General features: G+C 52.2%; 48 protein-coding genes. 39 read left to right on the top strand and 9 right to left on the bottom strand.

All coding sequences use genetic code 11. The features are described from left to right. Positions 1-50 precede the first annotated feature (50 nt). The 12 genes from BUA44_RS12460 (at position 51) to BUA44_RS12410 (ending at position 12,099) form a co-directional block, all read left to right on the top strand. Complete coding sequence (locus BUA44_RS12460) at positions 51-464, top strand: acyltransferase (protein ID WP_218587610.1); 414 nt, start codon at positions 51-53, stop codon at positions 462-464. 28 nt (positions 465-492) lie between these two features. Further along, positions 493-996: an acyltransferase gene (locus tag BUA44_RS12455; protein ID WP_178348801.1), complete on the top strand. Its 504-nt coding sequence runs from the start codon at positions 493-495 to the stop codon at positions 994-996. A 3-nt stretch (positions 997-999) separates the two neighbouring features. Beyond that, positions 1,000-1,764, top strand: a complete 765-nt coding sequence (locus BUA44_RS12450; RefSeq protein ID WP_072812564.1) for a glycosyltransferase — start codon at positions 1,000-1,002, stop codon at positions 1,762-1,764. Further along, positions 1,761-2,711 (top strand): glycosyltransferase, encoded by a 951-nt coding sequence (locus BUA44_RS12445; RefSeq protein ID WP_072812561.1) that lies wholly within the window; start codon positions 1,761-1,763, stop codon positions 2,709-2,711. The genes BUA44_RS12450 and BUA44_RS12445 overlap by 4 nt, the downstream gene beginning before the upstream one ends. Positions 2,712-2,724: 13 nt before the next feature. Then, complete coding sequence (locus BUA44_RS12440; protein ID WP_072812558.1) at positions 2,725-3,966, top strand: O-antigen ligase family protein; 1,242 nt, start codon at positions 2,725-2,727, stop codon at positions 3,964-3,966. 22 nt (positions 3,967-3,988) lie between these two features. Next, the gene (locus tag BUA44_RS12435) at positions 3,989-4,954 is read left to right on the top strand and encodes a glycosyltransferase family 2 protein (RefSeq protein ID WP_072812555.1); all 966 of its coding nucleotides are present in this window, start codon (positions 3,989-3,991) and stop codon (positions 4,952-4,954) included. A 38-nt stretch (positions 4,955-4,992) separates the two neighbouring features. Then, a complete protein-coding gene (locus BUA44_RS12430) occupies positions 4,993-6,513 on the top strand; it encodes an oligosaccharide flippase family protein (RefSeq protein WP_072812553.1) in 1,521 nt (506 codons plus the stop codon). 471 nt (positions 6,514-6,984) lie between these two features. After that, complete coding sequence (locus tag BUA44_RS12425; protein ID WP_178348800.1) at positions 6,985-9,108, top strand: polysaccharide biosynthesis tyrosine autokinase; 2,124 nt, start codon at positions 6,985-6,987, stop codon at positions 9,106-9,108. Between the two features lie 63 nt (positions 9,109-9,171). Beyond that, positions 9,172-10,107 carry a hypothetical protein gene (locus tag BUA44_RS12420; RefSeq protein WP_072812549.1) on the top strand — a complete coding sequence of 312 codons (936 nt, stop codon included), beginning with the start codon at positions 9,172-9,174 and terminating at the stop codon, positions 10,105-10,107. A gap of 9 nt (positions 10,108-10,116) precedes the next feature. After that, positions 10,117-10,284 (top strand): hypothetical protein, encoded by a 168-nt coding sequence (locus BUA44_RS15745; RefSeq protein ID WP_176495064.1) that lies wholly within the window; start codon positions 10,117-10,119, stop codon positions 10,282-10,284. After that, positions 10,265-11,434: a nucleotidyltransferase domain-containing protein gene (locus BUA44_RS12415; protein ID WP_072812547.1), complete on the top strand. Its 1,170-nt coding sequence runs from the start codon at positions 10,265-10,267 to the stop codon at positions 11,432-11,434. Before BUA44_RS15745 ends, BUA44_RS12415 begins: the two co-directional genes overlap by 20 nt. 170 nt (positions 11,435-11,604) lie before the next feature. Beyond that, positions 11,605-12,099 carry a DUF4143 domain-containing protein gene (locus tag BUA44_RS12410; RefSeq protein ID WP_143151994.1) on the top strand — a complete coding sequence of 165 codons (495 nt, stop codon included), beginning with the start codon at positions 11,605-11,607 and terminating at the stop codon, positions 12,097-12,099. 157 nt (positions 12,100-12,256) lie between these two features. Here the strand turns inward: BUA44_RS12410 and aqpZ are convergent, their stop codons facing one another. Together aqpZ and aspS are read right to left on the bottom strand one after the other, a co-directional pair. Next, positions 12,257-12,994, bottom strand: a complete 738-nt coding sequence (gene aqpZ, locus BUA44_RS12405; protein ID WP_072812724.1) for an aquaporin Z — start codon at positions 12,992-12,994, stop codon at positions 12,257-12,259. An 89-nt stretch (positions 12,995-13,083) separates the two neighbouring features. After that, entirely contained in the window at positions 13,084-14,868 is a 1,785-nt protein-coding gene (gene aspS / locus BUA44_RS12400) for an aspartate--tRNA ligase (RefSeq protein ID WP_072812540.1), read from the bottom strand. A 339-nt stretch (positions 14,869-15,207) separates the two neighbouring features. On the opposite strand from aspS, the gene BUA44_RS12395 reads away from it, so the two are divergent. The 8 genes from BUA44_RS12395 to BUA44_RS12360 are packed head-to-tail and all read left to right on the top strand — an operon-like array spanning position 15,208 to position 22,977. Next, positions 15,208-15,810, top strand: coding sequence for an ATPase (locus BUA44_RS12395; protein ID WP_072812539.1), 603 nt, complete (start codon positions 15,208-15,210; stop codon positions 15,808-15,810). Positions 15,811-15,822: 12 nt separating this feature from the next. Then, positions 15,823-16,380, top strand: coding sequence for a DUF2764 family protein (locus BUA44_RS12390; RefSeq protein WP_072812537.1), 558 nt, complete (start codon positions 15,823-15,825; stop codon positions 16,378-16,380). Between the two features lie 17 nt (positions 16,381-16,397). Next, positions 16,398-18,155, top strand: coding sequence for a V-type ATP synthase subunit A (locus tag BUA44_RS12385; RefSeq protein WP_072812535.1), 1,758 nt, complete (start codon positions 16,398-16,400; stop codon positions 18,153-18,155). Continuing rightward, positions 18,148-19,449 carry a V-type ATP synthase subunit B gene (locus BUA44_RS12380; protein ID WP_072812533.1) on the top strand — a complete coding sequence of 434 codons (1,302 nt, stop codon included), beginning with the start codon at positions 18,148-18,150 and terminating at the stop codon, positions 19,447-19,449. Before BUA44_RS12385 ends, BUA44_RS12380 begins: the two co-directional genes overlap by 8 nt. Before the next feature lies 1 nt (position 19,450). Further along, a complete protein-coding gene (locus tag BUA44_RS12375) occupies positions 19,451-20,083 on the top strand; it encodes a V-type ATP synthase subunit D (protein WP_072812531.1) in 633 nt (210 codons plus the stop codon). Next, positions 20,080-22,008 (top strand): V-type ATP synthase subunit I, encoded by a 1,929-nt coding sequence (locus tag BUA44_RS12370; RefSeq protein WP_072812528.1) that lies wholly within the window; start codon positions 20,080-20,082, stop codon positions 22,006-22,008. The genes BUA44_RS12375 and BUA44_RS12370 overlap by 4 nt, the downstream gene beginning before the upstream one ends. Before the next feature lie 39 nt (positions 22,009-22,047). Continuing rightward, entirely contained in the window at positions 22,048-22,503 is a 456-nt protein-coding gene (locus tag BUA44_RS12365; RefSeq protein WP_083532182.1) for a V-type ATP synthase subunit K, read from the top strand. An 18-nt stretch (positions 22,504-22,521) separates the two neighbouring features. Continuing rightward, positions 22,522-22,977 carry a V-type ATP synthase subunit K gene (locus tag BUA44_RS12360; RefSeq protein WP_072799628.1) on the top strand — a complete coding sequence of 152 codons (456 nt, stop codon included), beginning with the start codon at positions 22,522-22,524 and terminating at the stop codon, positions 22,975-22,977. 216 nt (positions 22,978-23,193) lie between these two features. Here BUA44_RS12360 and BUA44_RS12355 read toward each other — a convergent pair whose 3' ends face one another. From BUA44_RS12355 to BUA44_RS12345, 3 genes are all read right to left on the bottom strand, one after another. Continuing rightward, on the bottom strand, positions 23,194-24,669 hold the full coding sequence (locus tag BUA44_RS12355; RefSeq protein WP_072812526.1) for an amidophosphoribosyltransferase: 1,476 nt from the start codon (positions 24,667-24,669) through the stop codon (positions 23,194-23,196). A gap of 71 nt (positions 24,670-24,740) precedes the next feature. Beyond that, entirely contained in the window at positions 24,741-26,117 is a 1,377-nt protein-coding gene (locus BUA44_RS12350; RefSeq protein ID WP_072812722.1) for a CobW family GTP-binding protein, read from the bottom strand. A 191-nt stretch (positions 26,118-26,308) separates the two neighbouring features. Then, entirely contained in the window at positions 26,309-27,193 is an 885-nt protein-coding gene (locus BUA44_RS12345) for a phosphoribosylaminoimidazolesuccinocarboxamide synthase (protein WP_072812524.1), read from the bottom strand. Positions 27,194-27,354: 161 nt separating this feature from the next. Here BUA44_RS12345 and BUA44_RS12340 point away from each other — a divergent pair, with 161 nt between their 5' ends. From BUA44_RS12340 to BUA44_RS12325, 4 genes are all read left to right on the top strand, one after another. Then, the gene (locus BUA44_RS12340; RefSeq protein ID WP_143151993.1) at positions 27,355-29,451 is read left to right on the top strand and encodes a metallopeptidase domain-containing protein; all 2,097 of its coding nucleotides are present in this window, start codon (positions 27,355-27,357) and stop codon (positions 29,449-29,451) included. 236 nt (positions 29,452-29,687) lie between these two features. Next, positions 29,688-31,259 (top strand): hypothetical protein, encoded by a 1,572-nt coding sequence (locus BUA44_RS12335; RefSeq protein ID WP_072812520.1) that lies wholly within the window; start codon positions 29,688-29,690, stop codon positions 31,257-31,259. Positions 31,260-31,406: 147 nt separating this feature from the next. Continuing rightward, positions 31,407-32,774 carry an ATP-binding protein gene (locus tag BUA44_RS12330; RefSeq protein ID WP_218587605.1) on the top strand — a complete coding sequence of 456 codons (1,368 nt, stop codon included), beginning with the start codon at positions 31,407-31,409 and terminating at the stop codon, positions 32,772-32,774. Positions 32,775-32,787: 13 nt separating this feature from the next. After that, complete coding sequence (locus BUA44_RS12325) at positions 32,788-33,930, top strand: SUMF1/EgtB/PvdO family nonheme iron enzyme (RefSeq protein WP_143151992.1); 1,143 nt, start codon at positions 32,788-32,790, stop codon at positions 33,928-33,930. Positions 33,931-34,159: 229 nt separating this feature from the next. On the opposite strand, the gene BUA44_RS12320 is transcribed toward BUA44_RS12325, so the two are convergent. Then, complete coding sequence (locus BUA44_RS12320) at positions 34,160-34,471, bottom strand: hypothetical protein (protein WP_072812516.1); 312 nt, start codon at positions 34,469-34,471, stop codon at positions 34,160-34,162. Between the two features lie 39 nt (positions 34,472-34,510). Between BUA44_RS12320 and BUA44_RS12315 the strand changes: the two genes are divergently transcribed. Next, positions 34,511-35,302 carry a hypothetical protein gene (locus BUA44_RS12315; RefSeq protein WP_143151991.1) on the top strand — a complete coding sequence of 264 codons (792 nt, stop codon included), beginning with the start codon at positions 34,511-34,513 and terminating at the stop codon, positions 35,300-35,302. Between the two features lie 147 nt (positions 35,303-35,449). On the opposite strand, the gene BUA44_RS12310 is transcribed toward BUA44_RS12315, so the two are convergent. Then, on the bottom strand, positions 35,450-38,596 hold the full coding sequence (locus BUA44_RS12310; protein WP_072812512.1) for a GH116 family glycosyl hydrolase: 3,147 nt from the start codon (positions 38,594-38,596) through the stop codon (positions 35,450-35,452). A gap of 130 nt (positions 38,597-38,726) precedes the next feature. Between BUA44_RS12310 and BUA44_RS12305 the strand changes: the two genes are divergently transcribed. The 9 genes from BUA44_RS12305 (at position 38,727) to BUA44_RS12265 (ending at position 45,595) form a co-directional block, all read left to right on the top strand. Then, positions 38,727-38,927, top strand: coding sequence for a hypothetical protein (locus BUA44_RS12305; RefSeq protein WP_072812509.1), 201 nt, complete (start codon positions 38,727-38,729; stop codon positions 38,925-38,927). 25 nt (positions 38,928-38,952) lie between these two features. Continuing rightward, entirely contained in the window at positions 38,953-39,543 is a 591-nt protein-coding gene (gene purN, locus BUA44_RS12300; RefSeq protein WP_072812508.1) for a phosphoribosylglycinamide formyltransferase, read from the top strand. Positions 39,544-39,673: 130 nt separating this feature from the next. Beyond that, a complete protein-coding gene (locus BUA44_RS12295) occupies positions 39,674-40,507 on the top strand; it encodes a ribonuclease HII (protein WP_072812506.1) in 834 nt (277 codons plus the stop codon). A gap of 179 nt (positions 40,508-40,686) precedes the next feature. Beyond that, complete coding sequence (locus BUA44_RS12290; protein ID WP_072812504.1) at positions 40,687-41,379, top strand: MotA/TolQ/ExbB proton channel family protein; 693 nt, start codon at positions 40,687-40,689, stop codon at positions 41,377-41,379. 9 nt (positions 41,380-41,388) lie between these two features. Then, positions 41,389-41,796 carry an ExbD/TolR family protein gene (locus BUA44_RS12285; RefSeq protein WP_072812502.1) on the top strand — a complete coding sequence of 136 codons (408 nt, stop codon included), beginning with the start codon at positions 41,389-41,391 and terminating at the stop codon, positions 41,794-41,796. After that, positions 41,793-42,527: an energy transducer TonB gene (locus BUA44_RS12280; protein WP_072812499.1), complete on the top strand. Its 735-nt coding sequence runs from the start codon at positions 41,793-41,795 to the stop codon at positions 42,525-42,527. The genes BUA44_RS12285 and BUA44_RS12280 overlap by 4 nt, the downstream gene beginning before the upstream one ends. A gap of 11 nt (positions 42,528-42,538) precedes the next feature. Next, complete coding sequence (locus BUA44_RS12275) at positions 42,539-43,831, top strand: PD40 domain-containing protein (RefSeq protein WP_072812716.1); 1,293 nt, start codon at positions 42,539-42,541, stop codon at positions 43,829-43,831. Then, positions 43,828-44,427: an OmpA family protein gene (locus tag BUA44_RS12270; RefSeq protein ID WP_072812497.1), complete on the top strand. Its 600-nt coding sequence runs from the start codon at positions 43,828-43,830 to the stop codon at positions 44,425-44,427. Before BUA44_RS12275 ends, BUA44_RS12270 begins: the two co-directional genes overlap by 4 nt. A 91-nt stretch (positions 44,428-44,518) precedes the next feature. After that, complete coding sequence (locus tag BUA44_RS12265; RefSeq protein WP_072812495.1) at positions 44,519-45,595, top strand: tetratricopeptide repeat protein; 1,077 nt, start codon at positions 44,519-44,521, stop codon at positions 45,593-45,595. 73 nt (positions 45,596-45,668) lie between these two features. Here BUA44_RS12265 and murA read toward each other — a convergent pair whose 3' ends face one another. Beyond that, positions 45,669-46,952: a UDP-N-acetylglucosamine 1-carboxyvinyltransferase gene (gene murA / locus BUA44_RS12260; protein ID WP_072812493.1), complete on the bottom strand. Its 1,284-nt coding sequence runs from the start codon at positions 46,950-46,952 to the stop codon at positions 45,669-45,671. Next, positions 46,952-47,767: an RDD family protein gene (locus tag BUA44_RS12255; protein WP_072812491.1), complete on the bottom strand. Its 816-nt coding sequence runs from the start codon at positions 47,765-47,767 to the stop codon at positions 46,952-46,954. The genes murA and BUA44_RS12255 overlap by 1 nt, the downstream gene beginning before the upstream one ends. Before the next feature lie 59 nt (positions 47,768-47,826). Here BUA44_RS12255 and rapA point away from each other — a divergent pair, with 59 nt between their 5' ends. From rapA to smc, 5 genes are all read left to right on the top strand, one after another. Then, positions 47,827-50,787, top strand: coding sequence for an RNA polymerase-associated protein RapA (gene rapA, locus BUA44_RS12250; protein ID WP_072812489.1), 2,961 nt, complete (start codon positions 47,827-47,829; stop codon positions 50,785-50,787). A 157-nt stretch (positions 50,788-50,944) separates the two neighbouring features. Further along, entirely contained in the window at positions 50,945-52,084 is a 1,140-nt protein-coding gene (proB, locus tag BUA44_RS12245) for a glutamate 5-kinase (protein WP_072812712.1), read from the top strand. Positions 52,085-52,108: 24 nt separating this feature from the next. Next, entirely contained in the window at positions 52,109-53,338 is a 1,230-nt protein-coding gene (locus BUA44_RS12240) for a hypothetical protein (protein WP_072812487.1), read from the top strand. Next, a complete protein-coding gene (locus tag BUA44_RS12235; protein ID WP_072812485.1) occupies positions 53,338-53,790 on the top strand; it encodes a hypothetical protein in 453 nt (150 codons plus the stop codon). The genes BUA44_RS12240 and BUA44_RS12235 overlap by 1 nt, the downstream gene beginning before the upstream one ends. Before the next feature lie 26 nt (positions 53,791-53,816). Continuing rightward, positions 53,817-57,371 carry a chromosome segregation protein SMC gene (smc, locus tag BUA44_RS12230; protein WP_072812483.1) on the top strand — a complete coding sequence of 1,185 codons (3,555 nt, stop codon included), beginning with the start codon at positions 53,817-53,819 and terminating at the stop codon, positions 57,369-57,371. Positions 57,372-57,671 lie beyond the last annotated feature (300 nt).

Here is a 57,671-nt window from a genome sequence, read left to right as displayed (position 1 = left end):
TTAAGGGTAGGCCGGCTCCATATTATTTCAACTATTCTATACTTACAATTATGGTGAAACCTATTAGAAAATTTATTGCACAGGTCTTGGCTCCATATTGTCCTCTCAATTGGGTCCGAATTTTGTTGTATCGAATCTGTGGCTTTAAGATTGGTAAGCATTGTTTTATAGGAATGCGCTGCTACTTGGATGATATGTGCTACGATATGCTGAAAATTGGCAATAATTGCATCATTTCTTATGGTGTGTTCTTTGCTTGCCACGGGCGGAATCAAGTACATTTGCCGATTACCATTGAAGATGGCGTATATATAGGGATGCGTTCAAGTGTTATTAGTAAAACTCCAGAAGGCAATGGTTTAACTATTGGAGAGGATGCTGTTATCGGTGCTTGTACTTTGGTTAATAAAAATATTCCGGCAGGAGCAACTGCTGTTGGTGTACCTTGTAAAGTAATGAGATGATATGGGCTTTCGAGTTAATTTTAATAAAATGCTTTTGGCTACTATTGGAAATCTGTTGCCATGTCGTCGCCACCCGTTCGGAAAAATTGGAAATGCCTTAAGGGTTCATTTTGCCCGACAAATTTGTGCAAAAGTTGGCAAAGGGTGCTTGATTGAAAAGGGGGCTTCTTTTAATGAGGGCGCTATTTTAGAGGACTTTTCTGCTGTTGGGGTTAATTGTTTTATAGATTCCTCGGTTCATATTAAAGGTCATAATATGATGGGACCTAATGTGAAAATATATACTCGAAATCATTTTTACGATGATGTAAAACATTGTTTTGATGGTAATACGGCTCAAAAAAAAGTAATTGTAGGCGCGTACACTTGGATAGGAACACAAGTTTTAATTATGCCAGGAGCGTCTATTGGTGATCATTCTATTATAGGAGCGGGAGCTGTTGTTTCGAAAACTATTCCGAGTGGAGTACTTGCTGCAGGCAATCCTTGCGTTGTAAAAAAAATTATTGATAAAGAATTTTATAAAGGGTAGTATATGGTTGTTCAGGTTTTGGTTGCTGCAATGCGTCAAAATGATCATAGTCTTTTGGAAAAAATGCATCTGAAAACTGATGCTATTGTTGCAAATCAATGCGATTTTAATTCGGTAGAAGACTTTGAATGGAATGAACATAAAATACGTTACTTAAATTTTGCAGAAAGAGGTGTTGGCTTAAATCGCAATAATGCACTTATGCGTGCGACGGGAGACATCTGCCTTTTTGCTGATGATGATATGGTCTATGTTGATGACTATGTAGAAAAAGTGAATAAAGCTTTTGAACTTTATCCTGACGCCGATGTTATAGCCTTTAATTTGATAGAACCTAAAATTACGCGATATGTAATCAAAAAGGCTTATAAAGTCGGTTTCTTGAACTATTTGCGTTTTGGAACGGCTCGTGTTGCGGTTCGATTAAAATCTGTTCGAGAAAAGGGCATTTACTTTAATCAATGTTTTGGAGGTGGAACAGAGCATAGTCATGGAGAAGATAATATCTTTTTGACGGATTGTCTTCGAAAAGGCTTGAAAATGTACGCCGTTCCTGACTACATAGCAGAACTTACGGAAGAACGTCAATCAACTTGGAAAACTGGCTATGATGAGAAATATTTTCGTGATCAGGGTGCGCTCTATAAGATGATTTCTCCGAGATGGTGGAAACTACTTTGTTTACAAGATGCAATAAGACATCGTAGACTTTATAAACAAAATCCTTTAATCGTGTTGAGAAAAATGTTGTCTTGTGAGGAAGAATGATTAAATATTCTTTTGTTGTTCCTGTTTATAATGTCAAACAGTATTTGTATCGATGCGTAAATTCTGTTTTAGAACAAGATTATAAAGATTTTGAGATGATTCTTGTTGATGATGGTAGTTCTGATGGTTCACAGGAATTATGTGATTTAATAAGAAGCAAAGATAATCGTGTAAAGGTTATTCACAAACCAAATGGAGGTCTTTCAGATGCAAGAAATGTAGGTATGCAAAATGCGTCTGGTGAATATATTATTTTTTTAGATTCTGATGATTTTATATTAAATAATGTTTGCTTGGAGCTAGATTGTTGTATTTGTGAATCCGTAGATGTTATTGTGATGGATGCATCTGTTAATACTAAAAATTTTTGGGTTCACGATCCATCCTTGAAAGGGATTTTATTAAATGGCAAAGAATTTCTAAAAAGATCGTTGAAAAAAAAGAAAATGCCTATGGCGGCTTGGCTATATATCTACAAAAAATCATTTCTTGACGCAAATAAATTGATGTTTAAGAAAGGAATTCTTCACGAGGATGAACAATTTACTCCAAGAGCAATTCTTGCTGCTAAAAGTGTTGTTTATTCAGGTATTATGCATTATGGATACGAAATTCGTCCAGAATCAATTATGACAAAAAAAGATAAAAGTCAAAATTTAATGGATTTTTATGAGACATGTTTGGAATTAGAAATCCTTTATAAAAGAATAAGTGATTTTACTTTGCAAAGATTTCTGCGGGATAGCTTGGTTCAAAAGTATTTGTCTATATATCAGTTGGGAAATTTATATAAAAAATCTTTTCCTTTTAGTGGAAAATTTTTTTTGCTGAGGAATTCAAAACTTCTGAAAACAAAAATGAAAAGCTTTGTGTTTTTCATTAGTCCAAGATTGTATTGTTTTATAAATGAAATGGCGAAAACGGTGCTTGATAAATGTTGTAGATGAAATGTGAGTAATTATGTCATTAATTAAATTTTTTGCATATGTTTATCTGTTTTCGTGGATAGTAATGGCTTTTCTTCCATATGTATATTTTTCAACGAAAGTATATTATGCTTTGTTATTCATTTTTTCCTTAACATCTTTGCTTTTTTCCGTATATGCTGTTTTAAAATTCAATTTGCCCGCATACTTTAAAGTGCTTTTTGTATTTGTATTTTTCCTTTTTATCTATGGCGCTTATATTGCCATTCTTGGAGAAAATATATATTGGCAAGGAGGAGGACGTTTTGTTAATAGTTATGACTATGTTTTATGGCTGTTAACATCTATGCTTTCTTCAATTGTTGTTTACACATTTTCCAGTAGAGGAATCCTTCAAAATGGTGAAATGAAACTGTTTTTTTTGATTGCTTTTGTCTCGAGTGTTTTTGCGTTTCAAGTTTTTTCAAATGAAAAGATAATTGAGGCTTCGAAACTTGGCTTGGATGATGATGAATTTACTGTAACATGTGTGTATTCCTTTTTGAGCCTGTTTCCATTTGTTGTACTTTTAAAGAAAAGTGTCTTGTTGCAGTTTTCCGGAGTCTGTGCAATATTTACTTTTTGCGTTCTAGGTGTAAAACGAGGACCTATATTATTGTGTGCGTTATGCTCGTTGTTTTTTGTATGGAACTTGTTGCAGGGCTCTTCAATAAAAAAGAAATTATTAGTTGTTTTCTTGCTGTTTATTGCGTCTGTAGGTATATATGATTTTATTCTAAGTCAAATAGAAAATAGTCCTTACTTTGCTTTACGAGTCGAACAAACTTTAGCAGGAGATTCTAGTGGAAGAGATTCTTATGGTAAGGTCATTCTTGATTATTATTTAAATCATACGAATCTAAGGGAGTTTTTTTTAGGAATGGGTGCAAACCAAACCTTATCAGTAAATGTATCTTTTGCTCATAACGATTGGTTGGGTATTCTTTTGGAACAGGGTGTTGTTGGCGTTCTTCTCTATCTTGTTTATTGGATTGGTTTCTTTATGTCTTGGATGAAATCAAAAAAAAATAAAGATGCCTATACTGCGTTGGGAGTTCTACTTCTTATAGGAATAGGTAAATCTCTATTTTCGATGTATTATTTGCCTGTTACTGCGGAAATGATAATCTCTTCTGGTTTTTTTGCTGTTGGTTTGGGATACTTTATGGGTATAGCATATCCACAGGAAGATGTATTTGGTTTGTCTGAAAGACAATCAATGGTTGACAATACTTGATAATTGAAGAAAGGAATGGCTCATGCCTAAGATATCTGTTATTGTTGCAGTTTATTGTGCTGAAAAAAGCTTGTGCAAATGTTTGGATAGCTTAGATAATCAAACTTTTAAAGATTATGAGGTAATACTTGTTGATGATGGGTCTGTTGACTCTTCGGGTTTGATTTGTGATAACTATGCGCATAAGCACTCAAATGTTGTTGTTGTGCATAAAAAAAATGGAGGCGTGAGCTCAGCGAGACAATGTGGTATGGAAAATGCGTCTGGAGAATATGTTATTCATATTGATCCTGATGATTGGGTCGAACCAAATATGCTTGAAGAAATGTATGCTAGTGCTGTTTTGAATTCTTCTGATATGGTTATTTGTGATTTTATTTTTCATTATCAGAGCAAATTAATTTGCAAGCCACAAAAACCAAAGTCGTTAAATCATAGAGATGTTATGCGCGAATTTTTCTTTGATTTACATGGCTCATGCTGTAATAAATTGATTAAGAGAGAGTGTTTTGTTTCAAATAATCTTTTGTTTCCGACGAATTTGGTTGTGTGGGAAGATTTGTTTGTTTGTGTTTGTTTGACATTTAATCCTATACGCATTTCGTATGTACCAAAGGCTTTTTATCATTATATTTGCTATTCGAATGATAATAGTCTTGTTAAGGTTGTGTCAAGAAAAAAACTCAATTCGATGCTTTTTTTTATTGACTATTTTGAATCAAAAGATGGTTTTGACATATCGCTTTTGTTAAAACGTAAAATAGAGGCGAAACGAACAGCTTTTTTGTTGAGAGATATGAAAAAAGATGAGTTTGTTGGCTTGCTTCCAGAAACGAATGTGTTGTTTGAAAATGGCTTTGGAGGTTTCAAAAAATTAGATTCACTTATTCGATTTTCTTTAGGAAAATCATGGCGTGTTTCGAGAATTTTGCTTAGCATCTGGAAATTAAAGTTTTCTGTTGAGAAAAAAATAAGGAAATGTCTGTAAAAATTTAGATAGTCTCTGAAAATCCATGTAGTAAAGATATGCTTAAATCTCAACTGAAAATTGGAGCCGCGCTTTCGTATTTGGTTCTGGGACTTCAGAACCTAGTTGGCCTTATTTATACTCCGTTTATGCTTCGCATGATGGGAAAATCTGAGTATGGGTTGTATTCAATAGCGGCATCGGTGGTTGCGTATTTGACGATCCTTGATTTTGGATTTGGTAATGCTATTGTGCGCTATACGGCAAAATATCGTGCAGAAGGAAAGCTTAATGAACAGTACAAAATGTTTGGAATGTTTTTTTTGCTTTATTGTGTTGTTGGCGTAGTGACGTTGATTGTGGGTGGAATTCTGTGTTGTAATGCTGAAAGAGTTTTTGATGCTGCAATGAGTGTGGACGAACTTCGAAGAACGAAACTGGTTCTTGCGTTAATGGTTGCTAATTTGGCAATCACATTCCCGTTGAGCTTGTTTGGTTCTATTATTGTTGCGTATGAACAGTTTGTTTTTCAGAAAATTGTCGCAATTATCCGTATATTTTTAAATACGATAACAATGGTTGTTTTGCTTGTTTTGGGATACAAAGCCGTTGCAATGGTTGTTGTAACAACAATCTTTAATTTACTCTCTTTGGGTTGCAATTACCTTTATTGTAGACGCTTTCTGAAAATTCGTTTGAAGTTTGGACGGATTCAATGGGGCTTTCTTAAAGAGATTTCAGTTTTTTCTATGTGGATATTCATGAGTGTTGTGATGGATAAGGTTTATTGGAGTACTGGCCAATTTGTGTTGGGTGCTTATGTGGGGACGGCGGCTGTTGCTGTATTTGCTGTTGCAATACAACTTCAGCGTATGTACATGGGCTTTTCTCTCGCAATAAGCAATGTTTTTTTGCCTAAAGTTACAGCGATGATCGTTAAAAATGCTGATGAAAAAGTTGTATCAGATTTGTTTTTAAAAACGGGAAGGGTACAATATTGTGTTATTGCTTTGATTTTATCTGGTTTTTTCTTATTTGGAAAATCTTTTATTGTTTTGTGGGCCGGCTCCGGTTATGAGGATGCTTACGTTATATCGATGATTTTCTTCATTCCATTTACGGTTGATTTAATCCAAAATATCGGATTGGTGATACTTCAAGCTAGAAATCAAGTGAAATTTCGAAGTATTCTTAGCTTGTTGGCTGCATTAGGAAGCTTGGGTATTCAAATCCCCCTTGCAAAACATTATGGTGGAATTGGTTGTGCAATTGGCATTGCAATTGGGCTTGTTGTAGCTCAAGTGATTGTGATGAATGTCTATTACAAAATTAGACAAAAAATAGATGTTTTTATGTTTTGGATGAACATTTTTAAGATGTCTATAATGCCTATCATAATGACATTTGTTTGTTACCTAATATTGCAAGGATTTGTAATTGATTCATGGCAGAAATGGGTGGTTTGTGTTGGAGTTTATTTGGTTGTGTATATACCTCTATTTTTCCTGCTATCTATGAATCCCTTCGAACGAAATTTGGTGAAAACACCCATAATCAAAATTCTAAAAAAGATTTCTTGAAAGCACTGGTTTCTATAGAAATTTCTGAGTTGGATGTTTTTGTTGTCTAAGAGTCCTTTGAATATGTGAAGGTTGTTGCTTTTCTGTTACAGTGTTGTTATATTTAGGATGAGGTGTAATATGTCTAACGTAAGTATTTCGATAGATTTTCAAAAAAATCAGAAAAAAAGCAGAATTCCTGTTAGATTCATTGGTGAAACCGGATGAAGCACGTTAATATTTTTGATGCGAAATCGTAAAATCTGTTAGAGTGTCACGAATGACTTAATGCTTGTATGATGAATGTTAAAGGATGTCAATGTATTGTTGATGGGGAAGTTGTGTTGCTTGAATGTGAATCGGGTGCTAAACCTCATGAGCTTGTTATTTTTTTGTGAAAACGGGTTTGTTTAATATAATGTGAGAAAAAGCCATATTTAGACGGCCCAACGAATTTGATTATGTTAATCTTTTAACAAAATGTTTCAAAATATGAATGAGAATACGAAAAAAATATCGTCATTAGGAAATTCATTAACCATAGTTGAATTTGCCCTGCTTCTTTGGAAAAAAAAGTTCCTGGTTGCGCTGTTTGTCATTGTTGCTGCAATGCTTGGCGCCACTTATGCCATGTGGGTTCGTCCGCTGTTTACGAGCGATGTCCTGTTGCAGGTGAATGTCAAGGGAACCAGCAGTAAATCTACAAAGGCTCTTGGCGAAATGGGGGCTGTCCTAGATTTGGCAAGCCCTGCTGATGCAGAAATTGAGCTTATCAAGAGCCGAATGGTTTTAAGTGATGTCGTTGCGAAAGAGCATCTTTATGTATGGACGGTTCCAATCGGTTTTTGGGACAGACTTACACATAAGGAAGGCCGCATGGATGTCGATTCCTTGCGAATCCCCGAAAAAGTTCGTGCGAAAAAGTGGATGGCTGTTGCCAAAAGCGATAGCGCCTATTCCGTGGTTTCTTCGGACGAAAAAAATGTCTTAGATGGCGTTGTTGGAGAGGTTGCTTTTAAGGAATATGCGGGTGACACTCTTGCTATTCGTGTGAATTTTATGGATGCTCGCAAGGGGCAGAAGTTTGCCTTGGTGCGCGGAACTCCTTTGAAGGCCGAACGTGCTTTGGCAGCTGGATTGAATGTCATGGAAAAGGGAAAACAGACTGGCATCATTTCTGTCCGCTACAGTCATCGCCATCCAGATCGTGCGGCCTCAATCTTGAATACAATTGCGAAAACATACTTACGGCAGAATGTGGAAATGCGCAGTGCCGAAGCCGAAAAGACTTTGGAGTTCCTTGAAGGCCAGTTGCCGGGGGTCAAGGCGAAACTTGATAGCGCCGAGAAGATTTTGGCCGATTACCGCTATAAGGTAGGATCCGTTGACATAAGTGGTGAAACCAAGGCTCATTTGGACAAGGAAGGGCAACTGCAGCGTCAAATTATGCAGTTAGAGCAGGAACGTCAGTCTGCCCTTCGTTTGTTCAAGGCGGAACACCCGAATGTGCAGACGATTGTTAAGCAGCAGAATAAGTTGCGTGCAGAATTGGCTGCGCTTAAGAAAAATGCTGAGAAAATGCCGCTGACACAGCAAGAGGTGAAGCGGCTGCAAGAGGAAGTTGCTGTCAACAATGAAGTCTATACCAACATGCTCAACAATATCCAGCAGTTGCGCGTGGTGCGTGCGGGCGAGGTGGGTAATGTGCGCATAGTGGATTTTGCGCAGGTAGAGCAAAGTCAAACAAAGCCGAATAAATCCCGTATTTTGATGGCTTCTGTTGTGTTTGGATTCATATTCGGAGTTTTATTCGTGTTCTTGATGTATATTCTTAGGAATGGCGCCAAGAGTGCTTCCGAAATCGAGCGCGAAACAGGTCTCAGCGTGTTTGCAAAGATTCCTCAGTCAACGCATAAGTTGCTGCGTGGCCATAAGCATTTACACCACGGGGCTCCGTTCGTGCTCCAAAATGCTGAAGATAAAGTAAGTGAATCTTTCCGCTCGCTGCAGACAGCCTTGATGTTCTTGATGCCGAATCCTGAGCATAGCGTTGTTCTGGTGATGGGCTTGATTCCTGGTGTGGGCAAAAGCTTTGTTTCGCTGAACCTGGCGGCGACGATTGCGGCGAGTGGCAAGAAGGTACTGTTAATAGATGCAGATATGCGCCGAGGTGTAATTCACGGACGCTCAAAGTTTGGACTTGCTGATGTTTTGGCGGGAATTGCGACTCTTGACACAGCTGTTTCACAAAAACATGTTGATAATTTGTGCGTAATGAATGCCGGCAAGACGAAACTTGCTGCCTGCGAGTTGTTACGTGGTGACGCCATGGACAAACTTCTCAAGGAGGCTCGCGAAAAGTTTGACATGGTAATTGTAGATACTCCGCCGCTGAACTTGGTGACCGACGCCGAACTCATTTGCCCGCTGGTCGATTACTCTTTGTTTGTGCTCCACTATGGTCGCCACAGCATGGAAGAAATCAAGGAAACCGTTGAACGAGTCAAGCGTTATTCTGACAAGCCTGCTGCCATCGTGATGAATCATTGCGAGCGTGAACCGGGCCATTATGGCTACGGCTACTATGACAAGGGCTATTATGGCAAAAAGTCGTGATAATCAACACTTTACATTATTCTTACTTTTTTCTATATTTGGCCTAAAATCTATAGGTTTAATATGAAAATTTTCAAAAAAATGGCCGTTTTGACGCTATCTGTCGCCTTCATGGGTGCTTTTGCCCAAGAAGAGGGCTCCATACTTGGCGAATACGGTGCTATTACCGTCAAGATGCTTAATGGTAAGAAGACCGCTCTCATTAGCGGTACTTCGACAGAAACGGTTGAAATTTCGGAAGATGTCGAGGTGGACTCCATCTACTACGATCGCGACTATTCTGGTGAGTGGGGCAAGCCTGGCACCTTGATGCTGCCGTTTGATTTCCCAAGTGGCTGTCTTTCTGAATTTGGCCAGATTTACGAAATGACTGGAATCGCGATTAACGGAACTTCAGAAACCTGGCAAATTGACGCGAAGCAAATGGGCAGTAATGGTGAATTTTCCGCAAACAGGCCTTATTTTGTCCGCCCTAACAAAAATCAGGTTATTTTCCCTGCTTGGTGTGCGGGCAAGACCACGATGAAGAAAACCGTAGGTGCCGATACCAAGTTTAAGTTTGACAATTGGGAATTCCGGGGCATGTATTCCTATAAAACTTGGGAAGAGGGCGACCCTGACATTGGTCGTGTTTACGGCTTTGCTGCGAAGGCAAAGGAAGTTGACGGCAAGCAAATTCAGCAGGGCCAGTTCGTGAAAGTCAAGGAAGGCGCTTACATTCGTCCGTTCCGTGGCTACTTGGTTTATAACAAAAGCAATGCGTTGACCAAGGCTGGTGCCAACGCAACAATCGCTGCTATTGAAGAAGACTTACCTTCGTCCATCGAGGTGGTTTTTCATGACGAAGAAGGGACAACTGCAATTTACATGCTGAACCCACGCACGGGTGAGTTCTCAACGGCGACCGGCTGGTACGACATGAAGGGCCGCAAGCTCGACAAGAAGCCGACCATCAAGGGTACGTACTTCAATAACGGCAAGAAGGTTGTAATTAAGTAAGGGGTTGATATGAATTTGAAGTTTGAAAAGAAAGAATACGTTGCTCCGAAGCTCAGTTTCATTGATATGCGCGGTGAAATGTATCTGCTTGCCGGCTCCGGCGATGGCCCCGATGCAGACGAATACGATGACGAACTCGGTTTCAACTTGAACGAAGGTGCAAACCGTCACGTATAAAGTTGTTGCGAGGCGTGTTGACCTCCTTTTTGCACTCCTGCGATATGCCTTAGGGGCTTCGCGGGAGTTTCCTGTTTTTGGGGCGGGCGATGTTTCTGCTGAGGACTGGGAGTGGCTCTACAGGCAATGCGGCAGGCAGTCCGTTCTTGGGGTCGCGTTCAGTGCTATCAATTCGCTTTCGTCGGGGAAGCCCGAAATGCTTGGGGTGCCGCACCAGCTTTACCTCAAGTGGTTCTACCAGGCGGAGGGTATCCGGTCGTTAAACGAGCGGCATTATGCGTGCTCGGGTGAACTGACGCAGAAGTTTGCGGCAGAGGGTTGCCAGACGCTTATTCTCAAGGGGCAGGCGAATTCCCTGCTTTATCCGGACAAGTTTATACGCCAGACGGGGGATATCGACATCTGGGTGGGGGAAGGTCGCGACCACGTTTTAAGCGTTCTTCAGAAGTTGAATTTGTTGGAAAGGGCTCGAATCTCTAACCACGACGTTCTGTTTTCCAAGAAGGTTTTGGGGGAAGAGGTAGAGGTTCATTTCGGGTTCGGGGTTGACCGCTGCAGTCCTTTTGCAAACAGCCGCTTGCAGCGTTTCTTGAACGCGGAACTGCCTGCCTCGCATCTTGTTCCTGCGGGCGACACTAAAGATGCGCCGAGTTTCTACGTTCCTTCGAACAAATTCGCGCTGGTCATGCAGCTCTCGCACATATACAAGCACCTGTTGGGGCTCGGGGTGGGCCTGCGCCAGGTGATGGATTACTGCGTGTTACTCCGGGCCAGTTCTGATGGTGAACGCGCGGATGTTGCTGCCCGCCTAGAGTCGCTTGGCCTGAACCGCATTGCGGGTGCCCTCATGTGGGCGCTTTCGGAATACCTCGGTCTGGAATCGCAATACCTGCTTTGCCCGCCTGATGCCCGCCGCGGGCGCATTCTCCTTCGCGAAATCATGCGCGACGGCAACTTCGGGAAATTTGCGGATCGTCGCCGCGGCTCTGTTTGGCGCTGGTGGCTCAAAAACCGCCTCCGTCTGGTCACATTCCTCCCGTTCGATTTCCCGGAAGTCTCGTGGTTCCTGCTGCGCTACTGGGCTTCGTTCGTGTTCCTGACGCCACAGCGCATCCTGGCCTTCCGCCTGTATAAAAAGCGTCATAAATAATATGGACAAAAAAATATGCCAATTTCTTGTGAAATTGGCTTGATTTTTATGCCAATTTTATATATATTGAAGTTTCAAGTGTACCTGCGCTACGGTATACTTTAGATTATGTTGTCCATAATTACGCGCGAAAAATTTCGACTCGTGCTATCTCTGGTACATTGAAGGCGATGGGGATTTCGGACAATCGAGAATATATTTCCAATTATCTCCGTTATTTGGCCGACGCGTACTTGATTTATCCAGTATCTTTAAGGACTGATTCCGTTTCGGTGCGTAGAACAAATCCTGATAAATATTATATGGTTGATACCGGGGTTGTTCGTGCAATGACTCCAAAGAATGATGCTGAAAAAGGGTGGCTTCTGGAGAACCTGGTTTTTCTGCACTTCCGGCGGGGGAATAATAAAATTGAATATTATATCAATCGCAATGGAGGCGAAGTCGATTTCCTTGTTACGAATCTCGATACGAAGTCTAGACGACTCGTTCAAGTTGCTTGGGATATGGAGCAATTGGACACGTTCAAAAGAGAGATAAACGCGATTCGTTTGGCGAAAGAAGAAATTAAAGTGAAAAATTGTTGCATTGTTACATGGAATTCGGAAACTGTTTTAGAAGATGGCATTAATGTGATTCCAATTTGGAAATTCTGTCTCGAATAATTATGCAAAAAAAAATGGCGGCCCAATTGTCGCCAGATGGGGCCGCGCTTTTTTTAGAAAGATGCTCGCCTTCGCGAGCATGACGATTGCCTTCGCGAGCATGACATGCTACGTCATTGCGAGGAGCGTTGCGACGTGGCAATCTAGGCGAGCGTTATTACTTCTTCTCGCACTTGCATTCGGCAAGGAACTTGTATGCAACGCCGCCGATGACGCCACCGAGAATCGGGGCGACCCAGAAGAGCCAGAGCTGCTTGATGGCGGCCCCGCCAACGAACACGGCCATAGCGGTAGAGCGGGCCGGGTTCACAGACGTGTTGGTCACCGGGATAGAGATGAGGTGGATGAGCGTGAGGCAGAGGCCGATAGCAATCGGGGCAAAGCCTGCAGGTGCGCGACCGTCGGTAGCGCCCATAATCACGAACAGGAAGATAGCCGTGAGCACGGTTTCAATGAGGAATGCGGAGAGCATGCCGGAGGTCTTGCCGCCAAAGGCGTTCAGGCCGTTGTTGAGAGCGTCGGACCAGCCGTTGGTGGCGAATGCGCCGATGCCTGCGTTGGTGAGGTCGGGCTGGGCGATGCAGTAGAGCACTGCCGCAGCGATAATGCCGCCAATGACCTGGGCCACGATGTAGGCCGGAGCTTCCTTAGCGGGGAAGCGGCCGCCGGCAACCTGACCGAGCGTGACGGCCGGGTTCAGGTGGCAGCCCGAAATGTGGCCGATGGCGTATGCCATGGTGAGCACGGTGAGGCCGAATGCGAGCGACACGCCCACGTAGCCGATACCGGTGGTCGGAACGCCGCAAGCAAGCACGGCGGCACCGCAGCCGCCAAACACAAGCCAGAATGTGCCGATAGCTTCGGCAATGGCACGGGTAGTGAGTTTCATAAACATCTCCATAGGTTAGGGTTGAATTCGCGCTGTAATTTAGCAAAAAAATAGTCCGGTTGAACCGGACTACTTTGAAAGGGTAGATGCTCGCCTTACTTGACTTTTGGCATCTGCACGGAGATGTGGATGTCCTGCAGCTGCTGGAGGTCGACTTCGCTCGGGCACTGGTCCATCGGGCTAGAAGCACTGGTGTTCTTCGGGAACGCGATGTAGTCACGGATAGATTCTTCACCTTCCATGGTAGCGACAACGCGGTCGAGACCGAAGGCGAGACCACCGTGCGGAGGAGCGCCGTACTTGAAGGCGTCGACGAAGAAGCCGAATTTTTCCTTCACCTGTTCTTCGGAGAGGCCCAGCAGGCGGAACACCTTTTCCTGGACTTCCGGGTTGTGAATACGGATAGAACCGCCACCAATTTCCACGCCGTTCAGAACGAGGTCGTAGGCTTCGGCGTTGCAATCCTTGAGGTTGCCACCGAGCATCATGTCGAGGTGTTCCGGAAGCGGGTTGGTGAACGGGTGGTGCATGGCCATGTAGCGGCCTTCGGTGTCGCTGTATTCGAACATCGGGAATTCGGTAATCCAAACAAATTCACGCTTCTTCGGGTCACGGAGACCCTTGATGCGGGCGACTTCCAGGCGGAGCTGGCCCATAGCGGTTGCAGCAACCTTTTCCGGGCCTGCGATGAAGAACATCATGTCGCCGCACTTGGCACCGACGGCGTCGCGCAGTTCATTGAGCTGTTCCACCGTAAAGAACTTGCCGACCTGGGTTTCCACTTCGTCGTTTTCCTTGACGCGCATCCACACGAGGCCCTTGGAACCGTACTTGCCCACGTAGGCGGTGAGTTCGTCAATCTGCTTGCGGGTGAAGTCCACGCAGCCCTTCGCGGCGATACCGCGGATCTTGCCACCGGCGGCAACGCAGTTCTTGAACACGCCAAAGTTGCTCTTGGCGCCGATTTCAGACACGTCGTGGATTTCGAGGTCGAAGCGGAGGTCCGGCTTGTCGGAACCGTACTTGAGCATGGCTTCGTGCCACTTCATGCGGCGGATGTGACGCGGCGGTTCGAAGTTCCAAACCTTACCGAGAACTTCGGTCACGAACTTGTCGAACATTTCCATCACGTCGTCCTGGTCCACGAAGGACATTTCGACGTCAATCTGCGTAAATTCCGGCTGACGGTCGGCGCGGAGGTCTTCGTCGCGGAAGCACTTGGCAATCTGGAAGTAGCGGTCCATGCCGGCAATCATCAAAAGCTGCTTGTACTGCTGCGGAGACTGCGGCAGGGCGTAGAACTTGCCCGGGTTCACGCGGCTCGGCACCAGGTAGTCGCGGGCGCCTTCCGGAGTGGACTTGCAAAGGCACGGAGTCTCGATGTTCTCGAAACCGTTGGCGTAGAAGAAGTCGTACACGGCCTTGAGGAAGCGGCTCTTGAGGAGGAGTTTCTTTTGGATCCACGGACGGCGGAGGTCCAGGTAGCGGTACTGCAGGCGCAGGTCGTCGTTTTCCTTGCACTCTTCGTTGGGGTCGTTGATGGCGAGCGGGGAGGTGAGGGCCGCGTTCAGGATTTCGATGGAGTCAATCTTGACTTCGATTTCGCCCGTGGCGAGCTTTTCGTTGGCGTTGCCTTCTTCGCGGGCGTAGACCTTGCCGGTCACCGTAATCACGTATTCGTTGCGGAGCTGTTCGGCGGTCTTCATCACGTCGGCGTTGTAGTCCGGGTTGAAGACGATCTGGGTCTTGCCATACTTGTCGCGGAGGTCCACAAAAATCACACCACCATGGTCGCGGCGGCGGTCCACCCAACCGGCGAGTGTTACGGTCTGGCCAACATCTGCCTTGCGCAGCTGGCCGCAGTTATGAGTACGTTTCATGTTAGTATCCTTTGGATAGTTTTTTTCGGCGCAAAATATAGAAACATTCAAACCTAGATTCTTCGACTCCGCTGCGCTTCGCTCAGAATGACACCATCCCTACCGCTCAGGATGACGCCTTTTTTTTCACCTTTTTGGTTTGTAAAGTTAATTTTTACACATTCTGTGGCTTTTCGTCGCCAAAATTCGTTTTTTCGTCTTTTTTTTCAAAATTTTTCATTTTTTCGTGAACTTTTGCGGAAAATTACTTGTATATTACTAACGAAATTTTCTGGATTAGGGCTAGCAGGGCCGTTTTTTGTCGTGCATTCCCAATCCGGAGCGTAATTGGAGATATATATGGCAGAAGACTTGCAATACCTTATGGAACGCATCCAGAAAGATGCTGTCGATAAAGCAGAAAACGAGGCGGCGGCTATCATTGCCAAGGCCAAGGAAAAGGCGGCCGATATCGTGAAGGCTGCCGAGGCCGAAGCGTCCGCCCGTCTGGAAAAGGCCGACAAGGACGCCGAAGCGTTCACGGAACGTAGCGAACGCACTCTTGAACAGTCCGCCCGCGACCTTTTGCTTTCGGTAGGCAAGAATCTCGAAAAGATGATTATGGACCTGTTGAACCTCGAGGTGGAGAAGTCCCTGGACGAATCCACTGTCAAGAGCATGCTCTTGGCAGTCGCCAAGTCCTATACCTCCGACATCGAGGTGGATTTCTCCGATGCCGATGCCCGCAAGCTCAGCTCCTTTGTGATGGGCGAGTTCAAGAAGCAACTTTCCGCCGGCGTGAAGGTCGAAAGCGACAAGGGTGTCAAGTTCGGCTTCCGCATCAAGCTCGATGGCGGCAAGGTCACCCACGAATTTACAGAAGCTGCAATGGCCGACGCTCTTTCGGCCCTGCTCCGTCCGCAACTTGCCAGAGTGGTAAACGCTGCCGCACAGGCGAAGTAACGCGGGTACTTGATGAGCAGTCCTTCTTACTTGATGGCATCTCTTCCGATGATTGAGTTTGGCGATCCGGCCCCGCTCAGTATGGAAGATTTTCGCCACCGCTGCATCGGCGTGCTGTCCGAGCCGGAACTTGCGGCTCTGGACGCGCTTTTGGATGACGGTGAATGCGAAGAGTGCGACGACGAGTTCGTGCGCGCCTACAAGGCCCACGAAATCCAGATGAAGAACGTTTCGGGTAGGCTCCGTGCAAGCGCATGGGGGCCCGATATCCGTTTTACGGAAAAGTCCTTCCCGGGTTACGATGTCGCCTTTGCCAAGATGATTCAAGATGCGTTTGCCAAGTCGAATCCTATGGAAAAAGAGCAGGATATCGACAAGGCCCGTTTCTGGCTTGTGGACTCGCTCGCGGGAGTGGGCGAGGGTACCGTCAAGCATGTTTACGCTTATGCGATCAAACTGAAGATTTGTGAACGTTGGGCGCGCCTCTCCGAACAAGCGGGCGACGCTGCCGTGTTGAATGTTATTAATGCAAACGATCCTGCATACGCCCCTGCGGCGGCACAGGAATGACCGGAGGTCCATTTTCAATGGCTAGTATCGGAAAAATCATCGGCGTCAACGGTAACCTGATTCGCGTCAAGTTCGAAAGCGCCGTGTCCCAGAACGAAGTGGCGTATGCCAAGCTTACTCAGAAAAACAAGGACGGCAAGTCCGAAGTCATCCCCCTCAAGAGCGAAGTCATCCGTATCCGCGGTGACTACGCCGAACTCCAGGTGTTCGAAGACACCACGGGTTTAAAGACGGGTGACGAGGTGGAATTCACCGGCGAACTTTTGTCCGTAGAACTTGGCCCCGGCCTCTTGACCCAGGTCTTTGACGGTCTGCAGAACCCGCTCCCGAAGCTTGCCGAAGAATGTGGCTTCTTCCTGCAGCGCGGTAAGTATTTGAAGGCGCTCCCGCGCGACAAGAAGTGGGCGTTTACCCCGGTCGCGAAGGCGGGCGATGTGGTGGTCGCGGGCGATACGCTCGGCACCGTGCCCGAAGGTGTGTTCACGCACCGCATCATGGTGCCGTTCCGCCTGCTCGGCAAGTGGACTGTGGAATCGGTCTCTGCCGCGGGCGAATTCACTGTAGAAACTGTTGTCGCCAAGCTCAAGAATGACAAGGGCGAAACCCAGGACGTGACCATGGTGCAGACCTGGCCGGTGAAGATGCCGATCAAGGCCTACGAAGAACGCCTGCGCCCGAGCAAGCCCCTCACCATGCAGCAGCGCATTATCGATACGTTCTTCCCCGTGATGCAGGGCGGTACGTTCTGTACGCCGGGCCCCTTCGGTGCCGGCAAGACGGTGCTCCAGCAGCTCATGAGCCGCTACGCTGACGTGGATATCGTGATTTTGGCCGCTTGCGGTGAACGTGCAGGTGAAGTGGTGGAAACCCTCCGCGAATTCCCTGAACTGATTGACCCGCGTACCGGCAAGTCCCTCATGGAACGTACGCTGATTATTTGTAACACGTCTTCGATGCCGGTGGCTGCCCGTGAAGCTTCCGTGTATACGGGCGTGACTCTCGCCGAATACTACCGCCAGATGGGCCTGAACGTGCTCCTCTTGGCTGACTCGACTTCCCGTTGGGCACAGGCCCTGCGTGAAATGAGCGGCCGTTTGGAAGAAATTCCGGGCGAAGAAGCCTTCCCGGCCTACCTCGAATCCGTGATTGCCGCCTTCTATGAACGCGGTGGCGTGGTTCGCCTGAAGGACGGCTCTACCGGTTCCGTGACGATTTGCGGTTCCGTGTCGCCTGCAGGTGGTAACTTCGAAGAACCGGTGACCCAGGCCACCCTGAAGGTGGTGGGCGCGTTCCTCGGCCTTTCCCGTGAACGTTCCGACCAGCGCCGCTTCCCGGCAATCCACCCGCTGGATTCCTGGTCCAAGTACGAAGGCATCATCGACAGCAAGAAGGTGGCCGAAGCCCGTCACATCCTCGCAAACGGCGTGGACGTGAACAACATGATGAAGGTGGTGGGCGAAGAAGGTACCTCTATCGACGACTTCGTGATTTACCTGAAGTCCGAATACCTGGACGCCGTTTACCTGCAGCAGGACGCCTATAACGAAATCGACGCCGCCTGCTCCGCCGAACGCCAGAAGTACGTGTTCGACAAGGTTTACACCATCCTCAAGACCCCGATGAAGTTCAGCGAGAAGGACGTCGCCCGTACGTTCTTCCTTAAGCTCACTCAGTCGACGAAGGACTGGAACCGCGTCAAGTTCGATTCCCAGGAATTCAAGGACCTTGAACAAAGTATTTTCGCTTCCGTGAAGGAGGTTTCCGCTAATGCATAATGTGGCATACCATCGTATTGAACGCATCGCCGGTTCCGTGATTACGCTCCGCGCCGAAGGTGTAGCAAACCAGGAACTTGCCCAGGTGACAAGCTCGTTCGGAACATCCCTTGCCCGCGTGATCCGTATTGACGGCGACATGGTGGACTTGCAGGTGTTCGCAGGTGCCCGTGGTATTTCGACCGACTCCGAAGTGCGCTTCCTTGGCGAACCGATGAAGGTTCCGTACAGCGAAGCCTTGCTTGGCCGCGTGTTTAACGGTGCCGGCAAGCCCCGCGACAACGGCCCCGAAGTGGACGGCGAACGCATTACTATCGGCGGCCCTTCCGTGAACCCCGCCAAGCGTATCATCCCGAAGACGATGGTGCGTACGGGTATCCCGATGATCGACGTGTTCAACACGCTCGTGGTTTCGCAGAAGCTCCCGATTTTCTCCATTGCCGGTGAACCGTACAACGAACTCCTTGCCCGTATTGCATTGCAGGCCGAAGTGGACGTGATTGTCCTTGGCGGCATGGGCCTGAAGCACGATGACTATCTGTACTTGAAGGACTTCCTCGAAAAGAACGGTGCCTTGAGCCGTACGGTGATGTTCATGCACACCGCCTCTGACCCGATCGTGGAATGCTTGCTCGTGCCGGATGCATCGCTTGCCGTGGCTGAAAAGTTCGCCACCGAAGGCAAGAACGTGCTCGTGCTCCTCACCGACATGACGAACTTTGCCGACGCCATGAAGGAAATCGCCATTACGATGGAACAGATTCCGTCGAACCGTGGTTATCCTGGCGACCTTTACTCTCAGCTTGCTAGCCGTTATGAAAAGGCTGTGGACTTCGAAGGTTCGGGCTCCATCACCATTTTGGCTGTGACGACCATGCCTGGCGACGACGTGACCCACCCGGTTCCGGATAACACAGGTTACATTACCGAAGGTCAGTTCTACCTGCGCAAGGGCCGTATCGAACCGTTCGGTTCTCTGTCTCGTTTGAAACAGCAGGTGAACGGCAAGACCCGTAGCGACCACCGTACCATCATGAACACCATGATCCAGCTGTACGCAAGCTACAAGGAAACTTTGGAAAAGCAGTCCATGGGCTTCAACATGAGTAACTGGGACCAGAAGCTGCTGAAATACGGTGCCCGTTTCGAGAAGGAAATGATGGACCTCTCCGTGAACATTCCTCTTGAAAAGGCTTTGGACCTTGGCTGGGAAATCCTTGCTGACTGTTTCGCACCCGAAGAAACGGGTATTCCGACCAAGATGATCAACGAATATTGGCCCAAGAAGGGGTAATATGGCGAAGGTCAAGTTAACAAAGAACGCCCTCAAGGCGGAACGCGACGCGTTGAAGCGCTTCCAGCGCTATCTGCCCACATTGCTGTTGAAAAAGCAGCAGCTGCAGATGGAAATGCGCACGCTCCAGGAGAGGGTGATGGCTAAGCGAGAAGAGGAGGACAAGCTCCGCAAGAGCATGGCTTCCTGGATTTCGCTGTTTGCCGAACCCATCGAATGGTCAAAGTACCTGTCGGTGAAGGAAGTGCGCCAGGGCGAAGGTAACATCGCCGGCGTGAAGATTCCGACATACGACGGGGTAGATTTTAATATCTCGATTCCGGATTTCTTTACCACGCCCGTGTGGCTGGACGACGGTATCAGAAGCCTCCAGGGCCTGATTTCGCTGCGTCTGGAACGCCGCGTGCTCGAGAGTCAATACGAGCTCCTCTCGAAGGAACTGCGTACCACGAGCCAGCGCGTGAACCTGTTCGAAAAGGTGAAGATTCCCGAAGCGAAGGAAAATATCCGCGTCATCAACATCTTCCTGGGCGACCAGCAGACCAGTGGCGTTGCCCGCAGCAAGCTTGCGAAGGGTAAGGCCACCGCCCGTACCGCTGCCCAGGATGCACTCGCGAAGGAGGCCGCCGCATGATTACTCCTATGAAGAAAGTGACGGTGCTGACGGTTGCAGGTGCGGTTGAAGAGACGCTTCAGGCGCTCCGTACGCTTGAAATTTTGCACCTCACGCCTTTGCAGGCGGCAGCAGGCGCCAAGCTGAACCATGCCCGCGGCGAAATGAACCGCGTGCAGAAGGCCTTGGAAGTGGTGCCCGAGAAGGCCCCGAAGGGTGTGACTCCCGTGAAGGATGCCGCTCCGGCCGCAAGCCTTATCGATGAAATCCAGCAACTGGTTGCCGAAAGCAAGCAGGCGGAAATCGACAAGGAACAGGCTGAAGAGGAACTCACCAAACTTTCCATGTTCAAGAACCTGGACCCCGCAACGGCAGCAGCCCTGCAGGCGAAGGGTATCTATGTCAAACTGTACCAGCTCCATGACGGTAAAGTCCCGTTCGAACTCGAGGGCGAAGGTTCTATCGAGGAATTCGGCCAGGATGAAAACGGCAAGTATGTGGCTGTCGTGAGCAGGGGAGAAGCCCCTGTGGCTGTGAAGGGCAACTTCACGGAACTCACGATGCCGCAGAAGTCGCTTGCCGAATACCGCGAAATGGAAGCGAAAGCCAAGGAAACGCTTGCCCGCGTCGAGAAACGCCTGGGTGAACTTTCGGGCGTCCGCGAATCTATCGAGGACAAACTCCTCGAAGTGGGTGACGACTACCGCATGGTCGAAGCCGAAGCCTCGATGGTGGGCGACAAGAACGTCGCCGCCGTGCAGGGCTTCTGCCCTGCACCGCGCGTGGGCGAACTCGAGAAGGCCGCTCGCGAGCACGGCTGGGGCCTCCTGGTGGACGACCCAGCCGACGGCGACGATATCCCGACGCTGCTTACCTACAGCAAGCTCAGCCGCCCCATGCAGTTCCTGTACGATATCATCGGCATTTCGCCGGGGTACAAGGAAGTGGACGTGTCGGCCGTGTTCCTTTGCTTCTTCAGCATCTTCTTTGCGATGATCGTGGGGGATACCGCTTACGGGTTGCTCTTCCTCGGTTTGGCGCTTTTTGCCCGCAAAAAGATGCCGAAAGCGAACCCTGCTGGTTTCCACTTTATCTACCTCATGAGCATCGCCACCATCGTGTGGGGTCTCATCAACGCAAGCTTCTTGGGACTTAGCCCAGCGCTTGCGGGGTGGACGTATTACCTGGACATCACCAACTACGGCTGGTTGCCTGAACCGCTGAAGAATGCGATGCTCTGGATCCGCACGAGCGCCCCGACTGACCCTGCGAAGTTCGAAGCCTACAAGGCCTTCGCCCAGTCGATTACGCTGCTGCCCGAAAGCTTCGTGCCGAAGACGGCGGGAGCCTCCCAGATGCAGCATATCCAGCTGTTCTGCTTCTGCATCGCCGTGGTCCACCTGAGTATCGCTCACGTGTGGAACGTCTGCGTGCGCATCAAGCGCAAGGACTCCACGTTCATGGCGCAGGTGGGCTGGCTTATCGGCTGCTGGGTGATGTTCTTCCTGGCCTGCCAGATGGTGCTCGGTATCGACATGCCGAAGTTCGTCATCCCGATGTTCATCGTGGAAGCGGTACTCCTGGTGCTCTTTACCGTGCCGCCCAAGAGGCTCAAGCAGGACTTCATCAGCATCCCGATGCTCGTGCTCGACGTGGTGAACAGCTTTACCGACGTGATCAGTTATATCCGTCTGTTTGCTGTGGGCATGTCCGGTGCGGCCATCGCCGAGGCGTTCAACGACATGCTCTCGCCGCTGTTCGGCTCTGCTGTCGGTATCGCCGGTGCGGCCTTCCTGCTGCTCTTTGTGCATGGCCTGAACATCGCGCTTGCGGTCATGGGCGTCGCCGTCCACGCCGTACGTCTGAATACACTCGAATTTTCAAATGGACTTGGCCAGGAATGGAGCGGATTCGCTTTCGCCCCCTTCGCCAAGCAGAAAAATTAAACCAAGGGATGATTCCCGCTACTTAATGAGGAAAAAACAATGGAACCGAATACAATGGTTACTCTCGCTAAAATGGGTGCTGCAGCCGCTCTCGGCATTGCGGCAATGGGCTCCGCCCTTGGTTGCGGAACGGCTGGTATGTCCGCCATCACCATGTGGAAGAAGGCTTATGCCCAGGGCAAGTCGGCACTCTTCACCTTGCTGGTGTTCGTGGGTGCCCCGATTTCCCAGACGATTTACGGCATGTTGCTCATGAACTTCATCCTGAGCAAGGCTGCCGAATCCGGCTTTACCAACTGGGGCGGCTGCCTCGGTGCCGGTATCTTCGGTGGTCTCGGCATGATGGCTTCTGCCTGGTACCAGGGCAAGTCCGCGGCCGTGGCCTGTGACGCCCTCGGTGAAACCGGCAAGGGCATGGTGAACTACCTGATGGTCTTGGGTATCGTGGAAACCGTGGCCCTGTTCGTTCTCGTGTTCTCCATGATGGTGCTTTAATCCAGCGAGGTAACACGTATGGATCAAGCTCAACTTTTAACGCTCGCGAAACTCGGCGCGGTGGCGGCCCTGGGCCTTGCCGCGGTGGGTTCTGCGCTGGGCTGCGGGACTGCCGGCATGGCGGCCATCGGGGCCTGGAAGAAGGCGTATCTCAAGGGTAAGAACGCGCTGTTTACGCTGCTCATCTTCGTGGGTGCGCCGATTGCGCAGACAATCTACGGCATGTTGCTGATGATGTACATCCTGAACAAGTCCCAGGCGGCTCCGGCCAACTGGGCGGCGTATCTCGGTGTGGGCATCTTCGGTGGCATCGGCATGATGGCCTCTGCCTGGTACGTGGGCAAGTCCGCTGCGGACGCCTGCAACGCCCTCGGCGAAACCGGCAAGGGCCTGGTGAACTACCTGATGGTCTTGGGCGTCGGTGAAACCGTCGCGCTGTTCGTCATGGTGTTCTCCATGATGCTCGTGTCGTAGGACAAAGTGTCATCCTGAGCGAAGTTTCCTAAGGTCGGTGAGCCTGTCGAACCGCCGAAGGAAACGAAGTCGAAGGAACTCCTATAATAAAAGGACTGCTCGGCGGTCCTTTTTTGGTAAATTTAACAAGGCTGGTCTAAAGGACACTTTTTTTGATGCATTACAAAAAGCACCCTGTCAACGACAGGGTGCTTTTAAATGCTTTGTGACCTGTTACTAGTCTTTCTTTTCGCGCTTGCTGGCGCATTCCTCGCAGGGGCAGTGATAGCAGTCGCCAGTTTCTTCGTAGTCCTTGCCGCTCCAGCAGTAGGTGCAGAGCTGGTCTTCGGGGAGCCCGATGGCGTGAATCACGTCGTCGATGCGCTGGAAGGCAAGCGTCGTGAGGTTCAGCTTCTTGCGGATGTATTCGACCATGTCCTTGTAGGGCTGGCCATCCGGATCGGTGTACTTCTCGATTTCTGCATTTTCGCCTTCCTGGTCACGGATGTAGCGGCGCGTAATCAGGTCGTACTCGTTCTTGGAGCGCGAGAAGTTGATGAACTTGCAGGGGTAAACGAGCGGCGGGCACGCGATACGCATGTGCGTCTCTTTACAACCAAGTGAATAAAGCTTCAAGGCCTGCTTGCCGAGCTGCGTGCCGCGCACGATGGAGTCGTCGCAGAATACGAGACGGCGGTCCTTGATGAGGCCCGGGATGGGAATGAGCTTCATGGAGGCGACGCGTTCGCGCTGCTTCTGGTCTTGCGGCATGAAGGAGCGGGCCCAGGTGGGCGTGTACTTCACGAAGGGGCGCGCGAACTTGATGCCGGCCTCGTGCGCGTAACCGAGGGCGTGCGACGTGCCGGAATCCGGAATACCGCAGGCGGCATCGGCTTCGGTGGGCGTGCGCTTTGCGAGCGCGGAACCACAGCGGTAGCGTGTCATTTCCACATTGCGGCCTTCGTAACTGGATGCGGGGTAGCCGTAGTAGACCCAGAGGAACGAGCAGATTGCCATCTTCTTCCCGGGGGCGACGAGCGTCTTGTCGCCATCGGGCGTGAGCTCCACGATTTCTCCCGGGCCGATGTCGCGAACATGTTCGTACCCGAGGTTGTGGAGCGCGCAGCTTTCTTGCACGGCAATCATCGAGCCTTCTTTTTTACCGAGAACGATGGGCGTGCGTCCCCAGCGGTCGCGGCTCGCGAAGAACCTGCCGTCGCTGTCCATGAGCAAGATAGAGCAGCTGCCCTTCACCTTCTCGTGGACGTACTTGAGGCCGTCGACAATCGAGTCGCGGGTCGCGATGAGCGCGGATACGACTTCGGTCGGGCCAACCATGCCGCTCGTCGTGGAGTACTGGAGCTGCATGCAGTTGTTCTTGAAGAGTTCGTCCTTCAGTTCCTCGATGTTGGTGAGGAGGCCCACGGTGACAATCGCGAATGTCCCGAGCTTGGAGGTCATGACGAGCGGCTGCGGGTCGGTGTCAGAAATGACGCCGATGCCCACCTTGCCGGAGAACGCAGCGAGGTCGTGCTCGAACTTGCTACGGAACGGCGTGTTCTGGATGTTGTGGATGGAACGGTGGAACTTGCCACTGCCGTTCAAGACAGCCATGCCGCCGCGGTGTGTACCTAGATGTGAATGGTAGTCTGTCCCGAAAAAGAGGTCGCTTACGCAATCTTCCTTAGAAACAACACCACAAAAGCCGCCCATATAGATCTCCTTGAGAAAAGGCCTGAATTTTACGAAGACAAAAATAAAAAAATGATGGCCGAACTGTCCTTTTACTCTCCGAGGCAGTTGTCCATCGCGGCGATAATCTTCTTCTTGTCCATGTGCTGGCCAATGAAGACAAGGCGGATGATGCGGTCACCGTACTTTTCGTCCCACACCTTCACGAGGTCCGGGTTCTCGCGCAGCAGGCGCTTCTGCTCTTCTTCGCTCTCGCTGGCGAACCAGGGACCGAAATTCTGTGCGGAAGCCTGCTTGCCGGCCTGTTCGAACAGGTAGCTGTTGTTGCGTTCGTCCTCGAACCACACGAGGCCCTTGGTGCGGATGATGCTCGTGGGGTAGTTGTCGAGGAACGTCTCGAACTTGTCGCGGACAAGCGGACGGCGGCGTTCGTACACGAACGTGCTGATGCCGTACTCGTCGCCGTGCGGATGGTCCTTGTCGTGGTGGTGGCCGCAATGGCACACGCCGTGCTCGTGGTCGCAGTGGCTATGGTCATCATGCTCGTCGTGGTCATCATCATGGTCGTGATGATGGTGATGTTCGTGCTCGTCATGGTCATCGTCATCATGGTCGTGGTGGTCATCATCATGGTCGTGATGATGGTGATGTTCGTGCTCGTCATGGTCATCGTCATCATGGTCGTGGTGATGATGCTCGTGTTCGTCGTGGTCATCATCGTCGTCTTCGGGCTTCGTCTCTTTCATGAGTTCCTTGGCCCAGGCGGCGGAATTCCCGACCTTCTCAAAGTCGAACTGCTTGGTATCGAGGATGTCCTTCATCTCGACCTTGCCGTAGTTCGTCTCGATCATCTTGGCTTCGGGCTGGAGCGCGCGGACAACTGCCTTCACGTGTTCGAGGTCGTTCTTGCTGATGGAATCGACCTTGTTCATGATGATGGTGTTGCAGAACTCAATCTGCTGGATAAGGAGGTTCGCGATGTCTTCTTCTTCGAGGTCGTTCGAAAGCAGCTTCTGGCCACCGGCGAACTCGTCGGCGAGGCGAGCTACGTCTACCACGGACACGATGTTGTCGAGGTGGCAGGCGAGGGGGCGACCGTCGCGGCTCTGCAGCTGGCTGCCCGCCATGCAGATGGTCTGCGCGATAGGCACGGGCTCGCAGATGCCGCTTGCTTCGATGAGGATGTAGTCGAACTTGTTCATCTCGAGGAGTTCGGCAATCTGTTCCAGCAGGTCGGTCTTGAGGCTGCAGCAGATGCAGCCGTTGCTGAGCGGCACCACCTTTCCGGAATCTTCCTTCGTGATGTTCCCGCCCTTCTCGATGAGCGTCTGGTCGATGTTCACTTCGCCGATGTCGTTCACGATGACGGCGACGTGGTAACCCTGCTGGTTGTTGAGGACAAAGTTCAGGAGGGTCGTCTTTCCGGCTCCGAGGTAACCGGTGAGCAGCGTAATAGGTACAGATTTCATTTTCATATCCTTCGGATGAAAGTTTTTTCTTTAAAAAAGGCCGCAGGCCCTGGAGCCGACGGCCTGGAAATACGTTTTGCGCGAACAGCGGTCGCTCTGTGAGCGACAAGCGCCTGGTATTAACTAGGCGCGGTCGCGAGAGTGAGCGCAGACCGGAGAATAATTCCCCGAGTCTAGCGCGAACGGTCGCTTTACAGTTCCGGCTTCTTGCCGGTGAGGCGCACGAAGATTTCTTCGTACTTCGCGAGTGTGTTCTTCACGACTTCGGCCGGGATTTCCGGACCCGGGTAGGTCTTGCCCCAGTCGAGCGTTTCGAGCCAGTCGCGGACGTATTGCTTGTCGAAGCTTTCCTGGTTCTTGCCCACCTGGTACTTGTCGGCCGGCCAGTAGCGGCTGGAGTCCGGCGTGAGCACTTCGTCGATGAGCACGGTTTCGCCGTCGATTTCACCGAATTCGAACTTGGTGTCGGCGAGGATGATTCCCTTGCTTGCAGCGTAGTCGCGGGCCTTCGTGTAGATGTCCAACGACATGCTCTTGAGTTCGGTGGCGACCTTTTCGCCCACGATGTCGAAGGTCTGTTCAAAGCTGATGTTCTCGTCGTGGCCAACGTCGGGCTTGGTGCTCGGCGTGTAGAGCGGAGTCTCGAGTTTCTGGCAGAGCTGCAGGTTGGAGGGGAGCACGTGACCGCAGATGCGGCCCGTCTTCTGGTAGTCCTTCCAGCCGGAACCCACGATGTAGCCGCGCACGATGCATTCCACGGAGTGGCGCTTGGCCTTCTTCACGATCATGGAACGGCCGCGCAGGTAGTCGGCGTGCTTCTTGAGCACTTCGGGGTATTCGTTCACGTCGGCAGTGATGAGGTGGTTCTTCATGCCGAGGTGCTTGAACCAGAACAGCGAAAGCTGGTTGAGGATTTTGCCCTTACCAGGGATCGGGGTGGGGAGCACCACGTCAAAAGCGGAAAGACGGTCGCTGGCGACCATCAGGAAGCTGTCGCCCAGGTCGTACATGTCGCGTACTTTACCCTGGTGGAACAGCGGAACTTCGGTAATGGGGGTATCAAATTTAAGACTCATAGTGGCCGTAAATTTAGCAAAATTTGCGCCATTCGGGCATGTTTTGAGTTGCAAGTTACTAGTTACTGGCTAATTGTTAAATAGGATTCCATGTGATAATAATGTTTTTTACTTGCGTTCAGGCCGGAAAAGTGTATTTTTGGATTAGGAGATATGGGATTATGAAAAAACTTGGTGCGGCTTTAGTCACGGTGATGTTTGTTGCGGGGGCATCTCTTGCTGCCCCGTTCAACCCCGCTCCCAGGAAAATCGACAACGGGGGAGATTCGCTTACGGTTGTTGTCGTGGGCGACGAGCGCTTCTTCTACGTTACCACGGAATCGGGCGACCTGCTCGTTCAGGGGAAAGACAACCTGTACTACTATGCCGACCAGGACGGCCTCCCCACGAAGGTAAAGGCCCGCGATGCCGATGCACGTGGCTCCGTTGCCCGCGATGCAGGCGGTTCGGCGCTCGAAGGGTCGCGTCCAGGTGCATCGAGGGCGAGGCAGTTCCGGCCCGCCGTGAACCGCGAAAAGCAGATGGAGGCCTACCGCAGGCTCCACCCGGCGAGGGTTATGCCGCAGGATACCGCAAAGGCGGAGCGCGCCCCGTGGGTCCCGACCCGGGCGAGGAATTCCTCGGATGCGGGCAAGCGCGCCCTGCTCAAGATGGTCTCGCCGAACGGGTTCGTGAAGGGCGAAAACCGCTTTCCCGTTGCCTTCGTGGAATTCGGGAGCGAGACGAACCTCGATTCGACATCCATGTACAACAGGTTCAACAGGGAAGGCGACACCAAGGGCGGCTATGTGGGCTCGGTGCGGGACTATTTTCACGACCAGTCGATGGGAGTATTCACGCCCGGCTTCGACCTCTATTTCGTGAGGGTGAACGCGAACCTTGCCGACTATATCAAGAAGGAAGCGTTCTTTGTAAAGCTCACGATAGATGCCATCAAGCAGAAGTATCCGTCGTTCGATGCCCGCCAGTACGATGCCGATAACGACGGCGAGGTGGACATGCTTGGCGTGATTCATGCCGGGCCGACTTTCTATTCCAATAACGTATCGTTTGGCGGGTTCCATTACCAGCTGAAGTACAGAAACAACGGCGATGTCGGCGTTCAGGATGCGGGCTACGGGAAAAAGTTCAACCGTTACCTGGTTATAAGCCAGAAGTCTGACCTGTTCCCGTCTTTTCTGCACGAGTTCAGCCATTCCATGGGGCTCAAGGACCACTACTGCGTGCACGGGTGCCACAATTCGAGCGACTATACCGATTCGCTCTACCAGTCGCCGGGAGTGTATTACTGGGACGTGATGGCTACGGGGATGTATGCGAACAACAGCGTTTCTCCGCCCGGGTATAGCGCGTTTGAACGCAATTTCATGGGTTGGATGGACTATGTGGAGTTGGACCCGTCGGTGGATATAACGGCGATTCCGCCCCTGAATACGAGCAACGTTGCCTACAAGGTTCCGGTTCCCTCGACTGAGGACGAATGGTTCGTGCTGGAGAACCGTCAGCTTACCGGCTGGGATGCAAAGCTCCCGAATCACGGCCTGCTCGTGTGGCATATCGACTACGATTATGACTCGTGGTTCAACAATACCCTGAACGACAATCCCGCTCACCAGCGTGTTGACGTGGTCGAGGCGGGCAATATCAAGGTGCCGGACTACAGCGGCGGATTCAGGGCGAAGAACTTTGTCGACGACCCGTTCCCGGGCTCGCAGAACGTGACCAGGCTGGAACGGTTCCCCACGTGGAAGAACCCCGTGTCTTTCGGGCTGTTCTCTATTACCGAGAAAGATACTGTGGTCTGCTTCGCGACGCGGAGCGGCGTGCGGGTAGACAACTGCACTTACGGCGCGGAATCCAGCAGCAGTGCGGAATCCAGCAGTTCCGCGAATTCCTCTTCTAGCGTCACACCGCAGAATGTCACCCTGAGCGAAGTCGAAGGGTCGAGCAGCAGCGAGACAAGTGTGTCCAGCAGTAGCGGGCTTATCGAATCGAGTTCTGCGACGACGGTTGCATCGCCTGTGCTCGGTGCGGGAACGTTCCGCCTGCGGGTTGAGGGTTCGCGCCTGCATGTCGATGCGCTTGTAGCGGGCGAGAAGTTGCTCCAGGTGTTTGACCTGCAGGGGAACTTGCTTCTCCAGGACCGCCTTGCGGGCGAATCTGCGGAGTTTGACTTGGCCCACTTCGGGCATGGCGCGCGGATTGTGCGCGTGTCGGGTGCGGGCGTTTCGGCGGTCCGTGCAATTCGCCTTAAATAAACGGTATCTATAAAGGGGAGGTTTGTGCCCCGCCTGTTCAGGCTGGCTGGGCTTTTGTGCTCCCGGCCTTTCGTATATAGAACAATGTGTTGCATATAGATGTTGTTTTTGATAAATTTTATTGAAAACGTTAAAAAATATCCAAAAAATTTAATTTTTGTTGCATAAAACTATTGACTTTTGAAGGTTTTAGATTTATATTTAGGAGCGTAAGAATAATTGAAAAGGAGGAATCCATGAAAAAGAATTCGATTTTCGCGACGGTCGCCTCTGCTGCGGCAGCGATGGCGCTCTCGTTTACCCTTGCGGCTTGCGGCGATGACTCGTCGTCGACAGCGCCTGTTACCGGCGGCGATGAAAGCTCGTCGTCGGGCGCATTTTCTTCGGGCGAGGACCCGACATCGAGCGCGGGCGTGGAATCGTCCGGTTCGCAGCCTGCATCCTCGGGTTCCCTGAATCCGGAATCCTCGAGCGGAACGGAAAATTCGTCTTCGTCCATTGCGGGTAACCCTGTGCAGAAGGTGAAGGTTTTTGGCAAGTGCATGGAATCCAAAGGGCGTTCCAATATCGATATTCCGGGTGGTGATGGCCTCGCTCTCCCGCCGCACGCCCTCATGGGGCAGGAAGATGGTTCCGACAAGGTGATTGTTGCCGTGGATCATGTGATGATGCCGGTTTACCAGATTAGCGGGTTTGCCGGGATGATTGTGAATCCGGCGCTTCTCGACAGCATCGATGTCATGGCGGTGGGTGATACGCTCTACGTGAAGCAGATTGTGGACGAGGCCAAGGCAGAGGATGACTCCAAGTGCGTGGCTGAATTCCATTTCGTGATGAAGGATGAGCCTGCCTTTACGAACGCCACCTTTATAGTCGTGGAAGGGGTCATTCGCTCGACTATCGACAAGGAATCCTATGTAGCCTCTTCTTCGTCGGTCGCGAGTTCCTCGTCGGCCTTTAGCGGGAGTGTCTCGGTGCCGTTAAGCAATGTATCGCTTGAATGCTTGCCGAACCATGATTTTGATGGGAACTCGGCCCAGTGCGAGGCGGAACCTTACCCCTACATGAGTTCCATCGCTAGGCTTGACGGGCTCGCGAAACTCACCATCATCAATGCGCGCTTGGATTTGCCTTGCAGCGGCGACAGCGCTGTTGTTAACGCTGCAGTGAAAGAAGCCAAGTTTGCCATTTCTCGTTACGGTGCGAACCTTGTTGATGACACTCTCTACGTGAACGTTGACCGCACTAAGGGCGAGGATTACACGTGCGGGTGCAATGCTCGAGTGGAATTCCTGTTTGACGCGCAATATGCCGGTTTCGGTTATACCGCCTTTGACAACAACGGTCCGGTGCAAGTTATTGATGCGGCAAAGGATCGCCCGCGCCAGATTGTCGAGGATGCGACGGCCCAGTGCCGCAACTCGAACAACGGGGATGACCCGCTGGTGGACGGCGGTTCAAATGATGGGGGCCGCGCCGGCGACATGGCTCTGCCTCCGGTAGCCAACATGTATGAATTGGGAAACAAGGCGGAGATTGTTATCGAGACAGTTCAGATGCCTTGCGGCGTGCAGTTCAAAAATATCGATGTTTCCGTTGGGGGTGACACCCTCTATGTTAGGCCGGTCATTGACGAGTCCGCACCGCAGGCCAATTGCATCTGCTCGACGCAACTCGACTTCTACATCGAAGCGGAGGAGGCCTTTAGGAATGCGACGCTCCTCGTGTTCGACTACGGCTGGAACACCAATCCGAGCAACGTGATGCAAATTGTGAAGCAAAGGCTCGTGATGGAGGAGACCAATTAGCCTAGAAATCTCCTTGGAATGACATAAAAGAGGTGCCCCGCTCGGGACACCTCTTTTTTGCTGCCAGGTTTTTAACGCAAATTTTGCGTAGGATGATTAAGATTTAAGGAAAATGTGAGGCTTTATTGCTAAAGTCGGCTGGAAAATATGTATATTTGTGTAAAAAGTGGGTATGAAATCGTGTTTAAAAGAAAAATAGATAAAATTCTGGAAGATTGGATTGGCGAGCCCCATCATAAGCCGATAGTTGTGAAAGGCATCCGTCAGTGTGGCAAGACAAGCAGCGTGATGGATTTCGCCACGCGGCATTTTAAGCATGTTGTATATCTGGATTTTCGCATGCATCCCGATTACAAAAAATTCTTTGTTCCCGACATTTCCGTCTCGTCAATTATCATGCGAATTTCTGCGGCGATTCCCACAGCAGAAATCGAACCTCACGAAACGTGTTTTGTTTTCGATGAAATACAGGACTGTCCCCTAGCCCGTAGTTCTCTCAAATACTTTTTCCTTGATGGACGATTTGAAGTCATGTGTACCGGTTCGCTTCTTGGCGTTCATGGGTACAAGACAAAAGAACAGAAAGATGAACCAGAAGCTTCCATCCCAGTTGGCTTTGAACATATCGTCGAAATGTACCCCATGGATTTTGAGGAGTGGCTCTGGGCAAACGGAATCAAGCTGATGCATTTCGATTATCTAAACGAATGCATGCAAAAAGAGACTCCCGTTGATCCTGCACTGCATGATCGTTTTCGCGAGTTGCTCCACCAGTATGTAGTTGTTGGCGGCATGCCTGAAGTCGTAACAACTTTTATAGAGACGGGGCACGTGGGAAAAGTGCTGACGGTCCAAAAGCGGATTGTAGATGAATATAAAGCCGACATGGTGAAGTATGCTGCGCCTGCTGACAAGGCGCACATCCGCGAATGCTTTGAATCCATCTCGGCACAACTTGCTCGTGAATACAAGAAGTTCTCGTACAATATCGTGCGAAAAGGAGGTCGTGGACGAGATTATGCCGGGAGCCTGCAATGGATTGAGGATGCGGGAATCGTTCGCCGATGCTATAACATCGAGAAAACGGAACTGCCTCTGGATGGCAACAAGATTCAGAGCGAGTTTAAAGTCTATATGTCCGATATCGGGTTGCTCATTTCGATGCTCGAAGACGGGACCCAGTCTAACATCCTAAGTGGGGACCTTCTTGGCTACAAGGGAGCGATTTTCGAGAACCTTGTTGCTGATTTACTCGGTAAAATGGGTCGAAAGCTATACTACTATCACAAGGATAGTGGGGTTGAACTCGATTTTGTCATGCGTTACAAGGGCAAATGTACTCCTGTTGAATGCAAGGCTCAAACCGGTAACGCAAAGTCGCTAAAGACAGTTCTCAAGAATACGGAAAAATATCATGTAGAGCAGGCGATAAAACTTGGCGAATACAATATTGGGCGGAATGGATCTGTGCTGACGCTCCCCCTGTATATGGGATTTTTACTGACGCAACCTTAAATTGTTGTTCTTTATGAAAAAAATAATTTCTTTATTGCTGATTTGCCTTTCTTGTTCATTTGGGGAAGAAAACGGTTTAAAAAATTATTATGTTGCTCAAAAAGAGAAAAACATTGCGGTGAGGCAATCTTATAAAACAGTGAATCCGAGAAAAACTGTTGGCCGTAAGAAATGGTATGAAGTGGATTGGAATCAGGGTGTGAAACTTTGTCCTGAAAAGGATTTTAATACGGGAAATGGAACCTGGATTGTAAATGGAACTTCCCATGTTGATTCCTTAAATTGTGTTTATGTAGACGGCTCGCCTTATACTAGAAGTATTTTGGTCTTATTTGCTAGAAATAGAAATGACCTGAAAGATGCTGATTCAAGTTGGATTCTGGTAAATCAAACAATCATAGATCTCAAAGGGAAAGATTTTATTGTTTACAAGGGAATTGGACGCATTGACGATAGGTATGTAAAAGATACTTCCTACGCCGTCCGAATGGAATACGATTTGATTGTCGACAAAACGGAATTGCGTGTTCGAGATGCGCTTTGGTTGCGTGAGGGTGAAAAGGTTAACAAAAAGCATTCTGTTTTGGTTTTCAATGAGGATTACTATCCATCATCAGATTCCTTGATGGTTCTAGATTATCCTTCTCAATATTATAGGTATTATTTAGAATTTCGTTCAAAAAAAGACGGATTAGAAAATGTTTTGAACTGTTCTAAACCGACTCAATGCTCCTACAACAAATTCGCCAATGGTTATAGGCTTCCTTACTATGATGAATGGTATATTCTTCAGAATGCAGGACAATCAAAAGTTTTTTCTTGGGGGAACGAGTTCGTCGAAGATTCGTTAAAAAAATATGCGGACATTCACTGTGCAGAAAATAAATCAGGACTTTATCCGGTAAGACGCTATGCCCCAAATCAATATGGGTTGTTTGACACTTATGGAAATGCTTATGAAACGTATTTTGCGCTTTATGATGATGGTGGCTATTTGGCGGTGAACCCCTGCAGTATATCAGGTTTCAAGAATCCCGGTAAAGCATGTCGTGAATTACTTAAATACAAGTGTCTTCGTCGCAATACAATTGTAAACAATGCTACCTTTAAAACGCCCGGTTTTCAAGGCTTGCGCATGGTTCGCGTGTTAGAATAAAGCATGCTTTTGCGGTATTGTAAAAAAAGAGAACTGCATGAGCAGTTCTCTTAAAGTTTATGGATATCCGCAAAAACGTAGCTTGTTAGTGACGCAATAATGGCGCGCTTAACTCACTGAGCCGCTGCATGACGGTGAGCAACAAAGCCCTCGGGTGTTAACCGAGGGCGGTTGCGAGAGCGAGCGCAAACCGGAGACGTTGTCCCCGTGTTTAGCGCGAGCGGTCTCATTAGTAAAGCAGAGCGAACACCATGCCGGGGCGGAAGTACTTGCCGGCGGTGTACTTCAGGGCCGTGCTGTGGAGCAGCATGAACAGCGCGCTTGCTTCAACCTTATTGGCCTTCGCGATGCTACCGAATGCCTTCGTAAAGGCGGGCAGGTTGCGCGGGAGCTTCGGGCTGATGCGGGAGTCTGCAAGCAGGGCGCCCTTCTTCAGGAGGGCTGCAGTGCGGTCGCTCCATTCGATGTTCCAGCGGTCGAAGGCGGCCTTGTTATTCTTGAAGAAATCATTTTCGGCGATGGCCTTGTCAGAATTGTGCAAATATTTTTCTATTCTTTCAAAAAAGTTAGATTTAGTATAATGAGGCTGACGAACCTAGTCTATACCTTTGCCCTGGTTGTTACGGGAATGCTCGTGACCGGTTGCTATAAGAACGTAGGTGCTTTTCGTTTGGAAACTTCCGAGGCGCCTGAAGTTTACGGTGTAAACAGAAATCTAGATAAGCATTCGTCGATTCAACGTTTCCATGGAAGAATCGGTATTGACCCAGAAGAGTCCATTCATGTAGATGTTACTGAAAGGATTGAATCTTTGGATGAGTCAAAAGAAGTAATAACGAGAGGTATATACGATTTTGGAGGATTTAGCTTTGAGGGAGGCTATGATGTGTTCTATAAGTGGGATTTGTTTTTTTTGGGGTTCGGAGCAGCCGTCAGCGATGACTTGCATTACCATATTTCGTTAGGGGTAAATACACAATATTTTGAAATGGGCGTTTTTACGGGGCTCTTCCACCAGTATACCCGCCTTTCTTATAGGGAACTTTGTGACCATACCTATTGCTCAGAAGACAATAACGCTCCCCCCGATATTTCCTCTGGTCAAAACTATACTTTGACAAGTTCATTTGGCGGTCTATATGTAGGTGTTTTCTTTGGAGATATATTTATCAACTATACCTTCAGTTCATACACTCCAGACCTTGGGGATGCTGCAATTATCAAGGATATACCTTCGATTGATACGCACTATTTCACACTTGGTTATCGGTTCGATGACACCTATGAAATTGTGGGAGGAGCAATCCTCTCGGTTGTAGAAGATGAACAACACCTCGGTGCTGGTTTGGGTGTGATTTTTTATCCGTTTTAAAAAAATAAAAATCTTAAGAAACGCTTTCTTTGTATTTATAGAATGCAAAAAAGACCTGTCCGGTGGACTGGCCTTTTGCAATAAATGAAGGAGATCCCCGCCGGAGTTTACCCCGTACTTGTTACGGGGCGGGGATGACAGACGGGATTACTTATAAAGCAGCGCGAACACCATGCCGGGGCGGAAGTACTTGCCGGCGGTGTACTTGAGTGCCGTGCTGTGGAGCAGCATGAACAGCGCGCTTGCTTCAACCTTATTGGCCTTCGCAATGCTGCCGAAAGCCTTCGTAAAGGCGGGCAGGTTGCGCGGGAGCTTCGGGCTGATGCGGCTGTCGGCAAGCAGGGCGCCCTTCTTCAGGAGCTCCTTATGCATCTTCTCGGCGGCGGTGGCGCTAAGGCCGAATGCCTTCACGAGCGCTTCCGGGTGCAGGCGGCAGGAACCGTTGAATCCTTCCGGTGCAGCGAACGGGATGCGTGCTTCTTCGTAGAGGTTGCGAATCATGGAATCGCCCATGTCAGCAGCCTGCTTTTCGAGGCCGTGGTGCATCATGGCGCACATGATGCTGTACTGGATGCCGATCCACACGTCGTGAGCCTGGAAGTTGAATTCGTCCAGCGGAGAGCCGTCCTTACGCACAAGGTTCGCGGCGCCGATGAGCGGGCTGTTTGCCTTGTAGTTCGTGTTGTAGACGCGGAGCAGGTTCGCCTTCGCCTTCTTCTCGTCGCTGATGGGCTTGAGGCCGAGCAGACGGAGATACGTGTCGGCGAGCATCGTGTCGGCGAATACGTCATCGCAGTCGTTTGCAATCTTTGCGTTCCAGCTGGCAGTGAATGCGTCCTTGCACTGGGCGGTGAGCCATGCCTTCTTGAGACCGCGGAGTTCGTTCTTGGAAAGTTCCACGTCGCTGGGGATTTCGCCGGAGTTGAGCCATTCGTTGATGGTCTTGAGGGCGGCTTTCAAGTCGTTGCCGTCGATAACGAGAGTATCCTTGATGGCGTCGGCGAGCTGCGGGAGCTTATCAGCCACAACGTCCTTCGCTTCCATCGGGGTCACGAAGAAGTGGTAGTAGCCTTCAGTTTCGTCCCACAGGGCCTCGTCGAATTCCTTGTTGGCGGCGTCGGCCTTGGCGTTCCAGGTGTCGGCCTGTGCCTTGTCGCCGAGAATTTCGGCAATCTTGGCGGCTGCGCGGAGGCCTGCAATCCAGAGGCTGCCGCAGTACACGGAAATGCCGTGGCTGGAGAGGTTGTCGAAGGTGTCGTCGGTACCGTGGGTGAGCGGGAAGTTTTCGCCTTCGTTCACCATCTTCTCGAGGTATTCCATGGCGGCGTAGACGGCTTCCTTGCAGTCCTGCAAGTTCTGCTTGTCCTGCGTCTTCACGTAATGACGGAGAACCATCAGCACATACTTCGGAGCGAGATCCTTCCATTCCTTCACGTTGTGCCAGTCGTAGGCATCGGGTTCTGCATCGAAGGGACTTCCGAGGTCGTGAATCACGGCGCCGCGAACAGCGCGCGGGCCTTCGAGTTTCGGGTCCGGGAGGTCCGCGTAGGGGAGGTTCACGTATTCGTGGTGGCGGCGGCGGTTGTTGTTTACGGCGAGAATCGCATCACCGAAACGCTTCATCACTACGCCGTCGAGGCGCGGCATCAGGGCCATCAGGCTGAAACTTCCGTAGAAGTAAACGTCCAGGGAGTTGAAGAACGGATAGTCGGCGCATTCGCGAACCAAGAAACGGTCGTCCTTGTCCCACACGGTGGCTTCGGCGAGGAAGCTGAGCGTGTTGAGGGCGAGGCTCTTGAATTCGGCCTGCTTGGCGGCAGTCTTGTAGAGCTTGGCCACGGCCTTCTTCGGCACGAGTGCCTCGAATGCCTTGAGGCGAGCGTCAAAGTTCTTGTCGGCGGCGAGGGCTTCTTCTAGGATGGCACCCACGCGGCCATAAGCTTCGGGGAAGAAAGCGGTGTACTTCTTGGCGGAGGTAAGCTTGTTCAGCTTGATTTCGGGGAAATCCAGCACCAGGTTGAACTGGAAGCTGACCTTCTGCTTCGGCTTCAAAACGGCAGTCACGGCGACGGCGCCTGCAATCGTTTCACGACCGCTGTAAACGTTCTTGACCCAAGAGCCTGCAACGCGACCGCTCTGGAGAGCGCCCTTCAGCACAGAGGCGGCATCGTCCTGGTAGAACATGGGCTTCACGGAAACGTTCAGGTTGTCCTTCTTGTTCCAGGCGACGGACACACCCATGCAACCGTTGAAGTCGCTTTCGGCGAGAGCCTTTTCGTTGTAAAATTCGATACCGCGAACGGAACGGCCATCCTTGAGTTCCTTGTCGAACTGCACTCCCTTCGGGAAACGAGCGGACGGCACCAGCACAAAACTGGAGTCCTGAACGCCCTGGCGGTCCTTCTTGGCCATGTAACCCGTGATGCTGTCCTGAATCTGGACAATCGTCACTTCGCGGGTTTCCTTGGTGTTATTTTCGAGAGTGAACACGGTGGCGTTCACCGGGAGGCTGGAGAGGCGTTCGTCACCCGGAGTCACGTAGCTGGACTGGGTCTTGGTGATAGCGACACCCTTGCCTTCGTAAACGGTTTCGCTCACCGGATAGAGAGCGGTGTACTTCATCTTGGCGGCGTCGTAGCCCGGCTGGCCGAGGAACTCGGAGTCGTCTGCCCAGGCGGCGGTGAGGGCGCCTTCGCGGGCTGCCTTTTCGCCAATCATGCCGTCAAAGAAGTCAATGAGAACGGCGCGGTTGATAGCGGCGGTGTCCTTGCCTGCAGCGATCAAAGCTTGGGTGCGGTCGCTGAACTGGATGTGCCAGCGTTCAAAGGCGGCCTTGTTCGTTGCAAAAAGAGCCTTGTCGGCAAGTACCTTGTTGAGCTTGGCTTCTGCCTTCTTCTGGTCCTTCATGTCGGCATCGCCGAAAACGCGCGCACCGTTTGCATCGAGGAGCGGGAAGTTGTTGTTGTAGATGCCGAATGCGGCGAAGTTGCCAATTACAAGGGGAGCCTTTGCGCTTAAGACCGCTTCCTTGAAGAAGAAGTTGTTGAAGCGGAGGTCAGAAGGCTTTTCGGTGCGGACCTGCACGCCAGGCATCACGTTCATCACGGGGGTGGTGCCCGCAGGCGTTGCGGTGAATGTCGAGCCGATACCGCCGACAGCAATACCCGTGGTAGAGGGGGTCGTAGAAAGCGGGGTGTACCAGGGCTGGATAAATTCCACGGCGAGGCCCGGGGTCATCAGCTTCTGGACGGAACCGGCCTGTTTGGCGCCGGCGAGGTAATCTTTAATGCTCATAGTTATTTCCATGAATTAAGGTTTATTTCCGGGGTAAAAGTTACAAATTATAAGGCGGTTGCGCCTGCTAAAAAACAAAAAAGTGTTTACAAAACGGAACTCAGTTTGAAAAAGTATTATCTTTTAAACCATGAACAAGTTGATGTCTTACCTGCTGCCTGGCGTTTTCCTCATTGCTGTCTTCGCGATTGTCAAGACGTTTTTCCTGCCGCCTGCGGTGACGGTCCAGGAATGGTTCGTGTACCTGACGGTCGCGGTTACCGTACTCTGCGTCGTGGTGCCCTGCGTTATCTATTACCTGCGCACGCCCCCTGGAATCGACCACAAGTAAGCGGCTCTTTTCTATATTTGGCGCCATGTTTAAAATTGGCGTGATGGCTTCCGGTGGCGGGAGCAACTTTAAGGCTATTATTGAGCGCATTGGCGAGGGAGACCTCGAGGCGCAGTGCAAGTTTTTAATTACGAACAACGGAACGTGCGGTGCCGTGGAGCATGCGAAGGAATACGGCATCCCGGTTTACCACATTTCGGGAAAGACGCATCCGGAGCAGGCGGCGTACGAGGCCGCGCTGCTTGAGGTTCTTGACAAGTACGATGTGGATTTGCTTATTCTGGCGGGTTACATGAAGGCCCTGCCGGTTTGCATCGTGCGGCGCATGGAAAATCGCATATTGAATATTCACCCGTCGCTCTTGCCCAAGTATGGCGGGAAGGGCTTCTGGGGTATTCACGTGCACGAGGCCGTGATTGCCGCGCACGAGAAGGAATCGGGCCCGACGGTGCATCTGGTGAGCGAGGAAATTGACCAGGGAAAGATTCTTGCGCAGGTGAAGGTGCCCGTGCTGGAAGGCGATACGCCGGAGGTGCTCGCCGCCCGCGTGCTCGAGCAGGAACATAACCTGTACTGGAAGACGATAAGAGACTACTATAATGAAATGGGTCATTAGTCATGGGTCAATTTTTTGGTCAATGGTTATTAGTCAGTAGTCATTAGCATTTATTAGGCGCCAAAGGCGCGATAATTTTAACTAACAACCAATAACTAACAACTAATGACTAATAACTAACAACTAATCTATGAAATTTAAACTGCCCGCATTCCTGGAAAATGTCGAAACTCCGGTAGAAGGGGAGACCCTTTTGCGGAAGTTTGTCGCCGACCCTGCATCTGTCGGTGGTGTGGATACTCTCGACCTGTTTTCGCTTGCGGATGTAGGCGCGAAGAAGAACGTAATCTTGGTCGGCATCGACGAGGTCGGCCGCGGCCCGCTTGCCGGCCCCGTGGTGGCTTGCGCCGCCGTGCTGAAGGCACCCGACATCATGCCCGAACTGAACGACTCGAAGAAGCTTTCCCGCAAGAAGCGCGAGGCCATGTTCGATGCGGTGAAGGACGCGTGTGCCTGCTATGCGATTGCGAGTGCGAGCGAGAAGGAAATCGACGAGATAAACATTCTCGAGGCGGACTTCTTGGCGATGCGGCGAGCGCTGCAGGCTTTGGGAATGCAGGGGCTCGACGCTCCCGCACCCGAGATTCCCGTGGAGGTGAAGGGGAGTTTTGCGGAGGAGGACCCTATCGGTCGTCCTGCGGACTCCCTCCAGGGTGACAAGCGGGTGCCGCAGGTTTTCATCGCGGTCGATGGCAACCTCAAGATTCGCGGTGTTCCTGCCGAGATGCAGATGCCTGTCGTGAAGGGCGACGGGCGCATCGCGAGCATCTCTGCGGCCTCCATCCTTGCGAAGGTCTTCCGAGACCGCTATATGGACAAACTAGCAGAAAAGTATCCGGCTTACGGATTCGAGAAGAACGCGGGCTACCCCTCGCCGGTGCATCTCTCCGCCATTCGTAAATTCGGGTTTACTCCGGTGCATCGCAGGAGCTTTCACGTCAAGGAACTTGAAGGCCTTGTGTAGGGCCTATTTTCATTTTTTACAGACTAAAAGCTGCTTTTTTGTGTGTTAGGTCTGTATGATTCTGAAGTTCGCTTTTTTTCCCGAATAAAGTTTCTTTTGCTTGGTCTGAATCATATATTTTTGCTACATTGTGCACGGGGCGTATGTTTTCGCCCGGAATTTTTTCTGAGGAGGTTCTTTTGAACAATTCCATCCCTCTTGTGCAAATGGTGCTGCAGTCCGATATCGCGACGCTTGTCGTGCTCGGTATCTTGGCCGTCATGTCGCTCGGTTCCTGGGGAATCATCATTGTGAAGTTCTTCACCTACCGCAGGAGCAAGCACGCGAACGCCGAGTTTTTCCGCAAGTTCAGCACGGTCACGCAGTTCGTGCAACTGCAGGGCCTCTGCGAGACAGCCGAGGACAGTGCGCTCCGCCGCCTTACGGCCGAAGTGCTGAAGGAAGCCTCCAAGTTCAGTAACTTCGTGAGTTACGACTCCATCCAGCACCGCGCATCGCTCCTGGAAGACACCATCCAGCGCTCCATCGAGGGCCTGCGCCTTACCGAAGACCGCTACCTGAGCTTCCTTGCCACAAGTTCGAACCTGGCCCCGTTCTTCGGCCTTTTGGGTACGGTGTGGGGTATCATGATTGCGTTCTTCCAGATTGGCCAGCACGGTTCCGCCGACCTCTCCGTTGTCGCTCCGGGTATCGCCATGGCCTTGATTACCACGGTGGGCGGCCTCGTGGTCGCTATCCCCGCCTCTGCGGGCTACAACTACTTTACCAGCTGCAACGGCCAGAACGAAATCTCTTACTTCAACTTCGGTTCGCAGGTATTGAGCCTCTTCAAGCGCGGCGACCTGCTTGCCCTCGAAGAAGTTGCCGGCTAGGAGGCCTAGGTGAAGCGTAGCCGCGGAAAAGAACTCAAGCAGGAGATGAACCTCACGAACATGATCGACATCGTGTTCTCGATTCTTATCGTGTTCATCATTTCTGCGCCGCTCATGAGCCAGGGCGTGAAGGTCGACCTCCCGAAGGCCGAAGCCCCGACGATGGAGCAGGAAAAGCTTTTGAAGGTGTCCATTACCAAGGACGAGGAAATCTACATCGCCGACATGCAGGTGGATTTCAGCAGTTTCAACAACGTGTTCAAGTCCCTCTGGAACGGCGAGATGGCGGTCGTCATCAATTCCGACGAGAACGTCCATTACGGGCTCGTGATGAAGGTCGTTACGCAGGTGCAAAAATTGGGCGTGACAAAACTCGGGTTCCTTACGATGAATCCTAAAGAAAAACCGGGTAAATGAGCAAGGAAGAAGAAAGGATAAAGTACTTCAGCTCGGACGTGGATTCCACGCTCGTGAAGATAATCGTCGTGGCGGTTGTCTTCCATTTTGCCGTCGTGGCGTTCTTTATCGGGCTGCATTACGTGAACCTGAAGCCTGAACCCGAGAAAATTCCCGTGTTCGAGATGGTGCAGGTGGCCCAGCCACCTCCGCCCCCGAAGCCGGTACAGCCGAGGCCCCCCGAGCCGCCTAAGCCCAAGGAGCCGCCCAAGCCCAAGGTGAACAAGGAATTGCCGCCGGAGATTAAGCCCGAGCCGGAGCAGAAGCCCGAGGAGGTGCACGAAGAGGTTCCGCCGGAACCAGAACCGGAGCCCGAACCGGAACCGCAGGAGGATTTCCCGGTCGACGATCTCGACCTGCCCGTTGCAGTGGAGGCCCCGAGTCTGAATCCGGTGGGTTCCGTGGACATGGATCCGCTGATGCAGGTCTATCTCGAACAGCTTAAGAAGATTATCATGAGCAACTTTAAGCCGCCCAAGGACTTGAAGGTGGGCCGCGATGCGAAGACAACCGTGCAGTTCCAGGTGGACCGCTTCGGCGGTATTACCGCAGTGATTCTCAAGAAGTCGTCGGGCAACAAGGCGTGGGACCACCTTTCCGTGCGCGCGGTGCAGATTTCGAAGGTGCCCGAACTGCCGCCGAACTACCGCGCCCCGAGCCTCGTGCTGCATTTTAACTTTACTCCGAACTAGGTTGAATGTTTATGAAGAAGATTATCGCGTTTCTTGCCCTGTTGATGCTTGCCGTACCGAATGCGTTTGCCTCTATCGATACGATTGCTGTCGACGTGGGTATTTCCGTGTTCAAGACCATTCCGCTTGGCGTCGTCCCGTTCGAGGAGAAGCCTGGTATCGAATGGATGGAGGAACGCCCGCACCAGATTGTTACCCGCGACGCGAACCTTTCGGGCCGGTTCGACGTGGTTGCCTCCGACAAGTTCAACCTTGCGCTTTTCAGCCGTAGCCATGCGGAATACTACGTGACGGGGAAGGTATCGCCCCAAAAGGACGGCGCCCTGAAGGTGGAATGCTTCCTGTATGTTTCGAAGTCGAAGGACCTGCTGCTCGGTGAATCGTACACCCTGAAGCAGAAGGACTTGCGCCGCGCGATACACGCGTTCTTTGACAAGGTGACGAAACGCATTACCGGCGAGCGCGGCGTGGCGAGCACCAAGCTTGCGTATGTCTCGAAAATCGAGGGCGTGAAGCAGGTGGTGGTATCTGACTACGACGGTTTTCACCGTAGCCAGGTGACCCGCGATTCTACGATAAGCATGATGCCCGTGTGGACGCGCGGGAATGCGGGGCTTGTGTACGTGAACTTCAAGACGAACCGCCCGCACCTTTATGCCAAGAACTTCGGCGGGCCGGAACGCGTGATTTTCCCGCAGTTCGACCAGACGTACAGCCCCGCGGTAAACCCGCGTACGGGCGAACTCCTTTTCTCTTCGACGGTCGACGGGAAGACAGACCTGTTCCTCGGCAACATGGAGACGGGCAAGGCGCGCAAGTTCGCCTACCTGAAGAGCAACCAGACGAGCCCGGCATGGAGCCCGTATGCGACCGAGGTGCTGTTCACGAGTGACCGTGGCGGTGGCCCGCAGATTTTTGTGATGGGGAAGGACGGCTCTGACCTGCGCCGCGTGACATTCATGGGTCGTTACAACGAGCGTGCGAGCTGGTCCCCGAACGGCGATCGCATTGTCTATACCTCGATGGACAACGGCAAGATGAACATCTATACCTGCGCGCTCGACGGCAGCGACATCGTGCAGCTCACGAACAACGCGGGCAACAACGAACATCCGACCTGGTCGCCCGATGGCAAGTTGATTGCTTTTTCGAGCAACCGTAGCGGGACTTACCAGATTTACATCATGCGGTTTGACGGCGCGAACGTGACCCGCATTACCCAGGGCGGCGAGAACACATCGCCTACGTGGTCCTGGTTCTACGAAGATATTGAACAACAAAAAACCAAAGAAGGTGCTAAATGAAGAACATCGCTAAACTTTCCATTTTTACTTTTGCCGCATGCCTCGCCATTGTAGGCTGCGCGAAGAACGAACCCCCGCAGACGCAGCCCGCGCCGGCCCCGGCCCCGGCTGCCGCACCTGCACCCGCTCCGGCTGCTCAGCCCGCTGCTGCGCCCGCACCCGCGGTGAACGAGGATTCCCTCGCCGCCGAACGCGCGCGCCTCGAGGCCGAACGCCTTGAAGCGGAACGCGCCCGCCTCGAATCGCTCATCAACCAGATTATGAGCGAAGACGTGTACTTCGATTTCGACCGTTCGGAACTGACCGAAAAGGCGAAGGAACTGCTCGCACAGGTGGGTGAACTCCTCCTGAAGGAAACCCGCTTCACGCTTACCATCGAGGGCCACACCGACGCCCGCGGTACCGAAGACTACAACTTTACCCTCGGTGCAAAGCGCGCCATGAAGGTGAAGGAATTCCTGAACGCCTACGGTATTGACGGCAAGCGTATGGAATCCGTGAGTTACGGTAAGGAAGCCCCGAAGGCTCAGGGTGAAACCGAAGAGGCTTACTCCCAGAACCGCCGTGCCAACTTCCGCGTGAACATCCAGCAGTAATTTTTATGCGTCATCCTGAGCAAGATGCCGCGAGGCATCGTGGCGAAGGATCTAGACTCGAATTGAATTAAACTAATAACTAGCGTAGAAAATGAAAAAAATTGCTTTAGGTATTGTCTCGATTGCATTCGCCCTAGTCGGGTGCTCCCAGATGACGGTGCTCCGTACCGAGGAAATGCGCAATGTCGGTACAGACGTGCAGGTTGCTGTCCTCAGCAATCTCGATTCCGCCATGCATAAGCTTAGGGCCGATAACAAGAACCTCCGCAAGCGCGTTGACTCCCTGAAGGCGGAACTCCTTGCCCAGCAGGAAGCCTCTGCCTTGCTGCAGAAGCGCATGATGGCTGAACTGACCATGCTTTCGCGCCGGGTTAGCGATGAATCCGAAAGGAACGATTCGCGCCAGGAAGAAATCATCTACCGCCTTGATATGCTGCTCGGCAAGAGTGACAAAATCTTGGCGAAGAAGGTCGTGGTGAGCGGTGCCCCGCAGCAGCAGATCTCGATGGACAGCGTGGAACGCGAGGCCGAACGCCTCGTGGAAGCGGAGGCAATGTTCAATACGGCCCGTTCGGACTACCACCGCGGCGAATACAAGCTTGCCTACACCGGCTTCAAGCAGGTTTACGAACAAATGAAGGATGGGGAACTCGGCGAGAATTCCCTCTACTGGATGGGGCTTTGCCTTATGGACGTGAACCAGGTGGAAAAGGCCAAGAAGGTGTTCGAGGCGCTTGCGCAGAGCTTCCCCGAAGGGCAGAAACTTTGCACGACGATGTTCAAGCTCTCGGCGATATATGCTACCGAAGGGAATGTCGATATGCAGAAGCAGTACCTGCAGAAGATTCTCTCGAGCAAGACTTGCGCAACGTCTGGCGAATTTGAACAGGCGGCAGAAATCCTGCAGGAACTGCTGGAAGGGAACACCGTGGAACCGCAACCGGTTTCGGATTCGACAGCAGCGCCGGCAACTGAAACCGCGCCGGTCGCACCCGCTGCTGAAGCGCCCGTAGCACCCGCCGCACAGGCCCCAGCTGCAGAAGCGAAGCCTGCGGAGAAGGCCGAAACTCCGGCTGCCGAGAAGGCGGAAAAGCCCGCAAAGGAAGCTGCTCCCGCCGAGAAGAAACCCGCGAAAAAGAAGAAGATTCCTTCTGTCAAGAAGGACTAGTTAAAAGCACACTCTTTGGTAGTTGTTGAAGCCCGCGCTCTGCGCGGGCTTTTTTCATATTGCCGAAAAAAAATTAGAATGCGTCGTCGTCTTCGTCATCGCTGTGGCGAATGACGACACCGCCGATCTTGGCCATCTTGTTTTCGAAGTCCTCGTAACCGCGGTCCAGGTGGTACACGCGGCTCACGGTGCTTTCGCCCTCGGCCACGAGGGCCGCAAGCACGAGAGCGGCGGTTGCACGCAGGTCGCTGCCCATGATTTCGGTGCCTTCGAGCTTCGTGCCGCCCTTGATTGTCGCGGTATTGCCGTTCACCTGGATGTTCGCCCCCATGCGCTGCAATTCGGCGACATGCTTGAAGCGGTCGTTATAGACGGTGTCCTGGATGAGGCTGTTGCCCGGCACCGAGACAAGCGTCGCCATGAGGGGGGCCTGCATGTCGGTCGGGAATCCGGGGAAGGGGAGGGTCGAAATGCTGATGGGCTTGAGTTCGAGCCCGCGGGCATCGACCTGCGCCCAGTCGTTCCCGACATCTACCTTGCAGCCCATTTCGCGGAAGGCGTCGAGGGTAGAGGCGATGTGTTCGGGAATAATCTTCGTGACCTTCACGCAGCCGCGGGTAATTGCCGCGCCGCAGAGGTACGTGCCCGCCTCGATACGGTCAGGAATGGTGTAGCCCTTGCCGGGGCGGAGGCTTTCTACGCCCTGCACGGTAAGCGTGCGGGTTCCGCGTCCCTGGATTTTTGCACCCATCGAGACGAGGTAATCCACGAGGTTGTCGATTTCGGGTTCGAGTGCCGCATTCTGCAGCACGCTCGTGCCCTTCGCAAGCGTTGCCGCCATGAGCACGTTCACCGTTGCCCCCACGCTGGATATCGGGAAGTTGAACGTGCCGCCCGGGAGCCTGCCTTCGCAGGTGGCCTCCACGTAGCCGCGGGTAAGGGTAATCTTTGCACCGAGCGCCTCGAGCCCCTTCAGGTGAAGGTCGACCGGGCGCGGTCCCCAGGCGCATCCGCCGGGGAGCGACACGCGGCAACGCCCGAAACGTGCTACCAGCGGGCCCAGCACGTAGAAGCTTGCGCGCATGGTCTTCACCAGCTCGTAGGGAGCCTCCAGGTGGTCGGCTCCGCGGGTGTCTATCTTGAGCTGGTGCGCTTCGCCGCTGATGCGGCAGCCGATAATGCGCAGCACGTCGCTCATCGTCTTCATGTCCTTCAGGTGGGGCACGTTCGTGATTTCGGAAACACCCTCGGCAAGGAGGGCCGCCGCCATCACGGCGAGCACTGCGTTCTTCGCTCCCGAAATCTGGACTTCGCCTTCGAGGGGTTTCTTTACCTGGTGGACTTCAAAACGGTACATTACTGAATCTCCTTGTCGCCTTCGCTTTCCTTGGCGTTGTCGTCCTTGCCCTTGGGCGTGTTGTGAACGACGTATGTCCTTGCTATCCAGTCGTGGAGCGCCCTGCGCTTCGGGTCAATGCATACAATCAGGTAGCCGAGGCCGTATATGGCGAGTGTAAATTGCGTGAGGATGCTGCCCAGGTAGCGGGCAGCCGAGGTAATCCAGGTGAGGCGTTCGCCGTCTGTGGTTTCGATGTGGATACGGGCGAGCATCTTCCCGGGGGTGGCCGAGAATATGGCCTGGAACGCGATGAAGTATATGGCCTGCGCCACGCTCCAGATGGTAATAAACGTGCTTATGCCCGGCGTGCTCAATAGTTTGTTCGTGCTTTCGGCAGATATCGGGTCGTTTATGTAGGCGCTTGTCGCTTGCTGGACGGTCTCAAAGTCGAGAACCCCCGCGCCCGAAAGTACGAGCAGCGTAATGCCGCCGAAGAAGCCGAGAATGAGGTTGTCGACAACGCATGCGAATGCCCGCACGAAGAACCCGGCGAACTTGCGCGACCTGAACTTGCTTTCCTTGACAATCTGCTCGAGAGCCTCGATAGTGTCCTTGAGCATTTCCTCGTCTGTGGGCGGGACGGGCGGCAGGTCTTCTTTAAGTGCCTGCGCGGCCTCTTTCCATGTTTTCCAGTCGCTCTCGCCGCTGTGCCACACGAGCGTGTTGTCGCTTATTTTTCCCTGGTTTACAAATTCGTGGATTTCATCGATAGAATAAGGGCCTTGCCGGCGTTCGCCATCGGTAATGCTTTCGTCAATAAAATACCACTTCATACGCGGTAAAAGATAGAAAATTTTAGTCAGAAAACGCATTATTTACTAAATTTGGAGGCATGAAAATGTTTAAGCCGGGGCAACGTTACGTTAGCCAGTCGGAACCGGAATTGGGTCTTGGGGTCGTCTCCGAGGTTCAAGGCCGTACCGTCAAGTTTATGTTCCCGTTAGTGGGTCAGGTTCGTCTTTATCGTGTTGACAATGCTCCCGTGGAGCGCTTCATTTTGCAGCCGGGTGAAACGGCGAAAAACGAGAAGGGGCTTTCGTTCTCTGTCGAGAGCGTCCGCGAGGATGGCGACCTTGTCGTTTACGTAGGCCGTGGTGGTCGCGAAATCAAGGAAGCCGACCTTACGGCGAAGCAGATGGCGCGCCCGAGCGACCTTTTCCGTTCGCTCACGAGAATCGGTGCGGGGTCCAAGTCCGACATTCTTTCGGAAGATGTTTCCTCGAAGGCCTTTGAACGTCGCCGCCGTGCGATGGAACTTTCGTGCATGTGGAAATCTTCGCCGGTTCGCGGCATGATTGGCCCGCGGCTCGACATGATTCCGCACCAGTACTACCTTTGCTACCGCGCCTGCAGCTCCTCTACGCTCCCGCGCCTCATGCTGAGTGACGAGGTGGGCCTCGGAAAGACTATCGAGGCGGGCATGATTTGGCATGCCCTGAATGCGCGTGGCCGCGTGAACCGTACGCTCATCATTGTTCCCGAGACGCTCAAGCACCAGTGGATGATCGAGATGAAGCGCAGGTTCAACCAGCTCTTTACGCTGGTGGACGAGGGCTATATCCGCGGATTGTTTATTGGCGTCGAGAAGGGCGCACCGAAGCCGAACCCCTTCCTGCAGAGCAACAACATCATCGTGGCGATTGACTTCCTGATGAGCCAGCCTGCGCTTATCGAGGACCTGCTCAAGACGCAGTGGGACATGACGATTATCGACGAGGCTCACCACCTGGTGTGCGAGGACGGCTTCACGAGCCACGAGTACATGCTCGCAAATGCGGTACTTGCCCGCTCGAAGGGCGTTCTCCTGTTGACGGGTACTCCCTTGCAGCTGCACCCCGAAAGCCAGTTCAACCGCCTCAAGATGCTTGACCCGGCCCGCTTTGCCGACTACGGCGCGTTCATCAAGGACCAGGAGGAATACCGCAAGCTGGTGAACGACCTTGCGAAACTGCCGACCGACCCGAACCACCACATGAGCTGGGACGACCTGTACGAATGCGTTCCCAAGAATTCGAAGATTCGCCCGTGGCTCGAGCAGGAAAACTCGAAGGCCATGACCGCAGGCGAATGGATGCGCCGCATCGTGGATGCGATGGGTACGGGCTCCGTGGTGTTCCGCAATACCCGCAAGGGCGTGGGCGGGTTCCCCAAGCGCAAGCTCGACGAGATTTGCCTGGAACCGAACCCGCGTTACCGCGAGATGGTGGAACTTGCCGCCGAGAAGGATTTGGACGCCTCGACCGACATTCAGGAAAATGGCCTGCTTTGCACCCGCTATTCCGACGGCTGGGAACTCGACGAGCGTATTGTTTGGCTCAAGGAGTTCCTCAAGAAACACAAGAACGACAAGATTCTCCTCATTTGCGAATCCATCGAGGTCGTGCTCGCACTCGAGACAATCCTCACGGATTACCTGGGCGAGGGGGCGTTCTCGATGTTCCACGAGGACATGACCATCATGGCGCGCGACAAGGCCGCCGCGAACTTCAGCAAGGAGAACGGCGCGAACCTGCTTATCGCATCCGAAATCGGGTCCGAGGGCCGTAACTTCCAGTTCTCGCACCACCTTATCCTGTTCGACCTGCCGCTCGATGCGGCCCTCGTGGAACAGCGCATCGGGCGACTGGACCGCATTGGCCAGACGCAGGATATCATCGTGCATGTTCCCTACGTGAAGGGCTCGGGCCAGGAAGTGATGTTCCGCTGGTACAACGATGGCCTGAACGCTTTTGGCGCGCCCCTCATGAGCGGTGGTGAACTCTTTCTCAAGTATACGGATAGCCTAATCGAGGCGCTTGCGAACCCGCGCGGCTGCCTGGACGATTTTGTGAAGAACGTTATCCCGCAGGTGAAAAAGGACTGCGAGGCGATGCGCAAGAATATCGAGAAGGGGCGCGACCGCCTGCTCGAATACAACTCCCGCAACCCCGAGAAGGCGAAGGAGATTACCGACGAAATCCTGCGTATCGATGCCCAGCATGAACTGAAGGATTTGCTTCTCGAATCGCTGCACGCCCGCGGGCTCGACGTGGACAACAGTGCCATCGAGGGTTGCTGCGTGATTACGCAGGGCCCGCAGATCGAGGAAGGTTCCGTTGCCGGAATGCCGACCCGCGGGATGATTGCCGCCCAGAGCGAGGAAGACGAGCAGGGAACAGACAATATTTGCCTCACGGCGACGTTCGAACGTGGGGTGGCGATGCTCCATGACGAGGTGGACTTCTTGAGCCTCGAGCACCCGCTGGCACAGGGAACCATAGATTTCGAGACGGGCGTGAACCACGGGACCGTCGCCTGCAGTATCTGGAACGGTTCCGGACTCCGCGGGCTTGTTATGCAGTACAACTTCGTGGTGGAACTGCCCGTGCCCGAGGAATGGGGCGTGTCCGATATCGTTGGCCCGCGCTACGTGTGCACGCTCGTGGATGCCTCGGGACACGACCTCTCCGAACACCTGAAGGCTGTCGAGAAGGCGGAACTCCGCGACGTGAACGTGCCGCAGGGCAACAAGGCTGTCGACGCCACCTTGCGCTATTTCGCGAAGGAAGGACTTGCCATTGCGAAGCGCAATGTGTCGGGTGTCGCGAAGGAATACGCCGACAAGGCCGCCGCTGCGGTGGAGGCGCGTTCCGAGCAGGAATACCAGCGCATGAACCACCTGCTCACCATGCGTGGGAAGGCGGGTAACAATGCGGAACTGGCACAGCTCCGCAAGAACGTTGCCGAGCGCAAGAAGATTGTCGCGAACCCGCAGCTCCGCCTGGATGCAATCAGGTTGCTTGTTTGCAGGTAGAGATAGTAAAGGTGAACGTTGTGGTTTTGAAATGAATTAAAATGTCATCCTGAGCGGAGGGCGTAGCCCGAAGTCGAAGGATCTCCTTGCTTGTAGATTCTTCGACTACGAACCTTCGGTTCTTCGCTCAGAATGACACATGCTGATGAAAAAAAATATGAGTGAATTACGTAAGAACATCCTAGACGAAGCGCGCCGCATTGTGGTGAAGATTGGCTCGCGTATTTTGGTGGATTCCGACAAGGGCGGCGTGCGTACCCGCTATATCCAGAAACTCGCCGACTCCGTTGCCCGCCTCATGGAAGCGGGGAAGGAAGTCGTGATTGTGACAAGCGGTGCCGTGGGTACGGGCATGGCGGAACTCGGCTACAAGCAGAAGCCTACCGTGATTGCCGAGAAGCAGGCCTGCGCTGCCGTGGGCCAGATCGACCTCATGTACACCTACCGCGAGATGTTCCGCTGGGTGCAGCTCTCGGTGGGCCAGATTCTCCTTTCGGCAGACGACTTCCGTGACCGCGCCCGCTACAAGAACCTGCAGAACACCATCAAGGCGATGCTCGCGCGTAAGATTGTCCCCATCATCAACGAGAACGACTCGCTTGCGGTTGCAGAAATCAAGGTGGGCGACAACGATAAGCTTTCGAGCGACGTGGCGCTCTTCCTGGATGCCGACCTGCTGTTGATTTTCACGGATGAGGACGGCCTGTTCGATGACAACCCGAAGAAGAATCCCAATGCTCGCCTGTTGCGCTTTGTGCCCGAGATTACGCCCGCGGTGCTCGCGCTTGCGGGGAAGCCCGGCGAGGCGGGTTCTGCGGTAAGTACCGGCGGGATGCGCAGCAAGCTGGAGGCCATCCGGAACGTTACGAAGAGCGGGGCGAACGCCTTCCTCGCAAACGGCATGAAGGTCTTGCCGCACCAGGTGATTTTCGAGAACGCGAACGGCACGCTGTTTGCGGGCTCCAAGAAGAAGTTGAACAGTCGCCAGCGCTGGCTGAGCTTCATTACCACGCCGCGCGGGAGCGTCGTCGTGGATGAGGGGGGCGCGAACGCCCTCCGGAAAAAGCACTCGAGCCTGTTGCCCGTTGGGGTAATCGCCGTGCACAAGCATTTCGACAAGGGCGACCTCATCGAAGTGCTCGACGAGCAGAAGAATCCGGTGGCCCGCGGGGTGGCGGGTTTCGACAGCGAAACCCTGAAGCTTGTGCTGCGCAAGAAAACGGCGCAGGTTCACGAGATTCTCGGCGAAAACGTGCCCGATGAACTTATCCACAAGAACGACCTGGTTGTTTTTTAAATTGTCTTTTATATATTTAAAACCATGAGCCTATTCCGTTCCATAAAGATTGCCCTGGTTGCGATTCCGCTTATGCTCACGTCGGCCCTGGCCGATGCCGTTGACGTGGAAGCGGTTGCTTCGGGTGGCTACTGGACCCGCGATGAGCAGTTGCGCGACATTGGCGACCTGCTCCTGTACGGAAAGATGTCGTTTGTCGATATCGGCATGAACTACGCTCCGCTCCCGACCCAGATTCCGCTGAAGAGCAAGTTTGGCGAGCACGAGGGCTTTGCCATACGCCATCATTTATCCCTGATGGCGTCGCACCAGGTTTCGCAGAATAACTACCTGTCTGCGCTCCTGTTCTTCGAACGCTCCGGCTGGGACGGCGAGGACTTCCTGTTCTTTCCGAAGTACACGGATTTCGGGCTTGTCCGTTCCGTGACTACGTGGGGCCTTGGCTACACCAACACGACGGTAGACTACTCGATTGCTGCCGGTATGCAGCACCAGAACGTTGAATTCGTGGGCGACGTGTTCCCCGCAGAGAACGATTCGCTCCTGTACACCTGGGCGAACCTGCGCTTTGGCCGCATCAGCGCCCAGACGCAGTTCCACCGTACGCATTTCCGCATGCTCAGGCTTTCGCTCGATCTCGAGGACCGCGAAGTGTTCGGCGGGGCATCCTCCGGGCTCTGGACGTACATGCCCAACATCGATGCCACCATCTACAAGCGTGAACTGGATGGCGACGATGAGGACTTTGTCCGCGTGAATTGGGAACAGAACCTGTTCAACCAGATGCTCTATGCGGAAGTCTCGTTCGATTTCCCGAATGACGGCTTCCATTCTGCCGCGCTGAAGTTCTACCCGGAACCCTCGCGCCTATTTTCTGTCGAGTTTACCTGCCTGCGCCGCCGTGCCGTGGCAGACAACTGGGACGACCTGATGTTCGGCTGGGCTTTCGAGATGCCGCTTGTGCGCGTGGGCTACAATTCCGCCTACGAGTACGACCACCTGTTCCATGCGAAGGGAACCTGGTTTGTGGAATTCCAGTTCAACATGGGCTCCTTTGGCGATGCCTTGTTTGCCAAGAACGGTCGCAAGTCCACTCCGCTCCAGACACAGGAAATCAAGAGGAAGAATACGCCGGAAAAGAAATCCGAACTGATTCCGCTTGACTCGCAGAATTCCCAGGGGGCGAACGCTTCGAAGACGATAACCGCGAAGGGTATCCGCTACGAGAAATCGGGCAGCGAAGGAGGCAAGTAATGAAGGCTTTTAAGAGTTTGTCTGTACTATGTGCCTTGCTTGCCTGCTGTGCTGTGTTTACGGGTTGTCTCAGCCACTGGGCTATCGATTCTTCGACGCGCCTCCAGGTAGAGAACAAGTCGAGCAAGACGATTGTCGGTATCGATATCGTTTCGGAGGACGGTTCCGAGTATGTGCCGTGGATCCAGGATACGATACGCCCGGGTGAAAAGAGCCGCGTCTACGAGGAGGACTGGGTCGGAACGTTCAATGTCCGGTTCAGGATTGTCGAAAAGACGACGATTGGCTGTGCATGCGATAACGTCCCGGACGGGATGTATGCATCTTGCGTTTGCCCGGTGCTCCGTTCCGAAGCCTTGATTGCCCGCGATGTGGAATTTGAGGGCGGTAGCGAGTACGTGGTCATCACCGATAGCAAGGAAGGTCACGGACTGCGTTACGAGTTCAAGTAGATACTTTTTTACTACATTAATATTCAGTGCAGATTACAAAGTTAAAGATTTTCGGATTCAAGTCCTTTGCGCAAAGGACAGAAATCAATTTCCCCACGAAGGGTCTTACCGCCGTGGTGGGCCCGAACGGGTGCGGAAAGTCGAACATTACCGACGCTATCCGCTGGGTGCTTGGCGAGCAGAAGGCCGCCCTCCTGCGCATGAGCAAGATGCAGGACGTGATTTTCAGCGGTACCGAGGAACGTGCCGCCATGAGCCTTGCCGAGGTTTCCATCGTTATCGATAACAGCGATGGCACGCTTGCCTCTGAATACTCTGAAGTGATTGTTACCCGTCGCGTCCATCGCGACGGCTCGGGCGAATATCTGATAAATAACCAGGAATGCAGGTTGCGCGACGTGCATGCCCTGCTCTTTGACTCGGGCCTGGGTTCCAGTACGTATTCGCAGATGAACGCCGACATGATCAAGGCGGTGTTGAGCGACAAGGCGGATGACCGCCGTGTATTGTTTGAAGAGGCTGCCGGCGTGAGCAAGTACCGCCAGCAGCGCAAGGAAGCCGTACGCCAGATGGAACGCGTGCAGATGGACATGGCCCGCGTGGAGGACAACCTGCGTGCGACCCGCCGTTCCGTACGCCAGTACGAGACCCAGGCGGAGAAGGTCGATGAATACAAGAAACTGACGAAGCGCCTGCGCGAACTGGACCTTTCCGTGAGTATCGACAAGTTCGAGGACCACAAGGAAGGGCTCAATACGCTCGATACGTCGTCCCGCCGCATGGAGCACGAGGTCGAGACCGCAAAGACGCGTGCGACCGAACTGCAGACCAAGATTGAGGAAAAGAAGCTCGATATCAGCGAGGACGAAAACGCCTATCGTGAACTGGAACGCGAAGTCCAGGCGGCGACCATCGAACTCAACAACCTGAACAACGACATCGTTCGCCTGAAGGATTCTATTTCTGCGACCGAGGCCGCAAGCGCGAAGGCCCAGGACGAGATTGAACGCAGCGAGCAGAAGGTGGGCGAGCTTACTGCCGAGAAGGAACGCCTCGAGAAGGAAAACGAGGCGCTCGGTAACGATTCCGAGATGGACGAGATGAGTGCCATCCTGGAACGCGAACGCGAAACCCTGCAGGTAATGCGCGACAAGCTCGATGACCTGCGCACCCGGTCGAGGGAACTCTCGAACGAGCGTCTGCAGGCTGCGAATGCGCTGAACGCGCTCCGTTCCCGCTTTGAACGTGCCGATGCAGAAACGGATATGCTCCAGTCGAACCTTGACGGCTGGAATAGCGAACTGGAAACACTCCGTACGCAGCGCGATGATGCCCTGCGAGCCGTGGAAGATATCCAGCAGGGCATGGATACGGCCCGCACCGAAATTGAAAATTTCGAGGAGCAGAAATCCGTTCGCGAGGAACGCATTGAATCGCTTCGGTCGGAACAGTCCGAACTTACTGCCCGCATTGCGGAACTGAGGAACGAGGAGGCTCGCCTGCAGTCCCGTATCGACGTGCTCGAGAGCGTTGCTAGCGAGGGCTCCGATGCGAGCCGCTGGCTTGCCGAAAACAAGGCGAACCTCACGCAGGGCCTGCTTTCCGAACGCATTAGCGCCGCACCTGAATATGCCCACCTGGTAGAAACCGCGCTGGGCGATATCCTAGATTCCGTGATTGTCGACAATGCGGGTAGCCTGGGCGAGATTGTCGCCTCCCTCAAGAACGAGAACGTGGGCCAGGCTCTGATGGCGCTCACGGCTAAGCCGCGCCCTGCCTTTGCGGGCAACATCGAGGGTAACGGCGTGATTGGCCCGATGGCGAATTTCGTGACGGCGGATGAACCCACGTTGGCATGGCTCCGCGGGATTCTTTCGCGCTACATCCTGGTGGAATCGCTCGATGCGGCGCTGGAACTTGCCGAACGTTACGGTAACGATGACCTCTGTTTTGTGTCCCCGGATGCGACAGTTCGCACGGCGGGGCTCGTTTCTACGGGAACGCCGACCGCGGGTACATTGAGCCGCAAGAACGAGATTGAAAGTGCCCAGCAGGCGCTTGCCGGCGTGCAGGGCGAACTCTCGCAGAAACTTTCTGACGAGGAGCGGGTACAGGATACCCTCGCCGAGGAAACCCAGATGCTCGAATCGCTGGTGGATGACATCCGCGAGAAGCAGAACTCGCTCCACGGGGGCGATGCCGCCATTGCAATCCAGAAGAATACGGTTGCCTCTTGCGAATCCCGCATGGCGACGCTCGATGCCAACTGCAACAGCGCCCGTGCCCGTATTGAAGAAGCCGCACAGCGCAAGAATTCCGATGCGGAACTTGCCGAGGCCGCGCAGGCTGCGGAACGTGCCGAAGGCGAGTACGACCGCGTGAACGATGAACTCGGCGAGCAGGAACAGTTGTTCCGCGACAAGGACGAGGAAGTTCGCGAACTTGAAAGGAGCGTCCTCGACAAGAATGCGAAACTCGCGCAGAACACGAGCCGCCTCAAGGACATTGCCGACCAGATGGACTTCCTCGGGAATACGATTGTCAACCGCAAGGACGAAATCGCGAAGAATGCGGAAGCGATGGACAAGCTCCGTAGCGATTCCGAAGGGATTGCCGACCAGGTTCAGGCGAAGGATTCCGCCCTGCGTGAAATCGAGAGCAGGCGAGACCTTGCCCGCGAAAAGTACGAGCTTGTTTCGGGCGATATCGATGAATGGCAGAAGGAGGTCAACAGCCTCCGTGACGACATGATCGAGAAGATGCACGACCTGAACGATATCGTGCGTCGTCGCGAGGCCCTGCAGGCGAATGTCGACAGGCTCAAGGAACGCATCCTTACCGACTGGGAAGTGAACCTGGAAGAACCCGGCGATATTGAACGTGTGGAATACTCCCAGCCCGAAGCGGACCGCGAAATCCGTGAATTGCGCGTGAAAATCAAGGAACTTGGCCCCATCAACGTGAACGTGATGGAAGATTACGAGGACGAGAAAAAGCGCCTGGAAGAAGTCGAGAAGCAGTTCGACGACCTGGACCGCGCCCGCGCATCGCTTGACCGCACCATCACCAAGCTTGACGATATTGCCCGCAAGCGTTACCTCGAGACGTTCGAGCGCATCCAGAAGAATTTCCAGTTCGTGTTCAGCAAGCTGTTCCTGAATGGTGAAACCAAGATGAGCCTCGTGGAAAAGCTCGACGAGAACGGCAAGCCGCTCGATATTCTTGATGCGGACATCGAAATCAACGTTCGCCCGACCGGCAAGAAGATGCGCGGTATCAAGGCGCTTTCCGGTGGTGAACACGCACTTACCGCAACGGCTCTGCTGTTTGCTATCTATATGGAAAAACCGTCTCCGTACTGCGTGCTGGACGAAGTCGACGGTCCGCTTGATGACGCTAACGTGGGCCGCTTCATGGCGCTGCTCCGCGAATTCAGCAAGCAGACCTTGTTCATCGTGGTGACGCACAACAAGCGTACCATGGCCGAAGCCGACATGCTCTACGGCGTGACCCAGGAAATCAAGGGTATTTCCCGCATCGCCAGCGTGCAGCTCGCCGACGCTACCAAGTTCGCGATATAATATTTTTTCACCCGGCTTGTCCGGGTTTTTCTCTTATAATAAAAACATCCCCGCATTTGCGGGGATGTTTTCATGTTATAGTACGAATCAATTACTCTTGCTCAAGTTCCTGTTTAATCCACTGATACATGGATGATTCATCCTTGTACGCACAGACATAGATTACGCTTTCTTTGGTAACAGTTGCATCTTCGTTATCTCTGTTGGGTCTATATGACAAAAAGGTACCTGAAAAACAGGTACTTTTTGATTATATGACATTTGGGTACCTGAAATCGTCCGCAAGCCTTTATCTACTTG

This window comes from Fibrobacter sp. UWR3, from assembly GCF_900143055.1.
In the GTDB taxonomy this organism is placed as follows: Bacteria; Fibrobacterota; Fibrobacteria; order Fibrobacterales; family Fibrobacteraceae; genus Fibrobacter.
Note: the sequence above shows the minus strand (reverse complement) of the source record. Positions and strands in the feature narration are given on the sequence as shown.

What these genes read in the sequence shown, in the direction of transcription:
- BUA44_RS12305 (WP_072812509.1), top strand. Translation starts at nt 38,727, where the DNA reads ATGAACAAGTTGATGTCTTACCTGCTGCCTGGCGTTTTCCTCATTGCT.
- BUA44_RS15745 (WP_176495064.1), top strand. Translation starts at nt 10,117, where the DNA reads ATGAATTTGAAGTTTGAAAAGAAAGAATACGTTGCTCCGAAGCTCAGT.
- BUA44_RS12440 (WP_072812558.1), top strand. Translation starts at nt 2,725, where the DNA reads ATGTCATTAATTAAATTTTTTGCATATGTTTATCTGTTTTCGTGGATA.
- BUA44_RS12425 (WP_178348800.1), top strand. Translation starts at nt 6,985, where the DNA reads ATGAATGAGAATACGAAAAAAATATCGTCATTAGGAAATTCATTAACC.
- BUA44_RS12380 (WP_072812533.1), top strand. Translation starts at nt 18,148, where the DNA reads ATGCATAATGTGGCATACCATCGTATTGAACGCATCGCCGGTTCCGTG.
- BUA44_RS12455 (WP_178348801.1), top strand. Translation starts at nt 493, where the DNA reads ATGCTTTTGGCTACTATTGGAAATCTGTTGCCATGTCGTCGCCACCCG.
- BUA44_RS12365 (WP_083532182.1), top strand. Translation starts at nt 22,048, where the DNA reads ATGGAACCGAATACAATGGTTACTCTCGCTAAAATGGGTGCTGCAGCC.
- BUA44_RS12435 (WP_072812555.1), top strand. Translation starts at nt 3,989, where the DNA reads ATGCCTAAGATATCTGTTATTGTTGCAGTTTATTGTGCTGAAAAAAGC.
- proB (WP_072812712.1), top strand. Translation starts at nt 50,945, where the DNA reads ATGAGTGAATTACGTAAGAACATCCTAGACGAAGCGCGCCGCATTGTG.
- BUA44_RS12340 (WP_143151993.1), top strand. Translation starts at nt 27,355, where the DNA reads ATGAAAAAACTTGGTGCGGCTTTAGTCACGGTGATGTTTGTTGCGGGG.
- BUA44_RS12255 (WP_072812491.1), bottom strand. Translation starts at nt 47,767, where the DNA reads ATGAAGTGGTATTTTATTGACGAAAGCATTACCGATGGCGAACGCCGG.
- BUA44_RS12355 (WP_072812526.1), bottom strand. Translation starts at nt 24,669, where the DNA reads ATGGGCGGCTTTTGTGGTGTTGTTTCTAAGGAAGATTGCGTAAGCGAC.
- BUA44_RS12420 (WP_072812549.1), top strand. Translation starts at nt 9,172, where the DNA reads ATGAAAATTTTCAAAAAAATGGCCGTTTTGACGCTATCTGTCGCCTTC.
- BUA44_RS12235 (WP_072812485.1), top strand. Translation starts at nt 53,338, where the DNA reads ATGAAGGCTTTTAAGAGTTTGTCTGTACTATGTGCCTTGCTTGCCTGC.
- BUA44_RS12325 (WP_143151992.1), top strand. Translation starts at nt 32,788, where the DNA reads ATGAAAAAAATAATTTCTTTATTGCTGATTTGCCTTTCTTGTTCATTT.
- BUA44_RS12390 (WP_072812537.1), top strand. Translation starts at nt 15,823, where the DNA reads ATGAGCAGTCCTTCTTACTTGATGGCATCTCTTCCGATGATTGAGTTT.
- BUA44_RS12460 (WP_218587610.1), top strand. Translation starts at nt 51, where the DNA reads ATGGTGAAACCTATTAGAAAATTTATTGCACAGGTCTTGGCTCCATAT.
- BUA44_RS12350 (WP_072812722.1), bottom strand. Translation starts at nt 26,117, where the DNA reads ATGAAATCTGTACCTATTACGCTGCTCACCGGTTACCTCGGAGCCGGA.
- BUA44_RS12280 (WP_072812499.1), top strand. Translation starts at nt 41,793, where the DNA reads ATGAGCAAGGAAGAAGAAAGGATAAAGTACTTCAGCTCGGACGTGGAT.
- BUA44_RS12370 (WP_072812528.1), top strand. Translation starts at nt 20,080, where the DNA reads ATGATTACTCCTATGAAGAAAGTGACGGTGCTGACGGTTGCAGGTGCG.
- BUA44_RS12315 (WP_143151991.1), top strand. Translation starts at nt 34,511, where the DNA reads ATGAGGCTGACGAACCTAGTCTATACCTTTGCCCTGGTTGTTACGGGA.
- BUA44_RS12330 (WP_218587605.1), top strand. Translation starts at nt 31,407, where the DNA reads ATGTATATTTGTGTAAAAAGTGGGTATGAAATCGTGTTTAAAAGAAAA.
- BUA44_RS12345 (WP_072812524.1), bottom strand. Translation starts at nt 27,193, where the DNA reads ATGAGTCTTAAATTTGATACCCCCATTACCGAAGTTCCGCTGTTCCAC.
- BUA44_RS12295 (WP_072812506.1), top strand. Translation starts at nt 39,674, where the DNA reads ATGAAATTTAAACTGCCCGCATTCCTGGAAAATGTCGAAACTCCGGTA.
- BUA44_RS12445 (WP_072812561.1), top strand. Translation starts at nt 1,761, where the DNA reads ATGATTAAATATTCTTTTGTTGTTCCTGTTTATAATGTCAAACAGTAT.
- BUA44_RS12265 (WP_072812495.1), top strand. Translation starts at nt 44,519, where the DNA reads ATGAAAAAAATTGCTTTAGGTATTGTCTCGATTGCATTCGCCCTAGTC.
- murA (WP_072812493.1), bottom strand. Translation starts at nt 46,952, where the DNA reads ATGTACCGTTTTGAAGTCCACCAGGTAAAGAAACCCCTCGAAGGCGAA.
- BUA44_RS12430 (WP_072812553.1), top strand. Translation starts at nt 4,993, where the DNA reads ATGCTTAAATCTCAACTGAAAATTGGAGCCGCGCTTTCGTATTTGGTT.
- BUA44_RS12275 (WP_072812716.1), top strand. Translation starts at nt 42,539, where the DNA reads ATGAAGAAGATTATCGCGTTTCTTGCCCTGTTGATGCTTGCCGTACCG.
- BUA44_RS12375 (WP_072812531.1), top strand. Translation starts at nt 19,451, where the DNA reads ATGGCGAAGGTCAAGTTAACAAAGAACGCCCTCAAGGCGGAACGCGAC.
- BUA44_RS12310 (WP_072812512.1), bottom strand. Translation starts at nt 38,596, where the DNA reads ATGAGCATTAAAGATTACCTCGCCGGCGCCAAACAGGCCGGTTCCGTC.
- BUA44_RS12360 (WP_072799628.1), top strand. Translation starts at nt 22,522, where the DNA reads ATGGATCAAGCTCAACTTTTAACGCTCGCGAAACTCGGCGCGGTGGCG.
- purN (WP_072812508.1), top strand. Translation starts at nt 38,953, where the DNA reads ATGTTTAAAATTGGCGTGATGGCTTCCGGTGGCGGGAGCAACTTTAAG.
- BUA44_RS12395 (WP_072812539.1), top strand. Translation starts at nt 15,208, where the DNA reads ATGGCAGAAGACTTGCAATACCTTATGGAACGCATCCAGAAAGATGCT.
- BUA44_RS12270 (WP_072812497.1), top strand. Translation starts at nt 43,828, where the DNA reads ATGAAGAACATCGCTAAACTTTCCATTTTTACTTTTGCCGCATGCCTC.
- aspS (WP_072812540.1), bottom strand. Translation starts at nt 14,868, where the DNA reads ATGAAACGTACTCATAACTGCGGCCAGCTGCGCAAGGCAGATGTTGGC.
- BUA44_RS12335 (WP_072812520.1), top strand. Translation starts at nt 29,688, where the DNA reads ATGAAAAAGAATTCGATTTTCGCGACGGTCGCCTCTGCTGCGGCAGCG.
- BUA44_RS12240 (WP_072812487.1), top strand. Translation starts at nt 52,109, where the DNA reads ATGAGCCTATTCCGTTCCATAAAGATTGCCCTGGTTGCGATTCCGCTT.
- aqpZ (WP_072812724.1), bottom strand. Translation starts at nt 12,994, where the DNA reads ATGTTTATGAAACTCACTACCCGTGCCATTGCCGAAGCTATCGGCACA.
- BUA44_RS12385 (WP_072812535.1), top strand. Translation starts at nt 16,398, where the DNA reads ATGGCTAGTATCGGAAAAATCATCGGCGTCAACGGTAACCTGATTCGC.
- BUA44_RS12410 (WP_143151994.1), top strand. Translation starts at nt 11,605, where the DNA reads ATGGGGATTTCGGACAATCGAGAATATATTTCCAATTATCTCCGTTAT.
- rapA (WP_072812489.1), top strand. Translation starts at nt 47,827, where the DNA reads ATGAAAATGTTTAAGCCGGGGCAACGTTACGTTAGCCAGTCGGAACCG.
- BUA44_RS12450 (WP_072812564.1), top strand. Translation starts at nt 1,000, where the DNA reads ATGGTTGTTCAGGTTTTGGTTGCTGCAATGCGTCAAAATGATCATAGT.